This is a genomic window from Sporosarcina sp. D27 (assembly GCF_000586555.1).
GTDB lineage: Bacteria > Bacillota > Bacilli > Bacillales_A > Planococcaceae > Sporosarcina.
This window is the reverse complement of record NZ_AZUC01000044.1, coordinates 1-57,671: the sequence shown is the minus strand read 5'-3', so window position 1 is coordinate 57,671 and position 57,671 is coordinate 1. Positions and strand designations below refer to the sequence as shown.

Sequence of the window (57,671 nt, the reverse complement as noted above, 5' to 3'; positions counted from 1 at the left end):
TTTCACCATGTCCCGGGTTATCTATAAGAATAAGATGAAAATCGTTTATTAGGTATTCAATAATGCCAGAAAAACTATTTAAATCGCCAGTCATTCCGTGAAGACAAACAAGTGAAGGAAGGCTGTTATCACCAATTTCACATCCGTGAAAAGTATTGTCATCTACAGCTATTTGAAACTTCTTCAATTTTATTCCTCCTCCACAATTTTACCTTTTTTGTTATATTCCTTAATCTATTTACTTCAAGTTAATATCCCGTTTGTTGAAGAACTAGCTATATCATGGTACCACATTTGCCCAAATTGCAGCTGTCCTTTCTTATCTTTTAAGAAAGGACGATCCAGGAGCCATTACGACTCGTTGGATCGTCCCTTTTTAGATATTAGCTATTTAAATATTCTTTCACTGCTTGCGACACTACTTTACCTTCAGCGCTGCCAGCCGTTTCTTTCATCATCTGACCGACGACTTGGCCCATAGAACTTTCTTTGCTAATACCAAGTTTAGCGATGAGCTCTTTTACTTCATCGACAGTGAGTTGTTTTGGTAAATAATGCTCAATGATCGTGATTTTCTCAGTTTCTGCAGCAACAATATCTTCACGATTCGCTTTTTGACCTTCTTCTAGAGATTGTTTGGTTTGTTTAAGCTCACGTTGAACCACTTTCAACTCTTCCTCTTCCGTCAATTCGCGCTTAAGATCGAGCTCTTGGTTTTGAATACCTGCCCGTAGTAAATTAATAACACCTTTTTTAACGGTGTCCTTCTCTTTCATTGCTGTTTTCATATCAGCCATTAATGTCTTTTTCAGTTCTGACATTGCAATCCCTCATTTCAGAAAGTACGTTCACTTCTAGTATACAAAAAAAATCTCGATACCACACTCTCCATGCCTTCATGGGATCACTCAGAAAAAAAGAGACGCAACTTCACAATCAAAAACTAAATAAAGAAGCTCAGACCAGGAGTAGTCCGAGCTTCTTTGTTCTATTATCGCGCAAGTCTCTTTTCAACATCATCCACAATATCTTGAACTGAGTTCCCCTCGATACTAACGATTGGGAAATCATATTGGTCTACATTGACATCACTCAATGCACGGATTACACCGAAATCATAACCACTTACTTTTTCATCTGATTCAAACATTTTCACTTCATGTCCTTTTCCCTCAAGTGCTTGTTTCACATCATCAAATGGTTTTTCAACTGCAATTTTAGCCATTATACCTTCCTCCTCTTAGTAGTTGTGTTCATATTTTGCTAATACGAGTATCATTCCCTGCAGATGCCAAACTAAACTTGTCCATTCTAAAGAAGTCCCTATCGATTCGCCTATATCACTCTACTATGACCTATTAACGAGGTTCGTGTTCCATCGTATCGGGTATTCTTGATAAGACAATACGATAAGGAAGTGAACGATGCTTGTTTGGGTTTTCAGATTTAATCGCTCTTGTTATTTCAGCTTTTATCATATTGCCTGTAGTAGTGTTCATACGAGAATTTGGGTATTTGTCTGTTACTCTGCTGTTCGGTGTGAAAAACCCTAGAATCACAGTCGGTTCTGGCCCAAGGGTTTTTAGATTCTGGATTTTTGATATTCGTAAATACTACCATTTGTACAGTTGGTTTTCGTTCGATGATATTAAACGAAAGAGCAACTTTTCGTATATTATGATCTACGCTGCTCCGATTCTAGCAAATGTTGTCGTTGCTCTAACGCTGAATACTTTAATAGCGAACGGATTCTTACAAGACCAAGTAAGGTTTTGGAATCGATTCATATTTTATGTGTTTTTCTATGTATTGTTCGATGCTATTCCCATGCTGATTACAAATGGCAAACCGAATAATGGAATGATCATCTATGAGCTCATCCGCTATGGTAAACGAGTTGACTATAATAAGGATGAAATTATTCCCTCTACGACACAAGTTGATGAAGAGTACGAAGAAGAAATGAAAAAGATTGAAAAAATGCAGGAGGAAATTGAACACTTAAAAGCAGGTAATGATGAAACCCCCACTCCGGAACCACAAGTTGTTGGTAATGAGATTCAAGAAGATTTCAAAGAAACCGCAGAGGTCGAAGCAAAAGAAGAGTTAGCAGCAGAACGGAAAGAAAACGAGAAAAAGGAAGGAACCTGATCATGCGGGCTCCTTCCTTTTATTATGGTCTCACCATAATGTGCTCACCATTCACATCACGTTCTTCAATAAATTTAAAACCTAGCTTTTCATACAGTCGAACCGCACCCTCATTTTCAGGATAGACACTTAGGAAGATAGGTTGTTTACCATACTCTTCTATCACGATTCCAACAAGTTTTTTCATGAACTCTGTACCTAGACCTCGTCCTTGAAACTGTTCATCAATGAGCAGTCGGTCAATCCACAATCTTCCTTGTGGACCTTCCCCTTTGAAAAAACCATACATAGCAAATCCAACAAGTTCATTGTTGGCATAGAGCCCTACTGGCTTAAACTGCTGCCATTCTACAGAATCTTCCAGACATTCGTAAGGTGTTTCTATATAATCTTTTTGTGACTGGGCAACTTTCAATCCTATGATATCCCGATAGTTCGTTGCCGTTACGTCATGAATTTCTAGATTCACGACTATTCAACCCTTTCTGTTGCACCGCATAAGGAAGTTATGCTTATGTGCGTTACATTTGACTGGACGTTACTTCTCGACGTTAGGTTTCAACCGTTCGTCTTCAATTTGAATCATCTCAAATTCATCAACCGTCTCAAGTAACATACTTAGAATAATTTTGTTTTCCAAATTAGACTCACCCAATAACGAGACATGTAATTGCTCGATTAACGCTGAATACGAAGTACCCGTTGACCAGCATGCCTCGATTTGTTCTAGGATTTCTACAGATCTTGAAGAGATTTCCTCGTTCATGCCATGTACTTCTTTCCACATCAGTAATTCGTAAAGCGTGTTACTAACCAGTCGTCTTGGAGCAAATAATTCATCCTCTACATTTGTACCTGCTGCTTGTAGGTTAACGCGTGCCCGCTCTTCAACCATCGTGCTAATGATCAACAAGTTTTTCATACTATGGTTGCTGACCGCAGCATTCCCACTAATCGCGTCCTTTGCTTCTTTAAGCATTTCGCTCAATATGTCATTCGACATGTTGCCCAATTGGACATTGGCATCCGATAATTTATACGGGAATATGAAACGATTGATGAGTAATGCAATGCACACACCAGCTAATACCATGAGTAGTCTTTCAACTGTTAAGAACTGAGTTTCCCCAGTAATAAGGGCAACCGAACCAATCGCAGAGAACGTTACTAAGATTGTGCTGTAACGATAGACTTTTACATAACTCATTAAATATCCGGCAAACAACAACAACCCTGTTCGTACTGTTGTGGTCTGGAAAATGGAGAATACAATCCATACGAGAATGCCTCCAATGATTGTCGCAAAAATACGGTCTCTCATCTTTTTGTGAGACTGTTCATAAAACGGAATGATGACCGACAACACGGTAAACATCATCCATCTACCTTCTGCTAAGTTGAAGTAGTCCATTAAGAAACCTGTAATAGCAATACCTGTCGCCATACGAATCGCGTATGACATTTTTAGAGACGATACATGGCGTGGCGCTGAATTCAGGGTGAATTTCTTGAACTTCAATGGAATCTCTTCAATTTTACGAGTGATCTTACGTTTTTCAGGTGCTAGTTGCTGGAGCGCGAGAAGACTATCTGTTAGGTAGTCGATATTATTTAACAGTCGCAATTTCGTTGAAGACTGCGGAGGAGCCATGCGATAGCTTTCCATCACTTCTTCAGACGCTTTACTTAGTGCAGCCGCATCAATATCTTTTGAATCCTCTTCTACTGCTTTGTTTAATAACATTCGCACATCTTGAATGACTTTCCCCTCAGCATGTCTTGGTTCCAACGAATCCAGAAGAGCATCGATTTTTTCAAGTGCAGCCGTGATATTTAATCGAAGCCGTCCCTCTTCGGTAAGGTAGTAATCCTCTTCGCGTTGGTCATAGATCATGGAACGAAGTGAGCCAATCGATTTCCGAATTGCCGTATCCATTTCGATGGTTCGTTCTCCTGCAAGCTTTTTATCGATTTTCTTAAGTAGGGAGCTGCAGACATTTTTTACAATCGGATCCCCATTTTTAGAGATTCTCTTTCGATTCGCTATCATTTGTAACCCCATAATCGAAATGGCTCCCACTATAAGGCCAGTTAAGCGAAGTGGTAGTTCATCACCTGTTACAGGGATAGCAAGTAAAAATAAGTATTGAAGTGAAAATGGTAAGTACAATGGATTTTTCAAGTTAAAAATCAGGGTATAGCTGATGATGAACATCATCACAAAGTGGATTGGTACAGCTGTCCATACAGAGAATCCGGCAGCAAACGCGGCAATTCCCGTCATTAAGTTTAGTACTACAAATTTAACCGTGTTCTGTACTGGATGGATAGTCAGGTCACGTTCAAGTAGCATGAGCATCGCGGTAATTGTGGAAACGCCTATCAAGATATTGTTTTGTCCAAATAATGCGCCAAACAGTAAAATGTACGCCATCATACCAACAAACAAAAGGGTATTCCCAATAATATTCTTCTTTGTCATCGATTCTTTCATTCCCTTTCAAATCCTATCCGATAATTAGAAATCAGGTTAGCCTTATTACTTTAACATTAAAGTACTTTATTAACTAACAGATACCCTTGAAATTATTTATGTAAGTTCAGGACTTAAGCCTTTTTACTTTTGCATTACGGAAGTATCATCTTTTGTTTTACTGAAACTCTATTGAAAAACAACCGTATCATACACAGCATACCCAATTAGGAGGCACTCTACATATGAAGAAAACTGTTCTTTTGCTACTTATACTTCTTTTACTTTCAGCCTGTAGTCCAGATAGAGATACTTTGCAGAAAGAAAACGCCGCTGACGCAAATGCAGCTAAAGAGAATTCAGAACAATCACGTAATAACGAAGAAGAAACTATACCACCTTCTTCTAAAGAAACTGCGTATAATGAGATCTCTGATGAAGATCAAGATGAAGACGAAGATTTGTATGCCTTAGCGAAAATACAAGCGGTTGAGATTCCATCTGTCTATGACAAAGAGGGGAATTTCCCTGATAATCTTACCCAAGAAGAATATGAAAAGTTATCCGAAGAACAAGGAATCGTCCGCTATGCACTTGACGATCATCCGATCAGAGGCATTACGAGCCAAGGTGGTAAGGTAACTAATGTAACTAATTTAACGGATGCCTTGATCGACATTACAGAAAGTCAGGCTTATCAATTACCAGAGTCGGTAGTCCCTGAAGCCTATCAATTATTTTTACAAACGCGTGCTGATGAATTCGCTAATACTCCAGATTCCCAATATCGTACTTGGGAAGAAGCGACCAATTTAGAACGAAGCATCATGCAAATTGTTCTTCTGATTGCACCCTCTCTGAATGATCTTGGTTACCTCATTGAGAATGACGAATATGAACATCCGGTGTTCCCGATCATTCTAGAGGATTTCTTCCACCTTGGTTCTCCAACTGTATTAGTTCCTGTCCCACAGACTGGAACAGACCTGGCACTATTTGAAGAAATGATGAAGATGAAATCGATGTGGGAAGAACTCGGGAAATTTGAAAATCCTTCTGCAAACAAGGAGGCATTTGAAGAAACTTACAGAGCACTTCGTAGTGAAACAAATAACTTAATCGTCCGTGTCAATTTTGCACTTACTGAGTAATGAACCTAAAAAATCCCGCTTTGCATAATGTGCAAAGCGGGATTTTTTCAGGCTGCATCAGCTGCTTCTAGACGTTTTTCAGTTCGCATGACAAGGAATATACTTGCTTCGTATAGACCAATCATTGGAATTAAAATAATGAGCTGACTGAAGAAGTCAGGTGGTGTAATGAGTGCTGAAGTTACTGCTAATACTACATATGACCACTTTCTAACTTTTTTCAAAGTACCTGATGTAAGTATTCCAATTGCGGAAAGAAATAATGCCACAACAGGTAATTCAAAAAGCAAACCAATTGGCATCGTTGTCAGCAAAAGAAAACGTGCATACTCTTGTGCTGAAACCATCACGTCAAAGTTCATCTCACCGAGGGAAACTAAGAAATTGTAGCTAAGCGGGTTTACGACATAGTAGCCAAACGCTAATCCCGCTACGAACAATATTAGAATCGCAGGTGAATAAAGACTTAAGAAACGACTCTCTCGTTCATTAAGACCCGGTTTCACAAACTGCCACAGGAAGTGACAAAGAAATGGTACCGAAAGGCCGAATGCAAGTGCAGCTGAAATGGTCGTGTAAAACGAAATGACTTCCATCGGACTCAAAACAATTAACTTGTACCCTCGTGTAATATAAGGGAACCATACATTAATGGTGCTGAATGCGGCAATGAAGAACAGCAAGAAAACAGCAATACTATTGATCAGCTGTTTTCTTAATTCACTTAAGTGTTCAACGAGGTTGGACTCTTCGCCTTCATCGTCCTCTTCAAGTACTGTTTTTTCCTTTGACTTTTTCGGTGGAATATTCGTTGGATAACCATTTTCATCCGTATAAGGTTGAACTGCTGATGTCTTCATTACTTCTTCATCCGCAACATCAGATTTGGCTTTTAAGGTCTTTTCAGCTTCTTTTTTATTGATTTCATCCAAAGGATCTAAGTTTTCGTGATTACTATTGGAACCCATCTTATCACCTACTTCTCTGTATCAGAAGTTTTTTTAGCTTCAACTTTTTCATCATCATCCATGATGTCTTTTGCAGACTTTTTGAATTCCGCCAGTGTCTTTCCGACAGCTGAACCAACTTCAGGCAATTTACGAGGTCCGAATAAAATAAGTACAATCACAAGAATGATAATTAGCCCTGGTACTCCGATAGCTGCTAAGTTCATGTTTTTATCCCCTTTCCAATTTGAAAGACTACTGCCAAGTTGACAGTGCAAATGACTAATTGCAACAAAGCGCCGTTCAAGTGGTCGACCTTTGCTGCTGATTTCTAACCACCCTTGTTAGTAACATGCCCTTCTCCATGACAAAAGAGATAGTTGCTTCTTAATCTACCCCTTTTAAAGGATTAGGTAACTTGATATGCAAAGAAATTTCAAGACTCTTTGCACGGATGCAAGGTGTTTGTCATAACGTTGGATGCAGATTATTTCTCATCCATAGTTATATCCCAATCCCATTACAAATAATCGAGAGCAAAAATTTTTCACTACGAACTTAATCGTACAACTAACTGCTAGGTGGAAGTATCTATGGCATGTCCTGTTAGCTGTTTGCGAAAACACAAAAGAAAACTAACAATTCTATGTCGAAAATTGTCGATAAGACACTTTATTTTAACAAAGCAAAATAGAGTGGTCAATAATTATTTCGGATTAAGAAATAATTATTGACCACTCCTCCACTCTTTTGAATGTTTTTGAATGATTTTGGATTTTTTTGATTGATATCAGAATACTCTAGGTATATGATGAAGATAACGAGATTGGTTAAGGAGGGTTTCCAATGCTAGAGACCGAACGGCATCATCTTATCTTAAAAATGTTACAGCATAACCAAACGGTACGGTTGCAAGACATAGCTACTGAGACAGGTTCTTCAGAATCCACTATTCGAAGGGATTTAATAGAATTGGAGCGCCAAAAGAAACTGAAACGTATACACGGTGGCGCAGCAAAGCTACAAGGAAAATTACAGGAATCATCGATGTCCGAAAAAACATCAAAAAACCTTCAAACAAAACAACATATCGGTCAAATAGCAGCTTCTTATATTGAAGAAGGTGATACCGTCTATTTAGATGCCGGTTCTACCGTGTTTGAAATGATCCCCTTTCTTCCGCCATCAATCATTGTGGTGACAAATGGAATCTCTCATACAGATGCCCTTCTTGCACGTGGATGCAAAACGATTCTCACGGGCGGCATTGCAAAACCTTCAACAAAAGCTTTAATTGGTAGAGGTGCAGTCCATAGTCTTCAGCACTACCGATTCGATAAATGCTTCCTAGGTGTGAACGGAATTCATCCGGATTATGGGTTTACTACTCCTGACGAAGAAGAAGCACAAATAAAAGAACTAGCGATCCAATTATCAAGAGAAGCTTATATTTTGGCGGATCATTCCAAGTTTCAAGAAGTGGCATTTGCGAAGTTCGCAGACTTAACACAAGCAATCGTTGTAACAACAAGTGAGAGCTTCGAGTCCTTACAAGCATTCCCGAAGTATACGAAATTGGAGGTGATTCAGGAATGATCTATACAGTGACTTTAAATCCTTCACTAGATTATTTACTAACTCTCGATTCCCTATCGCTTGGTGCGTTAAACCGTTCGACTTCAGATCACTTTTTAGCTGGAGGTAAAGGCATTAATGTCTCTCAAGTATTGACGACATTGGGTGTCCCTAGCAGTGCTTTTGGTTTTACTGGAGGGTTTACTGGACGGGAAGTTGAGCGGCTACTCCAAAAAGCCTGCATTTCTACAAATTTCATATCTGTCGAGGGAGAGACACGGGTGAATGTGAAATTACGAGCTGCTGAAGAAACAGAAGTGAATGCAGCTGGACCTATTATTGACTCTCTCCGTTTTGAAAAATTGAAAGCACAAGTCAAAAACTTAGGAATTCATGATGTACTCGTACTATCTGGAAGTATCCCTTCTTCGCTTCCTGAAGACACCTATGAACAATTTGCAAGGTTATGCAGCAAGTCCGGGATTCGTTTTGTTGTCGACGCTGAAGGGACTTCTTTGATGAAGACATTACCCTTCCGTCCGTTTCTCATCAAACCGAATCATCATGAACTGGGTGAGATGGTTGGAGCTGAAGTAAGCTCATTACAAGATGCAGTAAAACATGCAAAAACGCTCGTCCACCTTGGTGCCGAACAAGTTATTGTATCTCTTGCTGGCGATGGCGCTGTGTACGTAAGTGAGTCTCTTTCACTCATCGCAAATGCACCTAAGGGCACAGTTCAAGGATCTGTTGGAGCTGGGGATTCAATGGTTGCAGGATTTCTCGCAGCACTTGAAAAGGATGAACCTATTGAACAAGCGTTTAAACTAAGTATTGCTTCCGGTAGTGCCACGGCGTTTTCTGATCGATTGTGTACGCAACAACAAGTTGACGCGTTGCTACCTCAAGTTGTTGTGAAACCATTAGAAGGAGGGAATGGACAATGAGAATTACCGAATTGTTGACGGCTGATACGATTTTACTTGGTCTGCAAGGAACTGATAAACCCTCGGTCATCGATGAACTGGTCAATGTGCTCGATCGGGCAGGCAAACTGAATGATCCACACGCTTTCAAAGAAGCCATATTGCACCGAGAGTCTCAAAGTACTACTGGTATTGGTGATGGAGTCGCTATTCCCCATGCTAAAACAAGTTCTGTTAACGTGCCCGCCATCGCATTTGGACGGTCTGAAGTCGGTGCTGAGTACGAATCTCTAGACGGTCAACCAGCACATTTATTCTTCATGATTGCCGCTGAAGATGGCGCCAACCGCATGCATTTGAAAGCACTCGCACGGTTGTCGACAGTTCTCATGAATGAAGACGTACGAAAGCAGTTGCTCGCAGCCTCATCGAAGGAAGAGATATTGTCACTGATTGACGAACACGACCAGCACGATGAAGAACCTTCGGCTGCTACGCCGCCTCCGTCAGTCGACTCATCTAAACCATATATAGTAGCTGTAACCGCTTGTCCGACAGGGATCGCGCATACGTATATGTCTGCGGATTCATTGAAAAACAAAGCGGCAGAGCTCGGAATCCCATTCAAAGTCGAAACGAACGGTTCAGGTGGAGCTCAAAACGTGTTGACTGCTGAGGATATTGAACGTGCGACGGCTGTCATTGTTGCGGCAGATACGAATGTCTCGATGGGACGTTTTGCTGGAAAACATGTAATCGAAGTTCCTGTTGCGGAAGGAATACGGAAACCTAAGGAATTGCTAGACCGCGCAGTAAAACAAGACGCACCTGTTTATAAAGGTGGTTCAGACAGTGGTTCAGAAGATGGCGATGAATCAGCATCGTCTAAAGGAATTGGGTCTACGATTTACAAACATTTGATGAGTGGTGTGTCGAACATGCTTCCTTTTGTAATAGGTGGCGGAATTCTCATTGCACTCGGATTCTTGTTCGGACCGAATTCATCCAATCCAGATGATCCAACCTATAATTCATTTGCAGCTGCCTTGAATCTCATTGGTGGCGGGAATGCATTTGCGTTAATGGTTCCTGTTCTAGCTGGTTTCATCGCTCTTAGTATTGCAGATCGACCAGGTTTTGCCCCAGGTATGGTCGGTGGATTGATGGCTGCTACAAGTGGTGCAGGGTTCCTAGGCGGAATCATTGCCGGATTCCTTGGAGGCTATTTAGTTGTCGGTTTGAAAAAATGGCTCTCATCGCTCCCCCCTTCTCTCGATGGGATCAAGACGATTTTACTGTATCCATTACTTGGAATCGCGGGTACAGGGCTCATTATGCATTATGTAGTGAATACGCCGTTTAGTGCACTCAATACTGGTATTTCCAACTTACTGACTGGTCTTGGAACGGGTAACGCGGTCTTTCTTGGAATTGTCCTTGGTTTGATGATGGCAATCGACATGGGCGGACCTATTAACAAAGCGGCTTACTTGTTTGGTACAGGATTACTCGCAAGTGGCGTGTACGAGCCGATGGCAGCGATCATGGCGGCTGGTATGGTTCCCCCTCTCGCCATTGCGATTTCAACAACTATATTCAGAAACAAGTATTCTCTTCAACAGCGAGAAGCCGGTAAAGTGAATTACATTATGGGCTTGTCGTTCATAACAGAAGGAGCCATTCCATTTGCTGCAGCGGATCCACTCCGTGTCATTCCATCTGTGATGGCCGGTGCTGGTATTGCTGGTGGTCTGTCGATGGCATTCAATATTGGGTTGCGAGCTCCACACGGTGGACTCTTTGTTTTCCCACTCGTGGAAGGCAGTTGGATGCTCTACTTGCTTGCCGTGATCATCGGTTCAATCGTGTCCGCAATTTTACTGGGAGTTTTGAAGAAACCAGTTGCGTCTTAAACTGAAAAAAGCCGACTTCGCGTGTTGCGGAGTCGGCTTTTTCAGTTAAACAGGACGTATTGTGATCTCGTTGACATTGACATAGTCCGGCTGAGTCACAGCATAGACAACTGCTTTTGCGATGTCTGCTGTTTGAAGTTTCTTGCGGTCGCCCCAATCGTATTGTTCACCTAATCGAGTGTCGACCATTCCAGGAGAAATGTTGGTGACACGGACACCTGTTTTTGCGAGTTCCTTTTCAAGTCCCATAGATATTGCTCGAACAGCAGCTTTAGTTGCGCTATAAACGGTACTTGTTTTCGTCACTTCTGTTGCAGAAACAGAAGCAATGTTAATGAGATGGCCAGCACCTTTTTCAAGCATAGATGGCAGAACAGCATTGATGCCAAATAAAACACCTTTAATGTTCACGTCAATCATTTGCTCCCATTCTTCCGTTTTACCGGAACGTACTTCCGCAGTAAGTACTTGCCCCGCATTGTTGACGTAAATATCGACACCGCCAAATGCATCCTTCGCTTTAATGGCGAGTTTTTCTACGTCTGATTGACTGGATACATCTGTTTTCACAACGAGTACGGAGCCACCGTCATCTGTAATCTGCTTTGCTAATTCATGTAACTTTTCTTCGTTGCGTGCGGCAAGAACAACGTTTGCTCCCTGTTCCGAAAGTTCTTTCGCAATTCCCGAGCCAATCCCGCTGCTTGCACCTGTAACAATTGCCGTTTTCCCTATCAATTGTTTCATCCAAAATCCCTCCTACTAGTCTTTGAAGAAAGTGTATCATACACCGCAGACGCGAGCTTGATAGAGGATTTTTGGTGTCGTTCATCAAAAAAGAACCGTTTCCATAGGAAAACGGTTCTTTTTGCTTCACAGTATATAATTCCCTACAATTCCTGAAACAACGCCCAACACAACGACAGATACACTGACGAAGACGAGTACGCGTTTCGGGAACGACTTTGAAACGAGCAACAATGATGGCAAACTGACTGCTGGCAATGTTAGCAACAAAGCTGCTGCCGGTCCTCCACCCATACCATATGCCATGAATGTCTGGATGATCGGGATTTCTGCTGCTGTCGGAATGACGAACAACATGCCCCCAATCGCAACGAGAAACAAGAGTAAAATTGAACTTCCTGTGGCTTCCCCCAATTGAGGGAATAGCCACCCTTTCACTGCCCCCATCAACAAAACGGAAAGGAAGTATGCAGGCAAAATGTACAGCGTCATTTTACCAAGGCTTTTCAGCCAGCGCGAAAGAAACGAACCTTGTTCTTCTTCAGCCGCTTGTTGCAATAGTTTTTCCGTATCTACCGGGTTTACAGCAGGTGCAAAACGATTCGCTAGATAACTCACGCCAAACGTCAAAATAAGTCCAAACACTAACCGAAGCGCTGTGAATTTCCACGACAACACAAATGTCATAAACACAAGTGCCGCTGGATTTAACGTTGGATTTCCTATCCAGAATGCAAGCGCTGCGCCAACAGAAACATTCTTTTTGCGAAGCCCTACGGCTACAGGAGCTGCGCAACACGTGCACATCATGCCCGGTACTGCAGCAAGTCCGCCAGCAGCTGTACTTGCAAACGTAGTTTTACCAAGTACACGGATGAGCCAATTTGTCGGCAGAAGCACTTGCAATAATGAGCCTAATAGAATTCCGAGTACTGCAGCTTTCCATACAGCAGCAAAGTACGTCACTGCATAGTCCCATGCCCCTGCAAAAGAAGCGGATTGCGCTTTGTCGGGATCGGATCCTAAAATTGAGTCCCCGATGGAATGTGTAGTAATAGCGGTGATACTTTTGTCCACATACGGCATCCATTTGACGTATGTAAGACCAATGATCGCAATTGCTAAAAAGGTTAAACTATATAGAAGAACTCTTTTAGAGTGAGTTTGGTGATGTATTTCTGTCTTATTCATGATATAACCTCCAGTAAAAAATGAACAACTGAATAATTATATCATTAATAGCATCCTCATGCTTTTAAAATTATTTATCGAAAACTCCAACATTACTGTTTCCAGTAAAAACATCTTGTACAACTAAAATTCTTCTGGTAGGATAAGAACAATTAAATTGCTCCTTTAACACGGTCCAGAGAGGCCGGAAAGGGTACCGGATTATGAGACTGGCACTGCTGCGTCTCATGTGATTTGTCGTACTTTGCCCTTACTGTCCTCTTTAGACGGTGAGGGCATTTTTGTGCACATTTTGTTACTGCGCACTCTTTTAATTAGCGTTCTGTGAGACGCAAAAAGAGGATGGCAATCGCTGTGAATAACGGTTCCATTCTTCTTACGTTGAGCAACACCTTACAATAGGAAGGCGGGACTTAGGATGAATTATCAAAAGAAAACGGTGGTGGCTTCGGTCGCTGGTCTTACTCTGGAAGGCATGGATATTATGTTCATTTCCTTCGCAATGACGATGATCATTGCGGACTTCGGAATCGATTTTGCAACAGGCGGTATGATTTCGTCAATCACGAATATTGGAATGCTCGTTGGAGGAGTCCTCTTCGGGATCATGGCAGATAAATTCGGACGCGTTAAAGTGTTCACATACAGTATTTTGCTCTTCGCACTCGGAACAGCACTTACTGGACTTGCTACGAACATTGAACAAATTTACATCTACCGCTTCATCGCTGGACTTGGTGCTGGCGGAGAGTACGGAATCGGAATGGCGCTTGTCGCTGAAGCTTGGCCGAAAAACAAACAAGGTCGCGCATCTTCGTATGTTAGTGTTGGGGCTCAATACGGTGTGATCTTAGCAGCCCTACTAAGCGCGCTCATTTTACCAGCCTTCGGTTGGAGAGCATTGTTCTTCGTCGGAATCATCCCAGTCATCTTCGCATTCATCGTGCGCCGTAATCTGGATGAATCTCCTGAGTGGCTCGAATCTCAGAAATTGAAAAAAGCCGCGAAGAAAAAAGAGAATGCCGGGAAACTTCGTTTGCTCGTTGCTTCTCCTCGGATTGCCTTCACAACCATTACACTTGCAGTGATGGCGACTGTCCAAATTGCAGGTTACAACGGGTTAATGATTTGGTTGCCTTCCATGTTGCAACAATCTCAAGGACTTTCCGTTTCAAGCTCGGCTCTCTGGACAATCAGTACAGCAGTCGGGATGATTGCAGGAATGCTCGTCTTCGGTCAAATTATGGACAGACTTGGTGCGAAGAAAGCGTACGGCCTTTTCTTAATCGCATCGGCAATAGCGGTTTTCCTATACAGTTATGCAACAGGCAGCGCTGGTGTTTTGATCGGCGGAGCAATCGTTGGATTCTTCTCTAACGGCATGTTCGCAGGTTACGGGGCATTAATTAGCAGTTTCTATCCAGTCGAAATCCGCAGTACTGCGACGAATACAATCTTCAACTTCGGTCGTGCTGTCGGTGGATTCTCACCAATACTAGTCGGGTACATCTTACAACACTATGATATGACTGCCGCGATGATCTACCTCGCGATTCTGTTCTGTGTATCGTTCATCTTCATGCTGACACTTTCACATACAAAAAAAGAGATTCCATCTACAAACAGTACACCAGCTGTTGAGTTGAATTAATTCAAAAACGAAAGCCGTCCCTTAACACTCGGGACGGCTTTCTTCTATTATATATAAATCACTTTGCAAGCGTCAGTAGCATCTCACGAATGGTCTTACAAGCAACAGCAGTCGAAGCACCTGACGGATCGTATTGTGGAGATAACTCTACGACGTCCGCTGCAACGATGTTTTCAAGTATTTGAAGTTGTCCAATCGCCGTAAGCAATTCTCGGTACGTAATGCCACCGGGCTCAGGTGTACCAGTTCCAGGGAACGTCCCCGGATCCAACACATCCAAGTCAATCGTCACATACACAGGAACGTCTTTCAATGAGATCACTACTTCAGGTAATGTCTCGAGGGTGAACTTTTCCAAGTGTGTATGCATCTTTGCCCAGTCGAATTCACTCTTTAAGCCAGAGCGGATTCCGAACTGGAAAATCCGACCGTCGCCAAGAAAGTCATGGCAGCGACGAATGACGGATGCATGCGAAAGAGGTTCTCCCATATAGTCTTCACGTAAATCAGTATGCGCATCAATATGGATTACGTGCAGATTCGGAAACGTGTCATAAGCCGCTCGGATAGATGGCAAGCTCACTAAATGCTCGCCACCGATCATGAGAAACTTCTTACCATCTGCTAATACTTTACCGCTGTATGTTCCGATTTCTTGAAGGACACGCTCTGTATTCCCGAAAGGTAATTCCAAATCACCGCCGTCGAAAACGCAAGCATCTTCTAGGTCCTTATCCAAATAAGGGGAATATGTCTCTAAGCCATATGAATCCGGACGAATCGCTTGGCCAGCAAAACGAGTTCCAGGTCTGAAACTTGTCGTCCCATCAAATGGAGAACCGAATAATACGATTTCCGCTTCTTCATACACTGTTTCACAGCCGATGAATGCGTTCGTACTCAATGCATTATTCTTCACTATCAAGCGCCTCCACTACATAACTCGGTAATGCAAATGCTCCGTGATGAAGATCTGTATTGTAATACTTTGTCTTCAAACCGATTGAGTTCCACACATCTGCATCTGCATCCTTTAATGGATCGAGCGACTTCGAAGCGAATCCGAATAGCCAGTGGCCCGATGGATACGTCGGCATATGGTATTGATAAACCCGTGCGATAGGGAAGATTTCTTTAATCTTCGTACGTGCTTTCTTCATGTTCTCCGCATATTCGGAGAAATAAGGGGACTCGTGCTGGTTGATCAAAATTCCTTTGTCATTCAACACACGATAACATTCTTTGTAAAATGCTGTCGTGAATAACCCTTCTCCTACTGAAATCGGGTCCGTTGAGTCAACGAGAATCAGGTCAAACGAAGCGTCTGGTGCGTTTTGGACATAAGCAAGCCCATCGCCAAAAGCGAGTTCCATGCGCGGGTCTTCTTCCACACCTGCTGCTGTAATTGGTAGGTACTGTTGGCATAAACGGAATACTTTCTCATCAATTTCAGCAAGTACGACTTTTTCCACTCCGGGGTAGCGCAATACTTCACGCGCAGTCCCCCCGTCTCCTCCGCCAATCACGAGCACTTTCTTAATAGCTGGGTTCGTTGCAAATGCCGGGTGAACAATCATGTCATGGTAGATGAATTCGTCTTTTTCATTGACCATCATCAACCCATCTAGTGTGAAAAACGTACCGAATTCCTTACCTTCATAAAAATCAATTTGCTGGAACGGTGACTTTTCACTGTGCAGGTGTTTTTCATACCCGATTGAAAACTTGCAGTCCTCGCTCCATTGTTCTGTATACCAACTCATGCGTTTACACCTGCCAATATCGGTTTCACAGTCACTTCTTCAATCTCTTTTTCTGCAAATTGACGAATTTTTTCGACCATGCCACGAGGCACTTCAAATGACTCCACCTTTTTCGCTTTCAGCTTTTCAGCCAAATAATCAGCCGCTTTCCAAGGGCTTACAGAATCCCCACATGTATAGACGTCTACAGAAGCAAAGCCGTATTCTGGCCATGTGTGAATCGTAAGGTGAGATTCAGCAATGATGACAGCACCCGATACCCCGTATGGATTAAAATGATGGAACACCGATTCAACGATGGTAGCTCCTGAGTAATCTGCAGCCTCTTTCATGAACTGCTCAATCACTTTGTTATTCTCTATAATTTCACTCGGGCACCCATAATATTCAATCAACACGTGGCGTCCTAGCGCCGATAATTCTAAACTCATCGTTAATATCCCCCTTTTACGACAGTCATGCTGCCTGTTTGTTTTGACCCCGATAACACGCTTCCGAATGCTTGCTCGTAGTAGTTATAATGCTGGATCACTTCACATGTAATCCGTTCACCGGGAATGACCAAAGGAATCCCTGGTGGATAAATCATCAATGTATCTGCACTAATACGACCAATCGCATCATCAATCGCAACCGACTCTTGTTCTGCATAATACGCTTCTCGTGGTGTCATCACGAGTTCATTGACAGAATCCATAACTGTCCATGCAGAGTGGAGAATGTGCGATTTTGTGTAAGTTCGTTCTATATCCAGCAAAGCTGCCGTAAGACGTCCGATTGAGATTTCTGTATCTGCGGGTGTGATTACCGCCATAACGACGTACCCTTCCGCAAGCTCCATCTGAATGCCATATCGTTGTTTTAATAGTGAATAAACTTCAAAACCAGTCAACCCGAGACCATTCACCCGAATCACTAATTTCGTCCAGTCTTGCGCCTGAAGAAAACGATTGCTGACATTTTCATTTTTCAGTACTTCATAATGCGCACCTAATTCGATTGCTTCAATTGCCTCGTTTACAATCGGCTTCAGTCGTTGAAACGCCTCGGCTCCGTGTAGGATAAGTTCTCTCCGAGCTGCGTCCAATGAGCTCATGAGCAAGTAGTTGGCGCTCGTCGTTTGCAGCATGCGAATCACTTGGCGTACTTTTTCCGCAGAAATGCGATTGCCTTGAAGTAATAAAAGTGAGCTTTGCGTTAGCGAGCCACCCGTTTTATGCATACTCGTTGTGACCAGATCTGCACCTGCTTGTATTGGATCAATCATTTTATCTAGAACTTTTAAATGTGCACCGTGTGCAGCATCGATCAATACAGTAACCCCTTCTGAATGGGCTAGTTTACAAATCGTCTTAAGATCTGTCATCGTTCCAAAATAAGTAGGATACGTAATAAGCAATGCTTTGGCAGCTGGATGTTCGCGTAATGCTAGTGCGACGTTTTCAACTGAAACGCCATGTGAAATCCCAAAATGATCATCCACTTCCGGTTGCATGAATGCAGGAATGACACCACTTAAGATCATCCCGTCAATGACCGACTTATGACAGTTTCTTGGCACAAGAAGTGTCTCACCTGGTTTACATGTAGCGAGAATCATCGCGTGGATGCCAACAGTTGTGCCGTTGACTAGAAAAAACGCATGATCCGCACCAAAACTTTGTGCAGCTAACTCTTGTGCATCTTTAATGACCGATTTCGGATGGCTTAACAAGTCCAGCTCTGCCATTGAATTGACGTCCATTTTAAGCGCCTGTGCCCCCATTGCATCTCGAAACGGAGTGTTCAATGCACCCCTTTTGTGACCAGGTACATCAAACGACACTGTTTCAGAATTCGCATATCGGACAAGCGCATCAAATAGCGGCGCATCCGTTTGGAGAAGTGTTCTTGTTGGAACTGTCGTCTCTTTGACGATGTTCATCAGCACCCGGCTCCGACAGTGTCATATACAGAATGCGTTAATGCATCGACTTTGTCTGTCCGTTCCCACGGCAAATCTAGTTCCGTACGTCCAAAATGTCCATATGCAGCCGTTGCTTGATAACGAGGAGTCCGTAAATCCAGCATGTCAATAATGCCTGCAGGCGTCAGATTGAAGACTTCACGTACAGCACGAAGCAATTGTTCGTCTGCGGCATTCCCTGTCCCGAACGTATCGATAGCAATACTGATTGGTTCACTTACACCAATTGCATAAGACAGCTGAATTTCACATTTCTTCGCAAGCCCTGCTGCGACAATGTTTTTAGCTACGTATCGAGCTGCATAAGCTGCGGATCGATCGACTTTTGTGCAGTCTTTGCCAGAAAACGCACCGCCGCCATGACGAGCTGCGCCACCATACGTATCGACGATAATTTTTCGTCCTGTTAGTCCTGCATCTCCATGAGGACCACCTGTTACAAATCGGCCAGTTGGATTGATCAGTACACGAATCGGTTCAGGTAATTTGAATTCTTTCACCGTACTGAAGATAATTTCTTCTTTCACGAACGCTTCAAATGCTTCTTTGTCAAAATCTCCATCATGCTGGATCGACATTAAAATCGTATCGATTTTCGGAGTATCTTTCGTTGTATAGTCAATTGTTACTTGTGATTTCATATCAGGACGTGCCCATCGAAATTGTCCATTTTTACGGAGGACAGATGCTTTTTTTACAAGCGCATGTGCGAGTTCCACTGGTAATGGCATGAATCCTGCTGTTTCATCTGTTGCAAATCCGAACATCAAGCCCTGGTCACCAGCACCGATTTCTTTCGTATCACTCGACGTATCCACGCCCATTGCGATATCCGGTGATTGCGTGTGTACAAGTACTTGAACGTTGCACGTGTTGCCATCGATCCCTAATTCATCGTTCGTATACCCAATGTCAATTAGCGTTTGACGAGCGATTTTTTCTATATCCAACACCGCTCCTGTTGTGATCTCTCCACCAACAATTACGGTGTTCGTTGTCGTAAACACTTCACACGCAACCCGAGAAAAAGGGTCTTGTGCGAGTGCTGCATCCAAGACTGCATCCGAAATTTGGTCAGCAATTTTGTCCGGATGTCCTTCTGAAACCGACTCTGAAGTAAATAAAATCTTTTCAACCAATTAAATCCGCTCCTTACAAAAAATGTGTTTTGGAGCACAAAAAAAGCTCTCCTACAACCTAAGGAAAGCTTCGATCTGCATCAGCTGCTTATCCTCTTATTGTTCACAGTTCCATCACGAAACTGCGCTCAGGTTGGGCGCCCTATCCAAAATTCTTTCGAATGGGTTTGCCACCGCATCGTCGACCCCTCGTCTCCGCGGCTACTAATAAGAATGACTTTATTCATGCTGAAAACAATAGTAAAGGATTGTGTTTTTCATGTCAATATATTTTCAAAATTTAATTGAATGAAAATTAAAATGGTTAAATAGTGTTATGAATTTATATATACAACTATATATATTTGCTCAAACAATTCCATTGACCGCCGTTGTTTTCCGCTCCCGGTGGACGCTTTCCGAGGGGCTCGATCTCAGCCAATCGAACCACGAAGAGTTCGATTGGCCGTATTTCTGTGTGTTTTACAGAAATTAAGGCATCCCCGTGCTCCCAACACTGCGCTTATGGTCGCAAAAGCCGTTCTTCGTTACGGCTTTTTCTGCGGGGTCTTCGATCTTCGTTGATCCCTCCGGAGTCGCCACCTTCCGCTCCAAACAACTAATATACCTGAACCTTTACTTCAACATTTATAGACTTCTTCTGTTAGCCGTAGCTTCAAGAAGAGAATATTGATAGACTGGAAATCAAGTATTTCAAACCATTCTGAAAGGTGATCGATATCTAGTGAAATTGATATTAATGATTTCCGCATTCCCACTAACCATACTCATTGTAGGAATTGCAGGGATGATGCTGTATAAGAAGACCCTTCGCCAAAAAAATTGGTTCGAGGGCCTTCAGTTGGCGTTCGAATCTGTGAACTGCCCACATACTAAAACAATTCCCTACGCAGATACATTCGGTATTTCGTTCAAAAGGAAAGAAACGAGAGTGAAGAAAGTTGTTCTGAACAAATCAGAAATACGTAAAAACGTCACTTACCGACTCTTCTGTGAATCCTGCCACAAAAAGCGCTCCTTCCATCTGATTGAATCACCCGAAGTGAGTGCCTACCAAAAGCACAAGGTACTCTATCTCTTAGGGACATTTGCGGCCATTTTTCTTGTATACGGTGTCATAATCGCTCCTGTTCTTACATTCGTTTCTAAATTGTTTAATCTTTAATGAAAAAAGTAAATCCCATTGCAGTTACGATACCAAAAATTAGCGACCATAACGCGATACTGACTGCCATCCATATGATTGTCTTCCGTTTGGATGCACCAAAAAGAAGAGCAAAAAAGGCGGCAATGTGCGTACCGATTAGAATCGGTCCCGCTAAAGCGAGTCCAGCAACTCCGTATCTATCCATAATCTTTCTTCCTCTTAGTTGTCGTTTGGACTCTCCTTCTGTAGATTCTCCTTTTCGACTTCTATACCAGTGTTCGATTCGCTGGTATAGGATGATAAGTAGGAGCACAGTCAACATATTCCCTGCAAACGCTAAAAGAATCACCCAGAACGGGGACAATCCTCGGACAATCCCGACCGGAATGACGATTGCAATTTCAAGCGCGGGTACTGCTGCCCCTAAAAATACAAGTATGTATTCAATCATATTTTCTCCTTCCTAACTTACAAGACCTTACTTTCATCCTTCACCTTTTTGTAGGGATCGTCTATCTCCACACACTAATCCTCTCTGATTTGTCTAGGAAAATAGCTGACATTGCAGCCATTCTCGCAACCAGCAATTCTTTCCGACCTTCATGAGTTCGCGTGTAGGTCAAACTTGCGTGATCCACATGATGATTCCATTCTTTCAAGAAAAACTCTGCATATTCTTTTTTACGACCAATCTCTTCAGGTACTGAATGGAAGTCACGTCGTTGGATGAAAAGAAGTTTTGACTTACGTACTAACAAATACCTCGGATTCTCAATTGGGTCAAGTAGCTCTTGCATCGCTTTGAGGAAAATCGTCTGTTCGTGAATCGTCCCCTGATCTAAACTGCAAGACACAGATTCTCCTCCCTCTGTACGAATACGATTTTCTGTCAGTGGAATTGATAGTAATCCAGCATGAAACAGCGTCTCATAGACCGCAGTTGCAGCTTGAATCATACTGCGTTCCAGCGAACGATGCCGGATCATCGCTTTCCCTGACTTCCAAAGATATGGAGAAGCTAATACCATGCCGACTAGAAACGCGATCAGCAACCGTTCTTTCGATATATTGAAAGGGAATGGCCCCATTATTTCTCGAGCAGTTTCAAAAAACACCGCCGCTCCAACAATAACTAGCGATTTGACAGTCGCTGCGTAGACGAAAGGTTTCGGAACTCTCTTCCTTTCCGTAACTAGTTCTTCTTTCCGTTCTCCACGTTCTGCATTTCCTACCGCCTGATGCCATCTTTGCCGCAATGATGTCCGATCCACGGCTCGCTGAAGCGTCGTTTGATTTTGCAACTCTACAACGCACCCGGAATCAGGGTTTTTCGTCAAACGGAGTCTCTCTATGCCCGATGAAATCCGGGGACGTTCAGCATCCAATCCTATTAACGATTGGAATCGTCGCTCAAGGGCAATCTGGTCTGGCCCTCCTCCCTCCATGACTGGCTGAATACACACTAAATGCCAGATGGCAGCAGTTTTATCTGGATTTCCTGTTTGAGTCCTTATTGCACGCCCCCGCATTTGGTTGCTTAACATATAACTTCCTACCGTCGATGCGATGATAAGTGAATTGATGGCAGGCGCATCCCAACCTTCACCAAGAAGCGCTGCTGTACCGATTAGCACTTGAATATCACCTCTAGTAAACACTTCTGTCATTAAGGATGTTACTTGCTGACGATTAGAGCCGACGTCTATTTGTAAGTATTCTTCATCCTGCACTAATGGTACTGAAGAAAGCTCAACCCCACTATTTAGTGCAAGATTAGCAAGTGTCGGCCATGCAGTGGCTGGAATAATGATGAGCGAACCCGTCAAGACACCTAGACGTGTGTCTGAGCCAAATTTTCGGCGCAGTCTTTCAAAAATTGGTGCAACCCCAAGACGAACGAGCTGTTTTTCATCATCTACTGTTGTCGGTAGGTCCTCTTTATGGATGTAATCTGTCAAAATCACTTGTCGCAAAGAGGATCCTAACTGTTCAGTTTCAAACGTCACAATCTCTTCGATACTTTTTAGTTTAGTCACACTCTTTACCAGAGTCTGCTGGATGGAATGGCTCGAACGCAACAAAACCGTTCGCCGTTCAATCGCACCAATTCTGGATAATTCCAGTCGGATCGGCTTCAAAACAGGATGATCACCATCATAAAATGGATCCTTATACAGAAGACCATTCAATAGTTCTTCAAGCCATGCGAGTGAAAACTCGGGGATATTCTTTTCATCCCCTCCAATAATCTCCAGTCCCACCTGCCAACCTTCAATTCCTGCTTTTCTTAAAAATAACAGCAAGCTCGAGTAGTATGCGGGACTGCCAAGCAACTCATCCATGCGCTCTTCTGGAGTACGAATCCATGGGTGTCCTTCTAACAATTCCAGAAACTCCTGATTGGATAAAAGATGGACGACAAACGCATCCACCGACCGATGGAACTGTGCAATCATTCCTGCTTCTTCGGGCGAGGGGACAGATGCATAAACATAGTCCTGATGCGGACATAGATCCCCCTCACGAATGAGTTCAGGTACGTAGATTTCTTCATCAATCGGACCGCAAAGCTGTATGTAGTTGTTCCATTCCCTTTGCCCGACATCGTATGGCGGCGTTGCTGTAAGAGCAACGATGTTCGGTTCTACCAGCCGATCACGGAACATTATCGCGCTTTGCCACCAGGACGTACGCAAGTGATGGGCTTCATCCAAAATAATGGTTTTAAAGTTTACAGCATCGAATGCTGCAAAGAAGGTTTCAAGGTCATCCCCTTTTAACACACTATGCAACGTTTGGTATGTCGTCACCGTTACTGTAGCTGGGTTTCGTAAATCTGTCGAAATCCAGTCCGGTTGTTGAGAAACCTGTAAAAATGACTCCACAAATCGTTCTATCCACTGATTCCGGATTGCTAGCGTTGGTGCAACAATGAGTGTAGGTTCATCTAATCTAAGCATCACTTCCAGACCCAGAACCGTCTTTCCTGATCCTGGCGGTGCGACTAAGTGGAGATGTCTGTTTTTCAAATGGTAATCCAATTCCGCAAGAATTCGCGCCTGATAGGATCTCCAAGGGTGACAAAAAACGATTTTTTTGTTAAATACAGTCAACGCTATACCCCCTTCACTTATCAAACTTTCCATAGCTGCTATACGGGATCTCCATACATTAAGTTTCAGTAATGAACCGCCTGTCGCATAAAGAAAACCAGCTCCCTTCATAGAGAAGCTGGTCCCATAATCAACCTATATGTTTAATAGTGGAGCCCCATATGTCTCTAATACATAACGCGGAACAAAGAATCGAACCGTTACAAGTGGGTCTACGACTTGACTCACTTGAACTTGCCCAACTGCACTCAACAACATCGTGACTTCAGCCAAACTAAGTTTTGTCCTGGCTACCAATAAGTCTGCAGTTTCTTCGACTGCTATTTTTACTGCCTCGTCCAATGTGTTAGCCGAAACAAGGAATGTAAATCCTTTTTCATTTTCAAGTAAGGGGTGATTGAGTGGAGTATCTTTTATGACATCCAACGTGACGACAACACTTCCTGGTACTTCAATTCCCGAAACACCCACTTCGCCATCACCCATGGCTGCGTGGAAATCCCCTAGCGCAAATAGTGCACCTTCAGCATACACAGGGAAGTACAATACGGCTCCTTCTGTGATCAGCTTCGTGTCCATATTACCACCATGACTCCCCGGTGTTTCGCACGAAATCGGTTCTCCTTCAGGCGCAACACCAATGACACCAATCATCGGGTTTAACGGAATTGACAGTCGATCGTTGAATTTCGCAACACCATTTTCAATCGGAATGATTTTCGATTCCCGGTGCGTCAGACGGTGCCCCATAACACCAAGTTCAGGCCCGGTAACCATAACACCTTGGTTGCCAATGTTCAGCTTTTGAATCGTCACTTTCAGCACATCTCCAGGCGCAGCCCCATTCACGAAAATCGGTCCCGTTGCAGGATTGATGGCATCCCAGTCAATTCCACTTATTTTCGTATCCGCTGATTGGATCTGGTTTTTATAACAATCATACGTTTCAATTTCAATCGTTGTTCCTGATTCGATTCTCTCTACTGGTGGATGTGTTTTACTGAATGCATAGATGACATCCTGGCACGACAACGTTTTGGTCACTATTCATCATCCTTCCGTTAAGTTTCATCTATTCTAGCAAGACTTTTCAAAGATTGCGAATAATATCAGATGTGCTTTAACAAAAAACAAGATAGGAAACATCCCTATCTCGCCAGTTATACTTGTGATTTTGATACGATAGGCTCAACTTCCACATCTACATTACCTTTAATAGCTTTGGAAATCATGCAAGTTTTTTCAGCTTCCACTATTAGTACATTCAGCTTTTCAAAATCAGATGGACTTGCTTCTGGTTTTAGTGCAACTGTTGGCTTATGGATAATCTTTTTATATGTGAAGACACCCATAGTCACATCGACAAATCCGATAGACTCCAGGGACATGTTTTCAAGCGGCAAATGAGCCCGCTCAATCATCGCTGCCAGTGTAATGATGTAACACGTAGCCGCTGCACCGAGTAACATTTCATCGGGATTCGTCCCGACATTCGGACCTTCCATCGCTGAAGGAATTGATATTTTAGTTTGAAGATTTCCCGCTTCAATGTACCCTTCACTATTACGGCCACCTGGCCAAACCGCTTTCAAATGAAATTCATGTTCTGCCATTCTTCCACCTCTTCTTCTACAGTCATACTTGTTTGCTCTACCCTATTGTACTTGTTAGTAATCCACTTTGTACTGTACATGCATTATTCCGACGCCCAAACTTTCGATTGCACATCTTCTGCGCCACATGCCACGCACTAATCAAGCGTAGCGCACCCAATTAATCTATTAAACCAGGTGAATTGTGTCCCGTTATCGAGAAACTTTGCTGAGTGTCGGAGAAAATACTCTTAGTGATGGAGAAACACGGCCGTGTGTCGAAGTAATCACTCGGCATGTCGGACAAACGACTCGATGTGTCGGACAACGTGAATTGTTCTCTCACAGCGAGTTAGCCCTTTCTGAAACAAGCGTAGCGCACCCAACTAATCGCTTAAATCAGGTGAATTGTGTCCCGTTATCGAGAAACTCTGCTGAGTGTCGGAGAAAATACTCATAGTGATGGAGAAACACGGCTGTGTGTCGAAGAAATCACTCGGCATGTCGGACAAACCTCTCGATGTGTCGGACAACGTGAATTGTTCTCTCACAGCGAGTTAGCCCTTTCTGAAACAAACGTAGCGTACCCAATTAATCTCTTAAGTCACTTGAATTGTGTCCTGTTATCGAGAAACTTTGCTGAGTGTCGGAGAAAATACTCTTAGTGATAGAGAAGCACCGCCGTGTGTCGAAGTAATCACTCGGCGTGTCGGACAAATACAACTCCCAATCGACAATGCCCACAAAAAAACCGGCTCCCCGAAGGCAACCGGTTTCAAGATTTCATCTCATGCAAATGATTCGTACAATTAAACAACTCACACAAATTTTCATCCTCGCCGATCTTAATAATCGTCAATGACGTATTCCCAAGCGGCTCTTCATACTTCGTTCCTGGCAACAACTCCGACAACAATCGTTTGATGAAACCGCCATGACTCACTGCAAGCACTCGTCCATCTGGATACTTATGCTGAATCTCCTGGATGAACGACATCCCGCGAGCAATCACGCTATCATGCGTCTCTCCTTGAAGATCGAGTTGCTTCCAATCATGCCCCCACTTTTCCAAACGGTCGGCTTCTGTGGTTCCTTCGATCAATCCGCCAGCCCGCTCACGCAAACGTTTATCTTCAATCACTTCTGTATGCGTCATTTGCTTACCGATTAGTTCTGCAGTTCGCTTTGCACGCTGCCAAGGACTTGTATAAATCGCATCCCAATTCTCTGCAGAAAAACGCTCTGCGGCCCGTTCCGCCATCATAATTCCTTCTTCATCCAACGGAATATCTGTACTCCCCTGCGCTCGTCCCTGTTTGTTCCAGGCGGTTACTCCATGGCGTACAAATCCAACTGTGGTCATCCAAGTCGCCTCCTATTCAAACATTTTAATGTGTATTACTTTATCACATACCCCAAAGTTTCCAAAACAATCTAACAATACCTTAATTTATTCAGCCGCGTGATTCATTGATTGTTCCACAATCACTTTACCCGCTTTAATGACAAAGTTCGCAATCGGCTGATCCTGAATCACGTCGCTCAATCTTTGCGACTCAAACATAACCAAATCTGCCTTTTTCCCTTCAGCAATCCCGTACTCTCCTTCGATACCTAGACACTTCGCTGCATTGTACGTAATCATATCTAGGACCGTTCGCTGCTGTTCTGCAGAACCCATGAACTGCGTTTCCGCTAGCAAATACCCGATCAATAACAAATTTGCATTGCCGAACGGCGTGAAGGCGTTCCGAATATTATTCGAAGCGAATACTACATTCACCCCATGTTCAAGCATCTGTAGAACTGGCGCCATGCCGCGTCGTACATTTTTCTTATCATTACGTCCATTCAAATACACATCTGTTGCGGGCAGTGGCATAATCGTGATTCCTGCACCCGCAATCTTCGTAAATAATGCAGATGCTTCTTCAGGCTCAAGCGATCCAAGACTCGTCACATGACCAAGCGTCACACGGCCTTGCATCCCTCGCTCCATCGTCATATCACAAATACGTTCAGTCAACATGTACCGAGGATCTTCCGTGTGATCTGCGAAATCCACGTGCAAGTCGAGCGGCAAATCATGCGTTTCCGCTAAGTCAAAGACCAATTCCAAATGACGAATGGAATCTTCCAGTGTCTTTTCATTGTAAGGACAGCCTCCAACGACATCAGCACCCATCTGAATGCCCTCTTCCATTCGCTCAAGCGTCCCCTCTGATTTCAAGATCCCTTCTTGAGGAAAGACAACAATTTGCAAATCGATTTTGTCCTTATAGACCTCTTTCAAATCTAGCAACACTTCCACGCCTAGCAACTTCTCGATGTGATCGACATCGGGATGGGCACGCATTACAGTTGTGCCTTTAGCAATTGCCCACTTCAGTACTTTTTCAGAGCGTCTATACACATCTTCATACGTATATTGTACTTTCAGTTCACCTGTATTTTTAATCGCCTCTTCAAGTGTTCCAGATATATTAGGCTTCCTTTCCTCTAAAAACGCTTTATCAGGATGAATATGCCCTTCAATTAAACCCGGAAGAACTACCCTTCCTTCACAGTCTATTACTCGGTCTGCATCTTCAGATAGCCTCGATCCAATTTTCTGGATGATCCCCTCTTCAATCCAAATGTCCTGCAGATCCTGATCATCCCGGATCCGTGCATTTCTAATAAGCACCGTCTTCATCGAGCATTCCTCCATTAGTTCGTCTCTTCGTCCTCTTTCGGTTTACTCAACTGCTTTAGTATTTCTTCGTCACGGATAATCGGTTGGATTTTTTCATCATCTAACGCATGTAAATTAATATGACAATAGCCATTCGGATTCTTCACTAAGTAGTCTTGATGAAACTCTTCAGCTTTATAGAAATTATCGAGTGGTATCGCTTCTGTTACAATGTCTTTTTTATAGAACTGCTGCTCGTCTTTCACAGCTTCTTTTACAACTTCTGCATCTGCTTCATCTGAAAAATAAATTCCTGAACGATATTGAACACCTACATCATTCCCCTGCTTGTCTTTCGCTGTCGGATCAATCACTTGAAACAGATGATCAATGAGAGATTCCAGCGAAATCCGATCAGGATCGTACGTGACCTCTACAGTTTCAACAAATTCCTGGTTCCCTTTGATAACGTCTTCATAGCTTGGGTTTTCTCCTGTTCCATTGGCATATCCGGAAACCGTATCTTGCACCCCATAGAGTCTTGCAAAATACGCTTCCACTCCCCAGAAACAACCTCCAGCAAAGTAAATTTTGTGCAATTCACTATCTTCAAAGTTCAAGTGCTCATTAATATTGGTCACATCATCTTTCAACACATAGCCGTCTTCCGGTTCAGGCTCCGTACTCGGTCTACCCACATTGGAACTGCAAGAAGCTAGAAGGAAACCCGTACAAATCAAAGACAACAATATCACTCCACGTTTCACCATAAGGTCCCTCCTATTCCATTGTTTCTCTGTCATTCAAATCGAATATTCTTTCTATCAGTTTATCACACAACACAAAAAAGCTATCCAATTCGGATAGCTTTTTCCAAACCTATTAAGCTGTACCAAGAACGACACCGCGTTTTTTCAAGTACTGACGATACGCAATACTGACTCTGTCCGATACAAGAGATAATTCCACTTGTAAATCAAGTGGGAGTTCCTCAGGTTTCTGGTTTTGTACGATTGGTTTATCTTGAGCGAATATCATATCTTGAAACTCTATGATTTCTTCATCTGTCTGCCCTGTATCGTAGTTGAATGACAAAATTCCATACGCCACAGAATGCGTTTCCGACATCGGACGAACCGTTAACAAAATCGTCATCAACGTGTCATTTTCCGCATCTCGTTTTGTAAAACGCACGGTGAGTGGCCGTACAATCTCATACGTATAATACACGTATTTTGCGACGCCAGTTCCATCCGCATCCGGTTGGAAAATACGGATTTCATCGGAATACATTCTTCCATCTACTTCATTCATCTTGTAAGGTTCAATTTCACGATGTGATTCTTCACCGAGAAAGCCTTGGTGAACGACAGCTAGATGACCTACATCCAAGAAGTTTTCAACAATCCTCGGCGGAAGGGCTTCTGCTTCCTGGGGACCCCAGATGACATTTCTCCATTCATCTGACTCCATCTCTGGATACTTAAAGAACTCAGGTTCGTTGCCAGCAAGGTTCACCCAAATGAATCCATATTTTTCGACGCATGAATAGGTAACTGCCTTAGCTTTCTTTGGAATCGATTTTCCTTCTGGTAACTGAGGGATTTTCACACAATCCCCTTCGTCTTCGTACTCCCAGCCATGATATGGACATACAAGACAATCATTTTTTACTTCTCCGAGTGATAGTGCAGCTCCTCTATGTATACATAAATCCTTAAATGCATGTACCCCTTTACTATTTCGGAAAATCGCAAGTCGTTCTCCCATTAATACAATTTGAATAGGTGCTTCTTGGACATCTTGAGATCGACAAGCAACGAGCCACTCTTCTTGTAACGCTGTATCTTTCAACATGGATAGATCCCCTTCCATTCTCTTGGTTACTCCAAGTGTACGAAAGGAATTCAGTTTGGTCAACCCAAAAACGCGAACCAATACTTAAAAAAATATATAAATGTTCGTAATTTGACTGTACAAATCGAATTCTATTCTTTATACTCCAATCTATACCTCAACAAAAACGAACTAAGGAGTGTTCATGTTGTCCAAGAAACGCCCAGATGGTCTGCTCATCGGTGTTGATGAGAAAGTTAGTTATCCTAAAGCGATCGCACTCGGATTACAGCACGTACTCGCAATGGATTTGTACATAGCGCCCATCATCGTAGCGGGCTTACTATCGTTAAGTACCGAAAATACTTCGTTCTTCGTTCAAATGTGTTTCCTTGCAACTGGACTTGCAACGCTCATTCAAACTGGTTTTGGCTTAAAGCTTCCAGTTGTTCAAGGTCCATCTTATGTACCCATCGGTGCCATTGCCGCAATTGGCGGTAAGCTAGGACTCGGCGCCATTGCAGGAAGTCTCATTCCTGGAGCCATCATGATTGCACTCCTTGGCTATCCCTTGAAAGTTTTCGCAAAAACCGTCCGTAAAATTGTTCCCCCAATTGTTGGAGGAACGGTCATCATTATCGTAGGTATCTCGTTAATGCCAGTTGGATTGAACAATATTTACTTTGCAGAAGGTACCATCGGTCAAAACGTAGCGATTGCTTCAATTTCTGCAGGTGTCCTCGTAACATGTATGGTACTTGGCAAGAGATTGCCACGCTTCGGCTCGTTTTTCCGACTCGTTTCTGTCATTCTTGCAATTGTCGCTGGTACAATTGCCGCCAGTTTCTTTTATCCCCTTGACTTCACAGCGGTAAAAGAAGCTGCATGGTTCTCGCTTCCGACATTACTGCCATTCGGAAAGCCTGTATTCGATATTGGCGCTATCCTCACGATGATGCTCGTTTACTTGATCATCCTACTTGAAACGACCGGAACGTGGTTCGTCGTTTCGACGATTACAGAAGAAGAATTGGATGAAAAGCGTTTAAACCGTGCATCGTTCGGTGAAGGTCTTGGCTGCTTCGTAGGCTCCCTATTCGGTAGTACACCACTCACTGGATATTCATCAAACGCGGGACTTCTTGCAATTACAGGAGTCGGAAGCCGTATGGTCATCATGGCGAGCGGATTCATCCTTGTATTACTTGGGTTCATCCCCAAATTGTCAGCAATCATTATTTGCATCCCTGAATCCGTCATTAACGGGATTTTCGGGATTGTCTGTGTTGCCATTGTCACGAATGGTATGAAGATCATTCAACCAATCATTATTGACGACCGCAATATGATTGTCATCGGTGTTCCGATTTTACTTACATTAGCAGTTACTGTGCTTCCTAAAGAAGTCTTAGCAACCGTACCGAACTGGGCAAATTACCTTCTTTCTTCAGGAATTTCAGTCGGTGCACTTGCGACGGTCATTCTAAACTTGATTATTCCTGTGGATAAAAACTTAGGACAAAAACAAACGGACCAGGTAAAAGAGACAAATTAGAAAATCCATGTGCAATCCTTCCATATCAAAAGACCGCTAATCAGCAACTCATTAGCGGTCTTTTCCGTGTATTTATAAATGTTTACTGTCTGTGTCAGGAGGAGATTCTAACCGCATCGTTCAACATGCGTCTAGACTTTTTTAGATACGCTCAACTTTCCTCTTCTGGTAAATTCCCAAAAACCACAAACCAACAGTAAGAAACCAAAAATCGTAATAAAGACAACAGGGGAAATAATCTTAATAAAACTAAAACCAATCATCATGAAGCCGACAATCAAATAGTGATGAACCGCGTGTAAATGGTACGTGTCCTGTTCAGAATGCCAAGCACGGAAGTATCCTTGTAGCAAGCCAAGAATGACTTGCAATGGAAGCACAACATAAGGGAGGTATTCATACGAATTCTTTATATAGCCAATAAGTATGTAAACACTTCCCATGGTTGCATAAATAATAAATAGATAAGAGTGGTCCTTATTCTTTTTTGTTTGATAGATGCGGTAACCCCATGCGGCTGCAAAGGAAAATGACGCAAAAAACCATGCAAATAATGTAAATGTCAAAGATACTTGTTTCAGCCAAATTATATAATATGGGAAAATAACAACCTGCCCCACCGTAACAACAAGCGGTAGATACCGTGCACTTTTATGACTCATACTGTGCTCCTTCACTTCAAGTAATACTCATAAAACATATTTTGGAAAACGTTATTTGGATCTTTTCGTAATTTTTCCTCCTCAAATTCTTCCCAGCCAGGGTAAGAACTCCTGAATTGTTCTTTCGTTTGATAACGATAGTAAGGCAGGTAATAGGTTCCCCCGTGTTCGAGGGTTAAGTTGGTCCAACTCTGGATGAGTGATGTAGCGTCGGCAATTTCCTCTTCCTCTAGCCCATGCTGAATCAATACAACCAAACCTAACATGTCCTCTTTGGCATAATTCAATGTCGTGAAGTCTTCTTTTGCCGCATAGCGAACTGTAATATTATGGATTTTGAAATCATCATTTCTGTCGTTTGCTGGGATCACTTGCTTTAAATCATTTATGTAGTCCTTATAGGCATGAACTGGAACAAAAAACTCTTGCAACACTTCGACCCGCCCTGGCTTCGTATATTCCATAAATGTGGATTCCGAGCGCATTACATTGTTCCGGGTAATTTCTTTTCCATCGAGAGAACCAATATATTGCTTTTGTGTTCCCCAAAACAAATCTTCCAAAGCCCCGCCTTGTCGTCCTACATCAAGTGCTAGCTTACTTAGTCGAACACCTTGTTCATTTTTGAGCACCGTTTTATGATCCTGTTTTTCTGTGTAATCGTAATTGACGACAACCATTTCTTCTAAAAAAGTACTAGGCGCTACACTTACTCTGGCATAGTGCATCGCTGTATTCCGTTGGTCCAATAACTCTTTAAAATAGGACTCATACTGATTCGTTTTCAATTTTTCTGTATGAATCGTGTATAGGTCATTTTCCGTTAATTCTAATGTCACATCTAATATCACACCAAACAATCCATATCCCCCAAATACGTACTTCATCCATTCATCTGGGTCATCCCGGGTTATGTTCTTGATCTCTCCTGAAGGGGTTAATAACGTCATTTCCTTTACGGTTTCCGCCATCGAACCAAAGCGGATATCCCGCCCGTGCGCATTAACTGAAAGGGAACCTCCTATCGTAAAAATCGATTGGGATTGAGTCACTTTCAAGGCTAATCCATGAGGTTGTATGGCCTCTTGGACATCTTCCCACGAGGCTCCTGCTTCTACGCGAATAGTTTTTTGCCGTTCATCAATTTCCAGTATCCGATTGAAAGTGCGCATATCTAGAACGACACCATCTTTATAATATGTATGACCACCTTGCGAATGTTGCAATCCAGCAACCGAGATTTTCTGTCCATCTTCGTTTGCTTCTTTGACAATTCTTTGCAAATCTTTCCGGTCATCCGCTTTAACTACTCGTTCAACCCGTTCAGGAAGAAGTCCAGTATAATCTGTTACTAAACTCCCTTGAGAGAGCCCATATTTCCTTTTTTCTATCGGGATGTTCCATAAAACGACAGCCACAAAAACAACAACTAGACTTCCTAAAAACCATGGTTTTTTAAGTAACTCCATAAACCTTTGCATAGTAACCCCTTTTATCGTCATATTGGGAATTTTCATAGTTTTGATTTCATTATACAATGCAGCAACAAAAAAGAATCTTATATTTTCATTTCTACTGCCCAAAGAAGAGCCACTGTACAATAAAGTATCGGTGCCTTTTTTAAGTTTATAATGTTCTATCAATTATCACAGCTTCCATAATGACTCCCGTTTGTTTAAGTACTCATCCTCACAAATCTTCGAATGCTACAAAGGGAATATGAGGAAACAGGATAGGGGAAATCTAGACAGTCTTACGATAAAGTCTAGTGTACCTATTCCTCCATCAACACTCCTACTAGATCCACTAAGTTTTACTCTTTCGCCCGATTAAAAATTAAACTTCGTTCAAGCATAAAGATGTGTGCGTGAAATAGCGCTGCCAGGGATTCTAGGAAGTAAAAGTTTATTTGTACCAAGCTGTCCTATTAGACAGAATAATAAAACTTCGTACACATTTACGTCACAATTTAAGAGCAATTTAGAACCCCCCCAAGAACCGACATACTTTTCATTACGCGTTAGATATGATGAACAAGTTGCTTCTATACTTACAAGAATATTGCTACATGATTTGAAGCGTAATCTATATTACGGGGGCGTAGAAATGTTTAAGGCGGGCAAAATGAACTTACTGTTGTTGAGAATTAAGGTAAAAAGAAAAGTAATGTATAAAAAAGCAGAACACTTAGGATTCACACATCCAAGCGTTGTCGAATGCAGTCGTGAACTGGATATCTTATTGAACAGAGTGCAGGGGATTTGTTCATAACTATAGAATATGAATCAACGGTATAAAAAAGATATTCAAACAAAAAAGACAGGTCCAGTTTTTCGGACCTGTCTTTTCATATTTCATCAAACTTAATGATTATTATAAAAACCCGTCCAAACTCGATAACCAAGTAAAAATTGCTGTTCTGAAAAGTTACATATTCGGGAGTTACTTTCTTAATCCTATAATCTAAATGGCTTTGAGAAAGAACGGATTGGACTAGGTATAATCCTCAATATACGCTTACTCCACAAATACCTACGATTACGGAAAAAATGATTTTTTTCAAAGTATAAAACTATGTTTTTGATTGTTTTAATCTCCAAGTAAACGGAATAATAAAAGCTGATATCCCACCTAAAACAAGAGCATAAAACAGTAAAAAGAAAAGAAATTCCCAATAATCTTCGAGTGCATAGAAGGAATTGCTAGATATATAAGGCTCGGAGATAATACCAATTAAGAAAAGTGGAGTAAATAGAATAAAGAACCTCTTCCAAAAGTATCTTTTGTAATTACCGTTTGTGTTCTGGAACACTAAAAAAACATCTCCTTTCAAAATACTTATGTGAAATTCAGATAGTAATCTGTCCAGTTACAGAAAAGGTGCAAATTCTTCTGCAAGAATTGCCCCTGTAATTTGAACAATTTTTTTATGATAATACGGCTTTTACAACTTGTTTAAATTCGACCTCTTCTTCTAAAAAGGGATAATGATTACTTTGTTCAAAAATATGTAATGAAGCTTCTGGAATTAAAATACTCATTTCAGTTGAAAAATTCACAGGACATTGAACATCATGCCTACCGCAAAGAATGATAGTTTTTGTTGTAACTGCTGATAATTGGCGAGTAAGATCAAAAATTTGTTGTTCTCTACTAAAAAAATTTAATCTATTTGTAGACATCTTTTTTGTGATTTTTTTCGAAAAATATAAGTCATAATTTTCGGGTTTAAATAAAGATAGTTGAGTTCTTTCTTTAGACAATCTCTTCCGCTCACTTCCCTCAAGGCTTTGCAATTTTAATAGTTCCATCAATTCTTGCATACGTTTAAATTTAGGATGTCCTTCATTATAAATGCACTTACTGGATGATGAGCTATATTCTCTCGCAGAAGAGCCTACAATGATAAGGGATTTTAAAGAGGATGAAAAATGAATTCCATATAGTACGCCAATCATCCCACCAGTTGAATGTCCAGCAAATGTCCAAGATGGGTATCCATACGCTTTTCGAATTCCTTCTAGGTCAAGTACTGCGTCCACCATGCTTAGTTCATGTGCACATTCTGCTTTATCGGAGTTCCCTACGTCTTTTAAGTTAACTAAAATAACTCTATTATTTTCTATAAATGTTTCTGCAAAGTAATCCCCAGACTCATTAAATTCCGAATAATGATGAGTTATACAAACAGGTTCACCCTCTCCTTTCTCAAACACTTCAAAGCACCCATGAGAAGTTTCAATCATCTTTCTATTCCACTCGGACATGACTGCTACCTCCTTGTAATATCCTTTAAATTCTTGTTAAACCAAATATAATCCATGATTGTTCAGCACACATCTAACATTAATACGTTCTTTTAGCTTAATCACAGTAGACATGGGTAAAGTGAATGTATGTAGAAAGGATGAGCAAAGAAAATGGACTATGACTGCATTATCATCGGCGGGGGACCAGCAGGATTAAACGCCGCACTCGTCCTCGGGAGAGCTCGTAGAAATGTCATTTTATTCGATAGTAATGAAGCCCGTAATCATGTCGTCCGGGAATCGCACGGATTTTTAACACGTGATGGAATACAACCGGCAAAATTACGTCAGCTCGCATTGCAAGAATTGGAAGCCTACCCTTCCATTCAAGTCAAACCTGAAAAGGCACTCTCTATTGAACGCATTTCAGAAACAAATTACGAAGTAACCACAGAATCCAATAACGTATATAAAAGCACTAAAATCTTGCTAGCGACAGGCTTAAAAGATGAGCAGCCGAATGTACCGGGCATTGAACGATTTTATGGGACAAGCTTGTTTAGCTGCCCATACTGTGACGGCTGGGAAGTTCGCGATCAGCCTCTCGCCGTCATTGCAGACAAAAATGTCTATAAGCTTGCAAAAGAGGTTTTCACATGGAGTCATGATCTCATTGTGTTTACTAACGGAGAAGGTCGACTCGAACTACACGAAAGGGAGCGTCTGGAAACACATGGTATAAAAGTTGTGGAAGATATTCTTTCCGGGCTTGAAGGCACAGACGGTCAACTTGAACGCGTGCGTCTAGAAGACGGCACGCTAATCGACCGATCATATGGTTTCGTTACTCCTCTGTGGTCGCACCCTAACCGTTTTGCCGAAATCCTCGGCTGCAAATTGAACAAATACGGAGGAATCCAGACTGACGAATATGGACGTACAAATGTATGGAACGTATACGCTGCAGGTGATATGGCAAATATCGTCCCTGCTCAGCTTATTGTAGCGGCAGGCAGTGGAAGTGCCGCGGCAATCGGGATTAACGGAGATCTAACGAACGAATTATTTGATCAAACAGAATAGCATACATCTCTTCTAATAATGATTAATGCATGAAACTTTCACTTTAGAGAACATAATGCCAAAAGACACTGCATGAAGCAGTGCCAGTTTGAGAGATTGTTTGTCACGTTAGAACTTTTTCAATTCGATTGAACAATCCGCACTATTCAAAACTACCTCGCCACCGATTGGGAAGGTAAACATCGGTTGTGTATGACCGAAATCGACATCATAAAGCACAGGTATGTTTTGGAGCATTGGGTGTTTATCGAGAATATAGTGGATTTGCTCATCAGTTACCTTGGATCCCCGTTGAAAACGCCCCATTACCAGCCCGCGGATTTCACCTGCGACCTGTAGCAGCGAAGTCAAATCCCGTGCAAACGTCTCGGGTATCGTCATTTCATCGTCTTCAATGAATAAAATTGAATCGCCCAAATTAGGCATATGCTCCGTTCCTTGCAACAGGTTCAACGTACATAAATTCGCACCAAAGATTCGCCCCTGTGCCGCTCCTTCGTTATAAACCTTCCATTCAGTCGGTTCAAACATTCGATTTTCCTGATTCAAATACCACGAATCATCACTCCATTGTTCAGAAGGAGTGAGCGAAAAGTGTTCCTCTTGCATGAGACACTTTTTGAAAAACTCCGTCTGCCATTCTCGGCCAATATCCATCGAAAAGCTTGAAAAATGAGGTCCTGAATATGTTACCATCCCTGTTTTGGCCGTAATCGCGGACGCAATCGCGGTAATGTCACTATATCCACAAAATACTTTAGGGTTGTTCCCAATCAATTCATAATCCAGATATGGCAGTAATTCATTGCTATTAAACCCGCCAATGACTGTCAGAATACCTTTGACAGCAGGATCTCTGAACGCTTCATGGACATCCTCGATTCGGTGTTCAATCGACGCAGAGTGATGAAGATCCGACTCAAATGCATACTTACCAAACGTGACTTTGAATCCAAGTGCTTCTAATCGTTCTGTTGCGCTCTTCACTCCATCTTCAGATAATATCGCACCACTTCGACTCGGTGCGACAATACGAATCTCATCACCAATTTGTAATTTAGCAGGAACGTTCATAGGCTCACAACCTTTTCATCTAGTGTCAAACTGTTTTGATTAATCATAGAACAATGAACAAACGGGGTCAAACTAAAACAGACACCCTTAGAAGGATGCCTGCTCATTACTAATTATTTTGTCGTGCGTATTCTCTCATCGCATCGCGCATGAAGCTCGCGAGCCCTATACCAAACTTATCGATATTTGTTGTAAAACGTTCGTCGGCAACATACATTTCCCCAAGTCCTGCGAATGCTTCTATTGAATACGTACCAATTGTATTTAAAAACTGATACCATTCCCCGATTGCTTGTTGGGCTTCCTCAGAATTCGATGGGAGATGTCGCACTTCAGCAAGACGTCGGTAGATGACATTCATCTTTTCCTGCTGTTCCCCACCGAACTGTTGCAATTTCTTGTTCGTTTCATCCACAGCTCCATCTCCCCACCGGTCTCTCGCTTCCTGTTCATAAGGATTTTCACTGAAGTCGAATCCTTTAAATCGTTCTTCGCGTGTCATCGTTACTTCACCCTTTCCTTCTTTTATTGTTTGTTCAATCGTCCGGATCATGTCGTCGAGTTGAGACCGCTTCTGATGAAGCATCTGTCGCTGACTTTCCAACGCTTCAAGTCGATTAAATGATGGATTGGACAGTATTTCTTTGATTTGTTTTAACGAAAAACCAAGTGCTCTGTAAAACAAAATCTGTTGGAGCTCAGCAAGATTTTCATCGGAATAAACCCGATATCCCACTTCAGTCGTTTCTGCGGGTTTCAGTAAACCTAGTTCATCATAGTGATGCAGCGTTCTGACACTCACGCCTGATAATGCTGCTACTTCTTTCACTTTCATACCCATTCTCCTTTCATACTTTCAGTGTAAAGGCTGACGTAACGTAAGAGTCAACAAGAAAAAATAGACTGCTTATTTTTAGAAGCAGCCTACCTATTCCAATTCAAATGCCAACATACAAAAAGACGAGTCCGACTAATACGGAGAGGGTGAGAAGTACTCTACCTGCGAGTGCCTCCCGTTTTACAAAACTAATTGCTAAACCACCTAAAGCGATAATTCCCAGTGCCGCAGCGATTGACTTTCGTATAGTTTCACCTTCAGGAAACGAAGTGAACGTTATGTATGCAATGATTAGGCCGAGCACAGTATTCATGACACGAATTCCTAAATTCAAGTTAAATTGCTTCGTATACATCAACCCTTGAAGGAGCAACCCCGCTGAACCTAGTGCGATGAAAATGATTAATAATATTCCCACGTGAAAACTCCTTTCCATGTGTAGATAGTGGACTTCCTCATTTCGTTCTTTCCCTATTGCGCAAGATGGCTAACCTTTTCCTCCCAATTCACTAATTCTCTTTAAAATAAACTTACACACTGTTCAGCTACAAAAATTCTACCAAGCGTAGGGTTCGGGCAAAACGGACGACTTGAATTGATAACACTACAGCTCTCAAAATAAGAGGGGATGTCCAAGAAAATCCACAGATTCACTATCGTTTATAGCAATGGGAATTTCAGGACTTGTCACTGCACTCAGCTGGTTCATTACAGTATACTTGGGGTAGATTGTTTCATAGAGGTGAATTGGATGGAATTACTGCACTCGTTACTCGACGAACCACTGATATTATTATTCGTTATCTTATTTCTGGGTTCCTGGTTCGGCTCGTTGTCCATTAAGGGGCTTAACTTAGGGGCAGCAGGAGTTTTGCTAGTTGCAATGGTATTTGGACATTTCGGCTTTGCCATTTCGCCAGTGATCCAAAACTTTGGATTGAGTCTTTTCATAGTCGGTATCGGATTACAGGCAGGTCCGAAGTTTTTCCGCATGTTGCGATCTAGTGGTCTGATTTTCGGAATTTTATCGTTACTAATCATCCTGTTTGCGGTTGTCACGACGATTTTGGTCGCAAAAGTGTTCAACCTAGACCCGGCACTAAGTGTTGGGCTAATGACTGGCGCTCTTACAAGTACACCCGGTTTAGCTGCAGCCTTGCAGGCAACGCATGATCCACTTGCGTCAGTCGGTTATGGGATTGCCTATCCGTTCGGTGTGCTCGCGGTTGTCTTATTTGTCCAGCTGCTGCCTCGTATCGGCAAAATAGACTTACAAAAAGACTTGGAAGAGACTGCGAACCCAATCCGGACAGTAGGTTCTCCCGTGCTCACAACACTTGAAGTGACGAATCCTATGCTTCACAAGAGCAGTCTGAGCGAGTTGAATTTCGCTCCCTATGATGCTGTCGTCAGTCGGGTCATTCGTGATGGTCATACAATGATTGCGCTAGGTGATACGATTCTTCTGAACGGAGACAATCTTGTTGTTGTCGGTAACGAGACGAAGCTCGATGGTTTGATTGCATATGTTGGGAAGTCTGTCGACACAGATTTAGAGAATCCCGACAATGTCCACCTCCGGAAAGTGACCGTCGATTCAGATGAAGTAATTGGGAAAACACTGAAAGAACTTCGATTACGAAAAGACCATGGAACGACAGTAACTCGCATTACACGTGAGGGAATTGAACTTACGCAAAATCCAAACTTGCCGTTAATCCGTGGAGACGTCTTGACGATTGTCAGTACAGAACAACGTCTCGATGAAGTCGAAGAACTTTTCAGCCGCAAAAAACTCGCCATCACGAATTTGGATATTTTTTCAATTAGTATCACGTTACTTCTTGGGGTACTACTTGGGATGGTACCGATACCAATCCCAGGGCTTGGCACGATAAAGTTAGGAACCGCAGGAGGTCCTCTTTTTGTCGCTCTGATTATTGGGCATTTCGGTAAGCTTGGACCTATCCACGTTCGCTATTATGGTCCTTCCAATCACGTTATCCGTGAGCTCGGACTGGTACTATTCCTAGCCGGAGCCGGAACGACAGCCGGTGCCGGAATTGTAGATGTTATCCAGACTGAAGGCGTGAAGCTCATATTTGGTGGGGTTTTGATAACTCTGATTCCTATTTTCGCTGGCTATTTCGCTGCGCGCAAGCTGTTAAAACTAAGTGTCGTCCACTCACTTGGCGGACTTTCAGGTGGAATGACCAGTACCCCTGCTCTCGGTGCCTTGAACCAACTCATTGACTCAGAAGATCCAGCGATTGCGTACGCAGCTGCTTATCCATTTGCGCTAATCCTGGTTGCGATCGCATCCCAATTGATAGTGTTCTTCTTATAGAAAAAGACCCTATACATCAGCCAATTACAACGGCTGGTGTATAGGGTCTTTTGTTACATCAGGTCTACGCATCCAAACGAATGCGAGTATAGCTCCTCCGATGAGTACAATTGTTGCAAAGTAGAAAGGATAGTCAAGATCAATGTCGAACAGAATGCCTCCCACTATCGGGCCAATCATATTCCCGATGCTTGTAAACATAGAGTTCATCCCTCCGACAAATCCTTGCTCATTTCCTGCGATTTTAGACAAGTAGGAAGTCGCCGCTGGGCGGATTAAATCAAATCCAACAAACACGACAATCGTTACAGCTAAAACCGCAAAGTAAGAACTTACTACCGTCATCGCTGCAACTAAGATAGCGGATAATACTAAACACAAGTATATGAGTTTTTTTTCACCCAACCGCTTTGCGAGTCGGTCGAACAAAACAACTTGTGCGATCGCACCGACAATTCCACTACCTGTAATTACGATCGCAATATCCGCAGGTGTGAACCTAAATTTGTGATCGACGAACAAGCTAAATATGGATTCGAACGATGCAAGTCCGAATGACAATACAAAAATCAAGAGGAACACGATGAAGTATATGGGTGCAAAAACTCGTGTGAATCCTGGCTTTTTCGTATTCATCGTTTCCTCATATTGACGCTCAGGCTCCCGCAACATAATCAGCGAGAAGATTGCTGCAAAAAGTGCAAGACCCGCTGCGAAGAAAAACGGAACCCGCGTACCAAGAGTTGCAAGAAATCCACCTACTCCTGGTCCTAGTATAAATCCAGTGGAAATTGCTGCGGACATATAGCCAAGAGCTTTAGCCCGAGTATCGTTTGTGGTGATATCTGCGATGAATGCTGTAACCGCTGGCATGATGAAAGCTGCACTAACACCACCTACGATTCGAGACGCAAACAGGACCGATAACGTTTGCCCAACAGCAAACAGCAATTCCGATACACTGAACATGAGCAATCCAATGACGATCATTTTCTTCCGTCCAATTGAATCCACCCAACGCCCCGATAACGGAGATGCTACAAGCTGTGCGACTGCAAAGAAAGCGACTAAATAGCCGACTATTTTTCCCGAGAGATGTAACTCATTCATTAACGTTGGCATGACGGGAATCACAAGACCTATGCCTAAGAAAGCAATGAGCAAATTTGTTAATAACAACCACAGTGTTATGGATGATTTTTTCATATGTTCCGCTCCTACAACCAGTATCGACGCTAAAATAGGTTATTTTCTCATCTTATCATGGTTGTTTGTTGTTACAAAGTTAATTGTTCCAAAGAATCAAGTGGTTGTGAACATTCCTTGTCGCAAGGTCTAAAACGCTCCCGCACCTCCACCTCCTCCGCCAACTCCGCCCCCACCGGATGATGTTGAGGATGAGGAAGATGTACTTGAAGCCGCGACCGCACTATCTGCACGACCTAATTGCAAATAAGCATGTGCTCCAATCGGGAAATAATACATAATAGGCGGAACATATCCACGTTCGTAGACTGAATTCGTTTCAAACAATTTGTTTTCATCAAGCGTTTTTGTACCGATTCCAAAAATCACTGCTCGCTTTTGCTCGTCATCCAATTGATCATTCAAATCAGCAGCAGAAACCTCGGGTAATCGTTTCCGGAAAGCATCCCATTGGTACTGGATTCCAAGTCCTTTGACTGTTTTAGGAGAGTACAACAATCCAAATAACACAAGAATTAGACTTGGGAATATTAAAAACAATAGCCACATTGTCTGGCCGTAGATTCCAAATACAATCATCGGAGCAATTAGTAAAAATCCTACCATGACAGATAAGACTCGTACGCCTTTACCGCCACCCTTCATATGATTCTTATCTATTTCCTCCCGTATAGACTTCTCCCATGCACTTTGCAATGTATTGTATTTATTGACTTCCTGTTGAACTGACAATTTGTCCCCTTCCAATACCTCTAAATTACTGTAGGAAAACGTTTGGCCATCACCAAAACCATCGAATAACCATTCAATGAGCAAGCGTTCGTGCTCATATTCCGTATCGCGACTGACTACACGAAACGCATCTTCACCATCTCTCTCAATGTATCCTTTTCGAAGTAAGTCCAAGAGTGCCGTTGTTTGGACTTGTGTACTTTCAACATGCGGCACCGTGTATCTGAGTGTTGAAGGCAGACTCATAATCGCTTCTGGAACAAAATAGGCTTCTGGATATTCCAAGACTGCTTTCTCACGACGTTTTTTTTGCAGTCGCATTGCATATACGCCTATAAGAATCAGTAACAGTACAGCACCTCCGAATATGAATGGCGCCACCTGTCCCGACAACTTATGCATCTTGTCATAATGATCTTGAGCTGCAATTAGTGATTGTTGCTCCTTTTCCAATTCAGGTCGTATTTTTTTGTCGCTTATACGTACAGCCCCAGTGAACAGTGCTTCGTCAACACCGACACGGACATCTGCATTAGTCCCCGCTGATACTTCTCCAAGATTAAATACAACCGGCCGCTCTTCATTAGTCATTTCAGATCCACGTGCAGCATCATAGCCCATCGCAATCACATCATCCGTCACTTCAGGCGGGTGAACGGTGATCGTTACATTTCCAAAGTCAGTTTCGTTTCGATCGTCAAAAAATGGCCAGTAAAACTGTGCCATGTCAGAGTATTTTTCTACACCTCCTACAATCGTGTAGGTTAACTCAATAGTGACAGTCTCATCTTTTGCTTTCCTGTGTATTTTGTAGCTACCGTCATTCCCCTCGATTTTCAGGGATTTTCCGTCTTCTTCAGCATGAAGGTCACTGATTTTGCTACCTTCTTTCGGATAAAGGTCACGGGTGATTCCATTGAAAGAACCGTCGAATTCATATGTTAACCGTTCCTTCACCTGCACATTCCCATCCGATTCAAGATATGCGTCAATCTTAAAATCATTGATTGTAAAGTCTTCTGCAAATGCCGGATTCGGTAAAACTATTAACAATACCAACATCACAACACTTAACAATATTCTTTTCACGTCCATCACTCCCTTCTTTCTTTTACGAATATCCATTCTTATAGTTTCAAAGTTCGAAAGATTAGACCGTCTATACGTCTCTTCCCCTAAATCCGCCCATATAAAAGCGTTCCATCCATTTTTGGATAGAACGCTCTCGAATTACCTATTTACTGCTCTAGCAAACGATAGTCAAAGTCACAAAACGACTCAATCAGTTGCCCCTTTTCATGGAACGATAACGAACGCGTCACATCATTCGGGATGATTAAGCAATGGACACCTGCACTTATAGCTGCAATCGATCCGTTGTAGGAATCTTCCACAGCAATTGCCTCATCTGGTGTAACACCGAGTCGTTCCAATGTCACTTCGTATATAGCTGGATTTGGTTTCACTTCATCCACATCCTCTGCTGAAACGATAATCGGGAAATATTCCAGCAAGCCATATTGCGCGAGAAATCCTTCGACCCAATTTCGCTTTGAACTACTCGCAACAGCCAGCAAGACCCCTCGCTCTTTTAGTTGTTTTACAGTCTCTAAAAACCCTTCCCGTAAAGCCAATTGTTCTCGAATCGTTTCAAACCGGGTATTGACCTGATCATGGAAAACAGTACGATCCACTGGCACATCGAGCGACTTGTCAATAAAGTCGAATAAGGCTCCATCCGTTGAACCTACCACTTTCACGAATTCCTCCAACGTCAAGTTGAATCCATGCTGTTCCTTCAAGATTTCCTGATATATATCAAACCATGCTGATTCTGTATCAATGATTGTTCCATCAAAGTCAAATATTACTGCCTTCTTCACTCTTGTTCCCCATTTCCAAAATACGTTCTAGTTCTCCTGTACCCATTATAGGGGCAAAGGCTCATTTGGTCGACCAATTCTCTGGTATTCATCTTGTTATCAGAATACTGTCGTTAACTGTTGTTTCATTTGCTATACTTAATCCATAATCTAATGAATAGAAATGAGGAGAGTACATGCAATTAGTGACACTATCTACGAGTTTACCTAAGCAAATTAGTACGTCAAAAGGAAAAGAACTCGTGACCGGCATTTGCAAGGAAACAATTCAAGAAGCATTTTTGTCTGTTGATGGTTTCAAAGGCGATGACGTGGCTGATAAAAAACACCACGGTGGCCCAGATCGTGCAGTTTGTATGTATCCTCATGAACATTATGCCAAGTGGAATGATGAGTTTGAATGTGTACTTCCACCCGCAGCATTCGGAGAAAATATTACAGCAGTGGGCATGACCGAAGCGGAAGTTTGTATAGGCGATATCTTTACACTTGGAGACGCTATCATACAAGTGACCCAAGGAAGAATTCCGTGCAATACAATTGATCAGCGCCTGGGACATCCTATGATGAAAAACATGATTCAGACCGGATTTACCGGCTACTTATGTCGCGTTCTAAAAGAAGGAATGGTGCGGTCGGAGGACCAGATTTCATTGCACAAAAGTGACACCCATGGCGTGACAGTGCTCGAAGCCAATACTATCTATTTTCACGATACGAAAAACATCGAGGGAATCCGTCGTGTTTTAGCAATTGATGCACTTGCTGAAGATTGGCGTGATAAGTTTGGTAAACGTTTAGAAAAAGCACTTGTGAACTCCTAAAGATGATGAGCTACCTTTAGATTGAATGGTCGCCCGAAAACTTTTATGGTTGTTTACTCGAGTCACTTATATTACTGACCTTACGAGTACTTAAGTGAACCGGGTGTGTTACTCTTTGCCTATGAGTTAACTTAATAAAACAGGAGCCTCCGGATTATGGGGCTCCTGTTTTTAGTATGGTGTTTCGATAAAATTGCATTCGCGGATGCGAAGCTTACTTTATTAGGGTTTTAAGTGCTTGATTTGTCACGAGCTAGTTGAGTGTAGGCATCTGTTTTCATACCGCGGGCGATTGATTGGGACTCCACTTTTTGTTTATGAGCACTTTCCCTAGTTTATGAGCGTTTATCATGATTTATGAGCACTTTTAAAGTTTTATGAGCATATTCCATAATTTATGAGCACGTCCCCAGTTTTATGAGCATATTCCATGATTTATGATCACTTCTCCAAGTTTATGAGCGCTCAGCCATCTCTGCAGCTGCCTGCTCATCTTGAGCAGGCAAAATTCCAGCGGCCATCGCTTCGCTTCGTAGCTCATCTCGGAATTTAGGATGTGCAATCGCAATCAAAGCTTCCGCACGTTTGCGGAGCGACTTTCCATGCAACTTGGCAATTCCATATTCGGTTACGATGCAATCGACTTCGTTTTTAGACGTCGTTACGACAGAACCAGGAGCAAGATTCACTTTGATGCGTGACATGGTATCGTTCTTCAATGTCGAGTACATGCAGATGAACCCTTTCCCATTTTTCGCAAGTTGAGCACCCCTTGCGAAGTCTGCTTGTCCGCCTGTTGAGGAATAATAGTTTCCGGCAATCGTTTCAGAAGCACATTGGCCATACAAGTCCACTTCTGTCGTTGCATTGATCGATACAATATTGTCCTCTTTTGCAATTTCATAAGGATCATTGACCATACTCACAGGTAAAAACTCAACGCTAGGATTATTGTGAAGGAACTCATAGAGTCGCTGAGTCCCATAAGCAAACGTCGTCACAATTTTCCCTTGATGGGTGTATTTGTTCATACCTGTCACCGCACCCGACGCAACGAGGTCTACAATTCCATCCGTCAACATTTCTGTATGGATCCCCAAATCACGGTGGTCCCGCAGCATACTCATAACAGCATTCGGAACCGCTCCAATTCCCACCTGCAACGTATCTCCACTCTGAATTTGAGACGTGATATAACTTGCAATCTTTTTATCTTTTTCATTACTAACGGGGCACTTCTCTTCTGCAAGAAGAGCGTCGTGTTCGACATAGCCTTCAATTTGGCTCATGTGTACTTGGTTTTTCCCGAAGGTGCGTGGCATGTGTCTGTTCACTTCAAGAATGAACGGAACTTTCCCGATGAACTCAGAAACATAATCAGCCTGGGTTCCAAGTGAGAAGTACCCATGCTCATCAGGTAAAGATGCAACTGCCATGACGACCGGATGTCTCAGTGTTTCGCGTAACAATCTCGGGACTTCGTTGAATACGTTTGGAACGAGATCGACAGCTCCACTACGGAATGCGTTGCGTGTCGCTCCGCTCAAAAAATAGGACGTGTGAGTCAAATGTCCTTTCATTTCTCCTCGAATATAAGCACGTTCACGGAGTGCCAACATTTGGTGAACGGTTACGCGATCCAATTGTTCGTAATTTGCTTCTAATAAATCCAGTAACAAGTGAGGTTCCCCATTTGCAATTGGAATAATGAGATCAGTGCCAGGTTGCATTAGCTCCAACAATTCTTGCTCGCTCAAATGTTTCGTCATGGTTTGGTTAACAGCTCCAGTTCATATGATACTTCGATTATAACGCAGACTGAGCGCTCGCTCAACAGAGTGACCTGATAGGTAAATCACTTATTACGAAAACAAGCCTTTCGCATCAATCTGCGAAAGGTTTGTTTCTCTTTTTCCTAATCATCCAAACGAACAATCCTGTTAGCACAAGGAAACTGACAATCAGTGATGCCCCGAAGTAAGGTGGTCGATATGACATTTCAATTGTATTGAACCCTGCTTCAATTGGGATACCCGAAAAGGCATAATTCGCTTTCAATACAGACACTTTTTCACCATTCACTTTCGCCGTCCACCCCTTTTCAAATGGAATCGGCATCACAGCTAAACTGTCTCCCTTCGAATTATCAAGATGAACGGTTGCATGACCACCGTTCCACTCAACAATGGGCTCAGAAGTCTGTTCGTTCTTTCGCTCAGCCTCCTCAAGTGTCGAATAATCCTCAGCATAAAGTGCTAAATCACTTAATGTATACGTCCCTTCAGGTACACGAATTCGAATAGTTTCTTCAGACGGAACCCGGATCGTAATGTCATTGACACGAGTGCGGTATATCGAATCTGCCCGTTTACGAGTCGTTTTATAATCATTCACTTTCAAGTGAAAGCCTTTGTCTGCAGTTGAGCGCTCCAAGTAAAACGAAACATACGTGTCCTCTTTCAACAGACGGACGTCGGAGACTTTCAAATCGATACCGCCATTCTTTCCTGTAACAACAAGCTTGTCATTTTTGTACTCCGCTTGTACAGGCTTCACGGTAACTTTATCCATTAAATCCTCTACCACTGGCGAAGTTTCCGATTGTTCATCCCATTCTTCTAATATCGCTCCATTTAACATGGCATGCTCGCGTGCAAGCACAGGACTATCTTCCAACTCTTCTTCTGTATAAACCTTATTCGTTGTTCGAACAAATGGAAGGCGGTGTTTGTTTTCAAACGCTTTGAATTCACCATTTTGTTCAACTTCTTCAAAGCCGAACGGAACTGGATTCCCCTTTTCTGAACGTATCGTATAGGCTCCGTTAAGGACACTATATAGATTCGCCCGCCCGCCGAACCCAGCATAGCGACTGACACTTTCCCGTCCCATATCGATTGCCAAATCATCTAAGTAAAAATGTAACAAGTGCTGATTTAAAATACTTGAGTAAATGCTAGTCCCTAAAAAGTCCTGGACAATCGGTGTGTTGTTACGTGTGCCGATCATCCAATCGATACGAGCAAGTGGATCCTCTTCACGTGCCTTCAATTGTTGAACTAGTTCACGTGATGCTTCACCGTTATAGGAATCACTTGTGAAAAAGGACTGTGGAATGCCTTGCCCTTCGACTTGCTCTACCTTCGCATTATTTCCTGTCAACTTCTCCTCTTGGAATAGATTCACGGTAATTAGACTAGACGCAACAATCCCGATCCACAATGCTATGTCCCAGTGCTTAAATTGACGTACAGTAGCTAAAATCGCAAGCGCGCATGTGATTAATGCCATTACTACTAAACTGTCCGCATACAAACTCGGCTTTCCTTCTAACTCTAATTCCGAAAATATCACGTAAAGGCCAATCGTTCCGAGTGCCGCAATCACAGCATGTTTAACTTGGATTTCCTTCCAATTTTGAAGCGTGACAGCTATTAATCCACCAGCAACTAGCATGAGCATGTGTTCCCAGCGAAATTGTGGCGCGGATAATCCGTTGAACACACTTCCAACTGCAGGAGATGCGTGTAACACCGCTAACAGTACGGTCATACTAGCAAACAACCGAAATCCTCTCTTTTTGTACAGAGGAAACAGAAATAAACAAATAACAGCAAATGCAGGTAAGACGACCAACTTCCCGTCGGACAAAATATTTTCTGTCATGTCGAAAAGAGGAATCTCCCCTTCAAACGGGGGTCTGAAGTTATTCAAATATCCGTAAACTGATGGAACGAAAAATGGCGTACTTATCGCAGCTCCGAGCACTCCACCCACCAGAAAATATACGATTTGGCGCTTTCGCTTCAGTTCATACTCAGCCAAGGGAATGAACCAACGGAAAACTATGTAGATGAATGTTAACAGGAAGTTAATATATGCAAAATAGAAATTGTCAATCATACTAAGCGCGACCGCGGCAATGAACCAACCCGGTTTGCCGTACCGCATTATCCGTTCTGCCCCAATGAGTAATAACGGCAAAAAAACAATCGCATCTGCAAAGAACTCCCAATATGTCACATGTCGGAAATACAAAATACTTATTCCATAAATGACTGCACCAATATAGGCGAACCAGCTTTTCAAACCGATTAATCGGAAGAAAATCGTCGTGATGACCAAAATCACTGAAAGACGAATGATGCTGACAAAAACGGTAACATCTGCCCAGTATTGAAGATCAGGTGATGCTAACAATCCGATCCATTCTAAAAACGCCGTAACCGCTGCAGTTACTAAAAAGACAATGGACGTAGAAAAATAATAGCCAAGTTGGGAAAATGACCCTCCCCCTAATCCAAAGCGTTCTGAGTAAAAGAACTTCCCATCCCGCATGGATTCGTACAGAAAATGTTTAAACGGAATCATTTGTGATAAGCCATCGTTCGGTCCCACAACGTAACGCCCTTGCATCCATTCCGACAGCATGAACCCATGGGCAATTAAAGCGGTGAGTACACTCACCACAACAAGAGCAATCCAACCCTTTTTCGTCATCACGCCGCCTTCAGCACCTTTCCAGTCACAACGAATGTCACAGGAACTGTAATGATCAACGCCCCTAGTGGCGCGATACTACTGTTCACCTGCAATCCGTCCACTAGAATGTAGAGCAACACTGCTGTCACTGCTATATTAACGAGTTGGGTCACCGGATAGACTAAAAACTTTTTTAATGTCGGTTTTACTTTGTATGTCACATAACTATTCAAGAAAAAAGAAATGATCATGCTTAAAATGACTGCGCTGAAATGCGCAACCATATAAACAAGTCCTAGCTCTTTTAATCCAAACAAGTAGAACGCATAATAGGTTCCTGTATTAATAACGCCAACAATGGCAAATGTGATGAATTCACGAACTTCGAATTTTGGCATGAGAGACTGGTTTTCCTTTCACCGCGGCGCTTGTCCGGCGGACGAGATAATGGGGACGCTTTTTCGTTTCATTGTAAATCCGTCCGACATACTCCCCGATGATGCCAAGGGATAATAATTGGACACCTCCAAGAAAGAGTACTGCTGAAATGGTCGTGAAATAACCTGGTACGTCCACCCCGTTTCTTGCAATATCAGCTAATGTAATAACTATATAGGAAATAGCTAAAAACATGCTTAATATTCCTGCATAGAAGCATAAGCGCAACGGTTTTGTATTGAACGAAACAATACCGTCCACTGCATAGTTGAGCAATTGTTTAAATGACCACTTCGTCTCACCATGTTGTCGTGTGACATTGTCATAACAAATCGTCTTCTGTTCCAAACCAATCCATGAATACAGTCCTTTAGAAAAACGATTTCCTTCACTGAGCTGCAACAACGAATCGACAGCGCGCCGACTGAGCAAACGGAAATCACCTTCACCATCATGTAACTCGACTTCGATAGTTTTGTTCACTCCCCAGTAATAAGCACGCGACAGCAAAGAACGAATCGGAGAGTCCCCTTTCCGATTACGTTTTGCAATGACTTGGTCATACCCCTCTTCATATCCACGGATCAATTGTGGGATCAATTCTGGAGGATGCTGCAAATCTGCATCCATTAATATCACGGCATCCCCTTTCGCATACTCAAGCCCCGCCAAAATGGCAGCCTCTTTCCCAAAATTGCGTGTAAAAGATACATATTCAACTTCTGGATAATCGATTAGCGCCCCACGGATTTCGTCCATGGTTTTATCGTCACTTCCATCATCTACAAATAACACCTCATAGGGTAACCCACTTGACGACATGACTTCGTTCAATGCGTTCATCATGTTAAAAATATTGCCTTCTTCGTTATATGAAGGGATGACGAATGAAATAAACAATTGCTTCATCCTGTGCACCTGCTTTCTAAATTTGTGCCAACGGCTTTCCTTCTAATACCCGTTTTTCATAGAATTATCACCTTTTTTAAGAGAGAGTATGTTCAGAATGATTCTTTTGTTTAACGAGGTTCCTATGAAACACTGAAACGGTCCATTCTCACCCACTAAGAATTTTCACCTTGTTCTGCGAATTTGTTCTCTTATTGCATCGTCTTCTGATTCAGCGCATACTTAGTTAGATACATTTTGAAGAAGGAGTTTGACTTATGATTTCAACTAATGACATGATTTCCCAAGATCCTTGGGAAGCTTATTTAGACGTGGATACCCACGGACACCAAGTACTTTCTAGCATTGAATTCACGACTACTTATTTGTGCAATATGCGCTGTGAACACTGTGCGGTCGGCTATATGCTTCAACCGAAGGACCCCGATGCGCTTCCGATAGAGTTGCTTATCCAGCGACTAGAGGAAATCCCTCATTTACGCACGATTAGCTTAACCGGCGGTGAACCGATGTTTTCAAAACGATCGGTGGAACGTTACGTCCTGCCTCTCCTTAAATATGCGCATGAACGTGGCGTTCGTACCCAGATGAATTCCAACTTGACAATGCCACTTGAGCGTTATGAAATGATTGCTCCCTACCTCGATGTTCTTCACATTTCCCATAATTGGGGCACCGTTGAAGATTTCGCTGAAGGCGGGTTTGCAAATATGGAACGTGTCCCTTCTTTTGAACGTCGTGCAGAACAATTTCAACGGATGATTGAAAACAGCCGTGCACTGGCAGACTTAGGGGTAATGGTTTCCGCAGAAACCATGTTAAATCGCAGAACGCTCCCTCACTTACAAAAAATTCACGAACAAGTTGTACACGAGATGAAATGTGCACGACACGAAATTCACCCGATGTACCCAAGTGACTTCGCTTCAACTCTAGAAGTCCTGTCATTGGACGAAACCCGCACGGCTATAAAAGAAATCCTTCAATTCCGCGATCCTGCCACTTGGATGCTATTTGGCACGCTGCCTTTCTATTCTTGTAGCCCAACTGCTGAAGATCAGGAACTATTAGCACAACTTAAAGCGAGTCCTAACGTGTCGGTCCGAAATGATCCCGATGGACGATCCCGCTTGAACGTCAATATCTTCACTGGAGATGTCATTGTGACTGATTTCGGAGACGTGCCACCTCTTGGTAATATTCAACACGGGAACCTTCCCGAAATGTATAAAGCGTGGCAACAGCACCCGCTCGCAAAATCTGTTAGCTGTCACTGCCCTGCAGTTCGTTGTCTCGGGCCTAATTTACTTGTTAAGAATGCTTATTATAAGGACATCGACTTCACAACTAGGAAATCAGTGATGGTATAATAGTCTCTATCAAACGAATAAGGGGATGTAACGTCTATGTATACAAAAGTATTTTTAGCAACTGCCTTTACAAGTAAGTCACCAAAAGAGGTAGAGGTATTGAAAGACTGCCTGTTCTGTATTGACGAACACGGTATGATCGAACGCATCGTACGCCCCGAACAGTCTGATTATGAAAAAGTACTCAATGAGTATATACATACAGATGCTTTCCAAAAGATTGATGATGGGTCCTATTTACTTCCTGGTTTCATTGACTTGCACATACATGCCTCTCAATGGGCACAAGCTGGAACAGCGCTGGATATTCCTCTCCATGATTGGTTAAGCACGTATACATTCCCTTCTGAAGCGAAATTTGCAGATCTTGACTATGCGAAATTAGTTTATGAAGATGTGGTCAGCACGCTTCTCGCAAACGGTACAACCACTGCTCTTTACTTTGCCACGGTTCACAAAGAAGCCAGTGTTTTGCTAGCGGACATTTGTGCAAAACGTGGTCAGCGTGGTCTAGTCGGAAAAGTTGTGATGGATTTAGTTCAAGAATGTCCTGAATTTTATCGAGATTCAACTACACAGACTGCATTGCAGGACACTGAGGAATTTATATTAGAAGTGAAGAAGATTGCCGAGACGACTAAGCAAGGAGTCTATCCAGTTGTCACTCCTAGATTCATCCCAACATGTACGGATGAGGTCCTTGAAGGTCTTGGTGCGCTTGCAGCCAAGTATGATACACATATTCAGTCACATTGTAGTGAAAGCGATTGGGCTCATCAGCATGTGCAACAACGTTTTGGAAAGAATGATGCACAGGCACTCAATGATTTCGGACTGTTACAGGACAAGTCCGTAATGGCCCATAGTAATTTCCTTTCTGATGACGATGCAAAATTGTTCGCTGAAACAGGTAGTGCGATAGCCCACTGTCCTGTTTCTAACGCGTACTTTGCGAATAGCGTAATTCCTATTGCAAAATTTGCTCGGATAGGTGTGGATATTGGGCTTGGATCGGATATCTCCGGTGGATTTTCTCCAAGTCTTTACGATAATTCTCGTCAAGCGGTCATGTCTTCCCGCATGTTAGAAGATGGCGTAAATCCTAGCGTACCTGCTGATGAACGAGGTGTAGAAGATTCTCGCATTACGATTGCAGAAGCGTTCCACTTGGTCACTTCTGGTGGTGGAGCGAGTTTGAGTCTGCCAATAGGACGTCTGGAAGAAGGTTATGCGTGGGATGTCCAGCGCGTAGACCCGACAATCTCGACAGCAAAGCTTCCATTATTTGATCCTAACGAGGCTCTAATTGATATTTTTCAAAAGATGATGTACCTTGTACGACCTGAAAACATTCGAGATGTCTGGGTTCAAGGCGAACTGGTTCATTCTCGTAAGTGAACAAGCTACATGCATCCCTAAAGAACCTTAGCTGTAGTTAGGCAAAAAATTGTATTAAACTCATAATTTTTCCACAATTATTGCTTAACTCTTGGTTTTGCAGGACATACTGTTTATCACAAGAGCTAATTAGTACTAATCGACTACAAAACTCCGTTACTTTTGATTTTTTTCCCATTTATTGTGCATTACACCATCTTCATAGGCATATTGAATAATTTATTTCGTAAACCGAGATATTCGCTTTAAGAATGGTTATACTTAAACGCTGTAGCATTATACTTAGTTAGCACTTTCTTGGATGTCTTTTTTTGATGGATGAACTTATTTTTTCTTATTTTCTATCACTCAAATAGAGTGACGAATTCAACCTTACATCACTTAAGATCAGCTATAGGAGTGACGTACGGTATATCTACAAACAAAAAAAAGGAGGAATAAGCAATGTCTGAAGCGCAAGGTCCAAAGAATACGCAAGACAAAAAAGGAATGAGCCGCCGTAATTTCATGAAAAACACTGGCCTCCTTGCCGGTGGTCTAGTCGGCGGTGGTTTGTTCGGTGGTTTGATAACGAATCAGATGAAGAAACAACCTGCGACTGATAAAAAACCTGCTGCGTCCGAGAACAAGGACATGGAAGCTCGTACCTTTTTCAGTAAAACGGAAGATTTCGAAACGCTTTCTGCTGCGACTGAACGTCTTTTCCCTGAGGACAAACTAGGTCCTGGAGCGATTGGTCTTGGAGTTCCTTATTTCATCGACCGTCAGCTATCTAGCGACTGGGGATCTAACGCAAAAGAATACATGAAGGGGCCATTCCCGCAGAATCAGGAAGCTGCCTACTATGAGGATCAAAGCAAGGATCAGAATAAGCAAGGACCTAACTCTGTGACTCAAGTAGCTGCACCGACTCCACGCTATCAGACGCGTATGAACCGCGGTGAAATCTTTAGAGAAGGCGTCAAGACGCTTCAAGCCACAGCACAGTCGAAGCATAAGAAGAAATTCTTTGAACTCGAAGGTGAACAAATGGATGAAATCCTGACAATGTTGGAAGAAGGAAAAGTTCGTATGAACGGAATCCATTCAACTGTTTTCTTTAACCTGTTGCTGCAAACAACCATTGAAGGTGCGTACGCAGATCCTGTTTATGGTGGAAACCGTAATATGGCAGGATGGAAAATGAAAGAATTCCCTGGACCTCGTATGGGGTATCTTGGACAAATTGAAGATGAAGAATTCGCAGTAATGAAGCAGGAAAGCCTACGCGATTATCAAGAAATGTGGGGCTAGGAGGAAACTAAATGGCTAAAAAACTAGAAAAAGTAGACGTTGTTGTAGTAGGTAGTGGCTGGGCTGGCGGTATTGTTTCTGCCGAAGCTGCAAAAGCAGGACATAAAGTCGTAACACTCGAACGAGGAAAGCCCGTTGACCGTCAAGACTATGTTGGTGTTAAAGACGAACTCCGCTTTTCAGATCGTTATGAAATGATGCAAAATCTAGCACCAGAAACAATTACATCACGAAATACATTGGATGAAGAAGCACTACCAGTTCGTACGCGTAATGAAATGATGGCAGGTACTGACCTTGGTGGCGGCAGTGTTCACTGGGCTGGAGCTACGTATCGTTGGAGACCAATCGACTTCGAAATCCGTACTAAAACAATTGAGCGTTATGGTGAAAAGAAAATTCCTGAAGGCATGATTATTCGTGACTGGGGCATTACGTACGATGAGATGGAACCGTATTATGATAAGTGGGAAAAAACAGCTGGGATTTCTGGAGAACCGGATCCACTAGGCGACAAGAGATCAAGTGATTATCCGAACCCTCCTATGAAGGAATCACCAGCAGTTCGTTTGTTTAAAGATACAACGAAAAAGATGGGCTATCATCCTTATCAAGTAGCTTCTGCCAACCTTTCGCAGTCGTATAAGAATCCAGATGGCGAAACAATTGCTCAATGCATGTTCTGCTCATACTGTACGGAGTATGGTTGTGACTTTGGTGCAAAATCAGATCCACTCGTAACCGTAATCCCGACAGCGATTAAAACAGGTAACTGTGAAATCCGTACAAATTCTCTTGTACGTCGTGTGTTGCACGAAAACGGTAAGGCTACAGGCGTGATGTATGTCGACCTTCGGACAGGTCTTGAATATATTCAACCAGCTGATGTCGTTGTGCTTGGGGCATTCTCATTTACAAACAACCGACTTCTCATGCTCTCGAAAATCGGTGAGCAATATGATCCTGTCACGCGTAAAGGCGTTATCGGCCGTAACTTCAATGGTCAATTCAACATTACATTCCTAGGAGCACGCGGCTTCTTCGATAAAAAGAAATTCAATTTATTCATGGGCGCTGGAGCACTCGGTGGAACTTTAAGTGACTTCGCTGGCGATAATTTCGACCACACTGACCTTGACTTCATCAACGGTGGCGGAATTGAATTACGTCAGTATGGACATGGACCGATTGCAACGAACAGTGTTCCTAAAGGGACAAAAGGCTGGGGTCCTGAATTTAAAGAGAAATCTGTCCACTACACAAACCGTAGCTTAGTTGCTTGGTACACCCCAGCAGTTATGTCATGGTGGCACAACTATACGTCTCTCGATCCAACGTATACGGATGAGTTCGGAGATCCATTACTGCGAATCACGAACAAATATACGGACCATGATAAAGCTATGGCTAAATTCGGTATTGAAAAATGTACGGAAATCATGGAAAAAATGGGTGCCGACATTGTCGACCCAGATAGCATCCCTGAAGAGTTCGACCACATTTACGATGGTGGACACTACGCTGGTGGCGTAAGTATGGGTGAAGATCCTGAAACGTCTGCTATCAATAACTACTTGCAGCTGTGGGATATGGAAAACCTATTCGTCGTTGGCGGATCTGCGTTCCCACAATTCGGAGGTCACCACCCTACTGCAACGATCGGAGCGCTTTCGTACCGCGCTTCAGAAGGGGTTATCAAGTACTTGAAAGAACCAGGTCTTCTAACAAAACCTAAAAAAGAAGGCGCAAAGGCATAATACATTAACTAATAGTAAAAGGACTGTAGACAAACTCCATAAATCATGGGGCTTGCCCACAGTCTTTTTCTTTTACAATAGAATTAACAATGAATAGTTGATTTCCGCTGCGAGCG

The 57,671-nt window shown here is 42.7% G+C and carries 51 protein-coding genes (1 of these 51 running past the window's edge); 16 read left to right on the top strand and 35 right to left on the bottom strand.

Annotation, left to right across the window (positions count from 1 at the left end):
- The 3 genes from N693_RS0106885 to N693_RS0106875 form a co-directional block, all read right to left on the bottom strand.
- Nucleotides 1–187, bottom strand: the 5' end (the start) of a protein-coding gene (locus tag N693_RS0106885; RefSeq protein WP_025784069.1) for an alpha/beta fold hydrolase. It extends 674 nt beyond the left edge of the window; 187 of the gene's 861 nt are visible here — the first part of the coding sequence; its start codon is at nucleotides 185–187; its stop codon lies off the left edge, out of view.
- 196 nt (nucleotides 188–383) lie between these two features.
- Entirely contained in the window at nucleotides 384–821 is a 438-nt protein-coding gene (locus N693_RS0106880; RefSeq protein ID WP_025784068.1) for a GatB/YqeY domain-containing protein, read from the bottom strand.
- A 170-nt stretch (nucleotides 822–991) separates the two neighbouring features.
- On the bottom strand, nucleotides 992–1,225 hold the full coding sequence (locus N693_RS0106875) for a YkuS family protein (RefSeq protein WP_025784067.1): 234 nt from the start codon (nucleotides 1,223–1,225) through the stop codon (nucleotides 992–994).
- Nucleotides 1,226–1,428: 203 nt separating this feature from the next.
- Here N693_RS0106875 and N693_RS0106870 point away from each other — a divergent pair, with 203 nt between their 5' ends.
- The gene (locus tag N693_RS0106870; protein WP_025784066.1) at nucleotides 1,429–2,151 is read left to right on the top strand and encodes a hypothetical protein; all 723 of its coding nucleotides are present in this window, start codon (nucleotides 1,429–1,431) and stop codon (nucleotides 2,149–2,151) included.
- 22 nt (nucleotides 2,152–2,173) lie between these two features.
- On the opposite strand, the gene N693_RS0106865 is transcribed toward N693_RS0106870, so the two are convergent.
- Nucleotides 2,174–2,620: an N-acetyltransferase gene (locus N693_RS0106865; protein WP_025784065.1), complete on the bottom strand. Its 447-nt coding sequence runs from the start codon at nucleotides 2,618–2,620 to the stop codon at nucleotides 2,174–2,176.
- Nucleotides 2,621–2,689: 69 nt separating this feature from the next.
- On the bottom strand, nucleotides 2,690–4,645 hold the full coding sequence (locus tag N693_RS0106860; protein ID WP_025784064.1) for an FUSC family protein: 1,956 nt from the start codon (nucleotides 4,643–4,645) through the stop codon (nucleotides 2,690–2,692).
- A 224-nt stretch (nucleotides 4,646–4,869) separates the two neighbouring features.
- Here N693_RS0106860 and N693_RS0106855 point away from each other — a divergent pair, with 224 nt between their 5' ends.
- Complete coding sequence (locus N693_RS0106855) at nucleotides 4,870–5,775, top strand: hypothetical protein (protein WP_025784063.1); 906 nt, start codon at nucleotides 4,870–4,872, stop codon at nucleotides 5,773–5,775.
- Nucleotides 5,776–5,822: 47 nt separating this feature from the next.
- On the opposite strand, the gene tatC is transcribed toward N693_RS0106855, so the two are convergent.
- Nucleotides 5,823–6,743, bottom strand: a complete 921-nt coding sequence (tatC, locus tag N693_RS0106850) for a twin-arginine translocase subunit TatC (protein ID WP_025784062.1) — start codon at nucleotides 6,741–6,743, stop codon at nucleotides 5,823–5,825.
- A gap of 8 nt (nucleotides 6,744–6,751) precedes the next feature.
- Nucleotides 6,752–6,949: a twin-arginine translocase TatA/TatE family subunit gene (gene tatA / locus N693_RS0106845; protein WP_025784061.1), complete on the bottom strand. Its 198-nt coding sequence runs from the start codon at nucleotides 6,947–6,949 to the stop codon at nucleotides 6,752–6,754.
- A gap of 619 nt (nucleotides 6,950–7,568) precedes the next feature.
- Here tatA and N693_RS0106840 point away from each other — a divergent pair.
- Genes N693_RS0106840 through N693_RS0106830 form a run of 3 tightly spaced genes read left to right on the top strand, consistent with a single transcriptional unit; the run spans nucleotide 7,569 to nucleotide 11,136 of the window.
- Entirely contained in the window at nucleotides 7,569–8,318 is a 750-nt protein-coding gene (locus tag N693_RS0106840) for a DeoR/GlpR family DNA-binding transcription regulator (protein ID WP_025784060.1), read from the top strand.
- Complete coding sequence (pfkB, locus tag N693_RS0106835) at nucleotides 8,315–9,244, top strand: 1-phosphofructokinase (RefSeq protein WP_025784059.1); 930 nt, start codon at nucleotides 8,315–8,317, stop codon at nucleotides 9,242–9,244. The genes N693_RS0106840 and pfkB overlap by 4 nt, the downstream gene beginning before the upstream one ends.
- The gene (locus N693_RS0106830) at nucleotides 9,241–11,136 is read left to right on the top strand and encodes a PTS fructose transporter subunit IIABC (protein WP_025784058.1); all 1,896 of its coding nucleotides are present in this window, start codon (nucleotides 9,241–9,243) and stop codon (nucleotides 11,134–11,136) included. The genes pfkB and N693_RS0106830 overlap by 4 nt, the downstream gene beginning before the upstream one ends.
- 45 nt (nucleotides 11,137–11,181) lie before the next feature.
- Here N693_RS0106830 and N693_RS0106825 read toward each other — a convergent pair whose 3' ends face one another.
- Together N693_RS0106825 and N693_RS0106820 are read right to left on the bottom strand one after the other, a co-directional pair.
- Nucleotides 11,182–11,883 carry an SDR family oxidoreductase gene (locus N693_RS0106825; RefSeq protein ID WP_025784057.1) on the bottom strand — a complete coding sequence of 234 codons (702 nt, stop codon included), beginning with the start codon at nucleotides 11,881–11,883 and terminating at the stop codon, nucleotides 11,182–11,184.
- Nucleotides 11,884–12,009: 126 nt separating this feature from the next.
- Entirely contained in the window at nucleotides 12,010–13,074 is a 1,065-nt protein-coding gene (locus tag N693_RS0106820; protein ID WP_025784056.1) for a permease, read from the bottom strand.
- A gap of 418 nt (nucleotides 13,075–13,492) precedes the next feature.
- Between N693_RS0106820 and N693_RS0106815 the strand changes: the two genes are divergently transcribed.
- Nucleotides 13,493–14,725 carry an MFS transporter gene (locus N693_RS0106815; RefSeq protein ID WP_025784055.1) on the top strand — a complete coding sequence of 411 codons (1,233 nt, stop codon included), beginning with the start codon at nucleotides 13,493–13,495 and terminating at the stop codon, nucleotides 14,723–14,725.
- Nucleotides 14,726–14,783: 58 nt separating this feature from the next.
- On the opposite strand, the gene speB is transcribed toward N693_RS0106815, so the two are convergent.
- Genes speB through metK form a run of 5 tightly spaced genes read right to left on the bottom strand, consistent with a single transcriptional unit; the run spans nucleotide 14,784 to nucleotide 19,593 of the window.
- Entirely contained in the window at nucleotides 14,784–15,650 is an 867-nt protein-coding gene (speB, locus tag N693_RS0106810; RefSeq protein WP_371257548.1) for an agmatinase, read from the bottom strand.
- Nucleotides 15,634–16,488, bottom strand: a complete 855-nt coding sequence (speE, locus tag N693_RS0106805; RefSeq protein WP_025784053.1) for a polyamine aminopropyltransferase — start codon at nucleotides 16,486–16,488, stop codon at nucleotides 15,634–15,636. The genes speB and speE overlap by 17 nt, the downstream gene beginning before the upstream one ends.
- A complete protein-coding gene (speD, locus tag N693_RS0106800) occupies nucleotides 16,485–16,919 on the bottom strand; it encodes an adenosylmethionine decarboxylase (protein WP_025784052.1) in 435 nt (144 codons plus the stop codon). Before speD ends, speE begins: the two co-directional genes overlap by 4 nt.
- 2 nt (nucleotides 16,920–16,921) lie before the next feature.
- Nucleotides 16,922–18,412: an aminotransferase class I/II-fold pyridoxal phosphate-dependent enzyme gene (locus N693_RS0106795; protein WP_025784051.1), complete on the bottom strand. Its 1,491-nt coding sequence runs from the start codon at nucleotides 18,410–18,412 to the stop codon at nucleotides 16,922–16,924.
- Nucleotides 18,412–19,593 (bottom strand): methionine adenosyltransferase, encoded by a 1,182-nt coding sequence (gene metK / locus N693_RS0106790; RefSeq protein ID WP_025784050.1) that lies wholly within the window; start codon nucleotides 19,591–19,593, stop codon nucleotides 18,412–18,414. The genes N693_RS0106795 and metK overlap by 1 nt, the downstream gene beginning before the upstream one ends.
- A gap of 724 nt (nucleotides 19,594–20,317) precedes the next feature.
- Here metK and N693_RS0106785 point away from each other — a divergent pair.
- Entirely contained in the window at nucleotides 20,318–20,758 is a 441-nt protein-coding gene (locus N693_RS0106785) for a hypothetical protein (RefSeq protein ID WP_025784049.1), read from the top strand.
- Here N693_RS0106785 and N693_RS0106780 read toward each other — a convergent pair.
- The 8 genes from N693_RS0106780 to N693_RS0106745 all read right to left on the bottom strand — a co-directional run bounded on the left by N693_RS0106780 (nucleotide 20,748) and on the right by N693_RS0106745 (nucleotide 29,976).
- On the bottom strand, nucleotides 20,748–21,191 hold the full coding sequence (locus tag N693_RS0106780; protein WP_025784048.1) for a small multi-drug export protein: 444 nt from the start codon (nucleotides 21,189–21,191) through the stop codon (nucleotides 20,748–20,750). The genes N693_RS0106785 and N693_RS0106780 overlap by 11 nt on opposite strands.
- 61 nt (nucleotides 21,192–21,252) lie before the next feature.
- Nucleotides 21,253–23,853 carry a DEAD/DEAH box helicase family protein gene (locus N693_RS0106775; protein WP_025784047.1) on the bottom strand — a complete coding sequence of 867 codons (2,601 nt, stop codon included), beginning with the start codon at nucleotides 23,851–23,853 and terminating at the stop codon, nucleotides 21,253–21,255.
- Between the two features lie 135 nt (nucleotides 23,854–23,988).
- Nucleotides 23,989–24,897: an acetamidase/formamidase family protein gene (locus tag N693_RS0106770; RefSeq protein WP_025784046.1), complete on the bottom strand. Its 909-nt coding sequence runs from the start codon at nucleotides 24,895–24,897 to the stop codon at nucleotides 23,989–23,991.
- 116 nt (nucleotides 24,898–25,013) lie between these two features.
- Complete coding sequence (locus N693_RS0106765) at nucleotides 25,014–25,466, bottom strand: OsmC family protein (RefSeq protein WP_025784045.1); 453 nt, start codon at nucleotides 25,464–25,466, stop codon at nucleotides 25,014–25,016.
- Nucleotides 25,467–26,220: 754 nt separating this feature from the next.
- A complete protein-coding gene (locus N693_RS0106760) occupies nucleotides 26,221–26,808 on the bottom strand; it encodes a histidine phosphatase family protein (protein ID WP_025784044.1) in 588 nt (195 codons plus the stop codon).
- 87 nt (nucleotides 26,809–26,895) lie between these two features.
- Nucleotides 26,896–28,140 carry an amidohydrolase family protein gene (locus N693_RS0106755; protein ID WP_025784043.1) on the bottom strand — a complete coding sequence of 415 codons (1,245 nt, stop codon included), beginning with the start codon at nucleotides 28,138–28,140 and terminating at the stop codon, nucleotides 26,896–26,898.
- Nucleotides 28,141–28,154: 14 nt separating this feature from the next.
- Nucleotides 28,155–28,889 (bottom strand): peptide-methionine (S)-S-oxide reductase MsrA, encoded by a 735-nt coding sequence (msrA, locus tag N693_RS0106750; RefSeq protein ID WP_025784042.1) that lies wholly within the window; start codon nucleotides 28,887–28,889, stop codon nucleotides 28,155–28,157.
- Between the two features lie 112 nt (nucleotides 28,890–29,001).
- The gene (locus N693_RS0106745) at nucleotides 29,002–29,976 is read right to left on the bottom strand and encodes an aromatic ring-hydroxylating dioxygenase subunit alpha (protein WP_025784041.1); all 975 of its coding nucleotides are present in this window, start codon (nucleotides 29,974–29,976) and stop codon (nucleotides 29,002–29,004) included.
- 184 nt (nucleotides 29,977–30,160) lie between these two features.
- Between N693_RS0106745 and N693_RS0106740 the strand changes: the two genes are divergently transcribed.
- Nucleotides 30,161–31,510, top strand: a complete 1,350-nt coding sequence (locus N693_RS0106740) for a nucleobase:cation symporter-2 family protein (protein WP_025784040.1) — start codon at nucleotides 30,161–30,163, stop codon at nucleotides 31,508–31,510.
- A gap of 131 nt (nucleotides 31,511–31,641) precedes the next feature.
- Here the strand turns inward: N693_RS0106740 and N693_RS0106735 are convergent, their stop codons facing one another.
- Nucleotides 31,642–32,172, bottom strand: coding sequence for a hypothetical protein (locus N693_RS0106735; protein ID WP_025784039.1), 531 nt, complete (start codon nucleotides 32,170–32,172; stop codon nucleotides 31,642–31,644).
- Between the two features lie 11 nt (nucleotides 32,173–32,183).
- Nucleotides 32,184–33,653: an FAD-binding oxidoreductase gene (locus N693_RS0106730; protein WP_253271161.1), complete on the bottom strand. Its 1,470-nt coding sequence runs from the start codon at nucleotides 33,651–33,653 to the stop codon at nucleotides 32,184–32,186.
- A gap of 625 nt (nucleotides 33,654–34,278) precedes the next feature.
- Here N693_RS0106730 and N693_RS19950 point away from each other — a divergent pair.
- Nucleotides 34,279–34,443 carry an aspartyl-phosphate phosphatase Spo0E family protein gene (locus N693_RS19950; protein ID WP_156028879.1) on the top strand — a complete coding sequence of 55 codons (165 nt, stop codon included), beginning with the start codon at nucleotides 34,279–34,281 and terminating at the stop codon, nucleotides 34,441–34,443.
- A gap of 656 nt (nucleotides 34,444–35,099) precedes the next feature.
- On the opposite strand, the gene N693_RS0106715 is transcribed toward N693_RS19950, so the two are convergent.
- A complete protein-coding gene (locus N693_RS0106715; protein ID WP_025784036.1) occupies nucleotides 35,100–35,939 on the bottom strand; it encodes an alpha/beta fold hydrolase in 840 nt (279 codons plus the stop codon).
- A 153-nt stretch (nucleotides 35,940–36,092) separates the two neighbouring features.
- Between N693_RS0106715 and N693_RS0106710 the strand changes: the two genes are divergently transcribed.
- Nucleotides 36,093–37,004, top strand: a complete 912-nt coding sequence (locus tag N693_RS0106710) for an NAD(P)/FAD-dependent oxidoreductase (RefSeq protein ID WP_025784035.1) — start codon at nucleotides 36,093–36,095, stop codon at nucleotides 37,002–37,004.
- A 108-nt stretch (nucleotides 37,005–37,112) separates the two neighbouring features.
- On the opposite strand, the gene N693_RS0106705 is transcribed toward N693_RS0106710, so the two are convergent.
- From N693_RS0106705 to N693_RS0106695, 3 genes are all read right to left on the bottom strand, one after another.
- A complete protein-coding gene (locus N693_RS0106705) occupies nucleotides 37,113–38,078 on the bottom strand; it encodes a S66 peptidase family protein (protein WP_025784034.1) in 966 nt (321 codons plus the stop codon).
- A 109-nt stretch (nucleotides 38,079–38,187) separates the two neighbouring features.
- On the bottom strand, nucleotides 38,188–38,919 hold the full coding sequence (locus N693_RS0106700) for a MerR family transcriptional regulator (RefSeq protein ID WP_025784033.1): 732 nt from the start codon (nucleotides 38,917–38,919) through the stop codon (nucleotides 38,188–38,190).
- A gap of 97 nt (nucleotides 38,920–39,016) precedes the next feature.
- Entirely contained in the window at nucleotides 39,017–39,334 is a 318-nt protein-coding gene (locus N693_RS0106695; RefSeq protein ID WP_025784032.1) for a hypothetical protein, read from the bottom strand.
- A gap of 333 nt (nucleotides 39,335–39,667) precedes the next feature.
- Between N693_RS0106695 and N693_RS0106690 the strand changes: the two genes are divergently transcribed.
- On the top strand, nucleotides 39,668–41,263 hold the full coding sequence (locus N693_RS0106690) for an aspartate:alanine exchanger family transporter (protein ID WP_025784031.1): 1,596 nt from the start codon (nucleotides 39,668–39,670) through the stop codon (nucleotides 41,261–41,263).
- Nucleotides 41,264–41,287: 24 nt separating this feature from the next.
- On the opposite strand, the gene N693_RS0106685 is transcribed toward N693_RS0106690, so the two are convergent.
- From N693_RS0106685 to N693_RS0106675, 3 genes are all read right to left on the bottom strand, one after another.
- Entirely contained in the window at nucleotides 41,288–42,469 is a 1,182-nt protein-coding gene (locus tag N693_RS0106685; RefSeq protein WP_025784030.1) for a tetracycline resistance MFS efflux pump, read from the bottom strand.
- A 129-nt stretch (nucleotides 42,470–42,598) separates the two neighbouring features.
- A complete protein-coding gene (locus N693_RS0106680; RefSeq protein WP_172643574.1) occupies nucleotides 42,599–44,290 on the bottom strand; it encodes a DUF2207 domain-containing protein in 1,692 nt (563 codons plus the stop codon).
- A 149-nt stretch (nucleotides 44,291–44,439) separates the two neighbouring features.
- The gene (locus N693_RS0106675) at nucleotides 44,440–45,084 is read right to left on the bottom strand and encodes an HAD family phosphatase (RefSeq protein WP_025784028.1); all 645 of its coding nucleotides are present in this window, start codon (nucleotides 45,082–45,084) and stop codon (nucleotides 44,440–44,442) included.
- 176 nt (nucleotides 45,085–45,260) lie between these two features.
- Between N693_RS0106675 and N693_RS0106670 the strand changes: the two genes are divergently transcribed.
- Nucleotides 45,261–45,908 (top strand): MOSC domain-containing protein, encoded by a 648-nt coding sequence (locus N693_RS0106670; protein ID WP_025784027.1) that lies wholly within the window; start codon nucleotides 45,261–45,263, stop codon nucleotides 45,906–45,908.
- 455 nt (nucleotides 45,909–46,363) lie between these two features.
- Here the strand turns inward: N693_RS0106670 and N693_RS0106665 are convergent, their stop codons facing one another.
- The 4 genes from N693_RS0106665 to N693_RS0106650 all read right to left on the bottom strand — a co-directional run bounded on the left by N693_RS0106665 (nucleotide 46,364) and on the right by N693_RS0106650 (nucleotide 51,737).
- Nucleotides 46,364–47,677 (bottom strand): acetyl-CoA hydrolase/transferase family protein, encoded by a 1,314-nt coding sequence (locus N693_RS0106665; RefSeq protein WP_025784026.1) that lies wholly within the window; start codon nucleotides 47,675–47,677, stop codon nucleotides 46,364–46,366.
- A 115-nt stretch (nucleotides 47,678–47,792) separates the two neighbouring features.
- A complete protein-coding gene (locus N693_RS0106660) occupies nucleotides 47,793–50,408 on the bottom strand; it encodes a YfhO family protein (protein WP_025784025.1) in 2,616 nt (871 codons plus the stop codon).
- Complete coding sequence (locus N693_RS0106655) at nucleotides 50,408–50,788, bottom strand: GtrA family protein (protein WP_025784024.1); 381 nt, start codon at nucleotides 50,786–50,788, stop codon at nucleotides 50,408–50,410. The genes N693_RS0106660 and N693_RS0106655 overlap by 1 nt, the downstream gene beginning before the upstream one ends.
- Nucleotides 50,766–51,737 carry a glycosyltransferase family 2 protein gene (locus N693_RS0106650; RefSeq protein ID WP_025784023.1) on the bottom strand — a complete coding sequence of 324 codons (972 nt, stop codon included), beginning with the start codon at nucleotides 51,735–51,737 and terminating at the stop codon, nucleotides 50,766–50,768. The genes N693_RS0106655 and N693_RS0106650 overlap by 23 nt, the downstream gene beginning before the upstream one ends.
- A gap of 257 nt (nucleotides 51,738–51,994) precedes the next feature.
- Between N693_RS0106650 and yfkAB the strand changes: the two genes are divergently transcribed.
- The 4 genes from yfkAB to N693_RS0106630 all read left to right on the top strand — a co-directional run bounded on the left by yfkAB (nucleotide 51,995) and on the right by N693_RS0106630 (nucleotide 57,555).
- Nucleotides 51,995–53,107, top strand: a complete 1,113-nt coding sequence (gene yfkAB / locus N693_RS0106645; protein ID WP_025784022.1) for a radical SAM/CxCxxxxC motif protein YfkAB — start codon at nucleotides 51,995–51,997, stop codon at nucleotides 53,105–53,107.
- A 36-nt stretch (nucleotides 53,108–53,143) separates the two neighbouring features.
- Complete coding sequence (guaD, locus tag N693_RS0106640) at nucleotides 53,144–54,505, top strand: guanine deaminase (RefSeq protein ID WP_025784021.1); 1,362 nt, start codon at nucleotides 53,144–53,146, stop codon at nucleotides 54,503–54,505.
- Between the two features lie 444 nt (nucleotides 54,506–54,949).
- The gene (locus tag N693_RS0106635) at nucleotides 54,950–55,798 is read left to right on the top strand and encodes a gluconate 2-dehydrogenase subunit 3 family protein (protein WP_025784020.1); all 849 of its coding nucleotides are present in this window, start codon (nucleotides 54,950–54,952) and stop codon (nucleotides 55,796–55,798) included.
- An 11-nt stretch (nucleotides 55,799–55,809) separates the two neighbouring features.
- Nucleotides 55,810–57,555 (top strand): GMC family oxidoreductase, encoded by a 1,746-nt coding sequence (locus tag N693_RS0106630; protein WP_025784019.1) that lies wholly within the window; start codon nucleotides 55,810–55,812, stop codon nucleotides 57,553–57,555.
- Nucleotides 57,556–57,671: the final 116 nt, after the last annotated feature.

Bases quoted from the DNA above. Each gene is read 5' to 3' on its own strand.
- N693_RS0106685 (WP_025784030.1), bottom strand. From the start codon at position 42,469: ATGAAAAAATCATCCATAACACTGTGGTTGTTATTAACAAATTTGCTC.
- speE (WP_025784053.1), bottom strand. From the start codon at position 16,488: ATGAGTTGGTATACAGAACAATGGAGCGAGGACTGCAAGTTTTCAATC.
- yfkAB (WP_025784022.1), top strand. From the start codon at position 51,995: ATGATTTCAACTAATGACATGATTTCCCAAGATCCTTGGGAAGCTTAT.
- N693_RS0106710 (WP_025784035.1), top strand. From the start codon at position 36,093: ATGGACTATGACTGCATTATCATCGGCGGGGGACCAGCAGGATTAAAC.
- N693_RS0106735 (WP_025784039.1), bottom strand. From the start codon at position 32,172: ATGAGTCATAAAAGTGCACGGTATCTACCGCTTGTTGTTACGGTGGGG.
- msrA (WP_025784042.1), bottom strand. From the start codon at position 28,889: ATGGTGAAACGTGGAGTGATATTGTTGTCTTTGATTTGTACGGGTTTC.
- N693_RS0106705 (WP_025784034.1), bottom strand. From the start codon at position 38,078: ATGAACGTTCCTGCTAAATTACAAATTGGTGATGAGATTCGTATTGTC.
- N693_RS0106830 (WP_025784058.1), top strand. From the start codon at position 9,241: ATGAGAATTACCGAATTGTTGACGGCTGATACGATTTTACTTGGTCTG.
- N693_RS0106630 (WP_025784019.1), top strand. From the start codon at position 55,810: ATGGCTAAAAAACTAGAAAAAGTAGACGTTGTTGTAGTAGGTAGTGGC.
- N693_RS0106815 (WP_025784055.1), top strand. From the start codon at position 13,493: ATGAATTATCAAAAGAAAACGGTGGTGGCTTCGGTCGCTGGTCTTACT.
- N693_RS0106780 (WP_025784048.1), bottom strand. From the start codon at position 21,191: ATGATTGAATACATACTTGTATTTTTAGGGGCAGCAGTACCCGCGCTT.
- N693_RS19950 (WP_156028879.1), top strand. From the start codon at position 34,279: ATGTTTAAGGCGGGCAAAATGAACTTACTGTTGTTGAGAATTAAGGTA.
- N693_RS0106745 (WP_025784041.1), bottom strand. From the start codon at position 29,976: ATGTTGAAAGATACAGCGTTACAAGAAGAGTGGCTCGTTGCTTGTCGA.
- tatC (WP_025784062.1), bottom strand. From the start codon at position 6,743: ATGGGTTCCAATAGTAATCACGAAAACTTAGATCCTTTGGATGAAATC.
- N693_RS0106860 (WP_025784064.1), bottom strand. From the start codon at position 4,645: ATGAAAGAATCGATGACAAAGAAGAATATTATTGGGAATACCCTTTTG.
- N693_RS0106665 (WP_025784026.1), bottom strand. From the start codon at position 47,677: ATGACGAAACATTTGAGCGAGCAAGAATTGTTGGAGCTAATGCAACCT.
- N693_RS0106880 (WP_025784068.1), bottom strand. From the start codon at position 821: ATGTCAGAACTGAAAAAGACATTAATGGCTGATATGAAAACAGCAATG.
- N693_RS0106740 (WP_025784040.1), top strand. From the start codon at position 30,161: ATGTTGTCCAAGAAACGCCCAGATGGTCTGCTCATCGGTGTTGATGAG.
- speD (WP_025784052.1), bottom strand. From the start codon at position 16,919: ATGAGTTTAGAATTATCGGCGCTAGGACGCCACGTGTTGATTGAATAT.
- N693_RS0106840 (WP_025784060.1), top strand. From the start codon at position 7,569: ATGCTAGAGACCGAACGGCATCATCTTATCTTAAAAATGTTACAGCAT.
- N693_RS0106855 (WP_025784063.1), top strand. From the start codon at position 4,870: ATGAAGAAAACTGTTCTTTTGCTACTTATACTTCTTTTACTTTCAGCC.
- N693_RS0106715 (WP_025784036.1), bottom strand. From the start codon at position 35,939: ATGTCCGAGTGGAATAGAAAGATGATTGAAACTTCTCATGGGTGCTTT.
- N693_RS0106655 (WP_025784024.1), bottom strand. From the start codon at position 50,788: ATGCCAAAATTCGAAGTTCGTGAATTCATCACATTTGCCATTGTTGGC.
- N693_RS0106670 (WP_025784027.1), top strand. From the start codon at position 45,261: ATGCAATTAGTGACACTATCTACGAGTTTACCTAAGCAAATTAGTACG.
- N693_RS0106650 (WP_025784023.1), bottom strand. From the start codon at position 51,737: ATGAAGCAATTGTTTATTTCATTCGTCATCCCTTCATATAACGAAGAA.
- N693_RS0106825 (WP_025784057.1), bottom strand. From the start codon at position 11,883: ATGAAACAATTGATAGGGAAAACGGCAATTGTTACAGGTGCAAGCAGC.
- N693_RS0106730 (WP_253271161.1), bottom strand. From the start codon at position 33,653: ATGCAAAGGTTTATGGAGTTACTTAAAAAACCATGGTTTTTAGGAAGT.
- N693_RS0106765 (WP_025784045.1), bottom strand. From the start codon at position 25,466: ATGGCAGAACATGAATTTCATTTGAAAGCGGTTTGGCCAGGTGGCCGT.
- pfkB (WP_025784059.1), top strand. From the start codon at position 8,315: ATGATCTATACAGTGACTTTAAATCCTTCACTAGATTATTTACTAACT.
- N693_RS0106635 (WP_025784020.1), top strand. From the start codon at position 54,950: ATGTCTGAAGCGCAAGGTCCAAAGAATACGCAAGACAAAAAAGGAATG.
- N693_RS0106820 (WP_025784056.1), bottom strand. From the start codon at position 13,074: ATGAATAAGACAGAAATACATCACCAAACTCACTCTAAAAGAGTTCTT.
- N693_RS0106755 (WP_025784043.1), bottom strand. From the start codon at position 28,140: ATGAAGACGGTGCTTATTAGAAATGCACGGATCCGGGATGATCAGGAT.
- N693_RS0106875 (WP_025784067.1), bottom strand. From the start codon at position 1,225: ATGGCTAAAATTGCAGTTGAAAAACCATTTGATGATGTGAAACAAGCA.
- N693_RS0106795 (WP_025784051.1), bottom strand. From the start codon at position 18,412: ATGAACATCGTCAAAGAGACGACAGTTCCAACAAGAACACTTCTCCAA.
- N693_RS0106760 (WP_025784044.1), bottom strand. From the start codon at position 26,808: ATGACCACAGTTGGATTTGTACGCCATGGAGTAACCGCCTGGAACAAA.
- N693_RS0106660 (WP_025784025.1), bottom strand. From the start codon at position 50,408: ATGACGAAAAAGGGTTGGATTGCTCTTGTTGTGGTGAGTGTACTCACC.
- N693_RS0106700 (WP_025784033.1), bottom strand. From the start codon at position 38,919: ATGGGTATGAAAGTGAAAGAAGTAGCAGCATTATCAGGCGTGAGTGTC.
- tatA (WP_025784061.1), bottom strand. From the start codon at position 6,949: ATGAACTTAGCAGCTATCGGAGTACCAGGGCTAATTATCATTCTTGTG.
- guaD (WP_025784021.1), top strand. From the start codon at position 53,144: ATGTATACAAAAGTATTTTTAGCAACTGCCTTTACAAGTAAGTCACCA.
- N693_RS0106690 (WP_025784031.1), top strand. From the start codon at position 39,668: ATGGAATTACTGCACTCGTTACTCGACGAACCACTGATATTATTATTC.